At 45.5% G+C, this 54313-nt stretch carries 49 protein-coding genes, 1 tRNA gene and 2 pseudogenes; 40 read left to right on the top strand and 12 right to left on the bottom strand.

Annotated features, from left to right (window positions below):
* Positions 1–70: 70 nt before the first annotated feature.
* Positions 71–2707, bottom strand: coding sequence for a penicillin-binding protein 1A (locus tag MD535_RS20540; RefSeq protein WP_265676889.1), 2637 nt, complete (start codon positions 2705–2707; stop codon positions 71–73).
* 145 nt (positions 2708–2852) lie between these two features.
* Between MD535_RS20540 and pilM the strand changes: the two genes are divergently transcribed.
* The 18 genes and pseudogenes from pilM (at position 2853) to MD535_RS20450 (ending at position 23082) form a co-directional block, all read left to right on the top strand.
* A complete protein-coding gene (pilM, locus tag MD535_RS20535) occupies positions 2853–3833 on the top strand; it encodes a pilus assembly protein PilM (RefSeq protein WP_265676888.1) in 981 nt (326 codons plus the stop codon).
* Positions 3834–4433: a PilN domain-containing protein gene (locus tag MD535_RS20530; RefSeq protein ID WP_265676887.1), complete on the top strand. Its 600-nt coding sequence runs from the start codon at positions 3834–3836 to the stop codon at positions 4431–4433.
* Entirely contained in the window at positions 4430–5017 is a 588-nt protein-coding gene (locus MD535_RS20525) for a type IV pilus inner membrane component PilO (RefSeq protein ID WP_265676886.1), read from the top strand. Before MD535_RS20530 ends, MD535_RS20525 begins: the two co-directional genes overlap by 4 nt.
* Before the next feature lie 4 nt (positions 5018–5021).
* Positions 5022–5525, top strand: coding sequence for a pilus assembly protein PilP (locus MD535_RS20520; protein ID WP_265676885.1), 504 nt, complete (start codon positions 5022–5024; stop codon positions 5523–5525).
* Between the two features lie 25 nt (positions 5526–5550).
* Positions 5551–7242: pseudogene (locus tag MD535_RS20515) on the top strand (type IV pilus secretin PilQ).
* Positions 7243–7436: 194 nt separating this feature from the next.
* Entirely contained in the window at positions 7437–7955 is a 519-nt protein-coding gene (gene aroK / locus MD535_RS20510) for a shikimate kinase AroK (protein ID WP_265676884.1), read from the top strand.
* Between the two features lie 29 nt (positions 7956–7984).
* Positions 7985–9070, top strand: coding sequence for a 3-dehydroquinate synthase (gene aroB / locus MD535_RS20505; RefSeq protein WP_265676883.1), 1086 nt, complete (start codon positions 7985–7987; stop codon positions 9068–9070).
* 244 nt (positions 9071–9314) lie between these two features.
* Positions 9315–10766, top strand: coding sequence for an AAA family ATPase (locus tag MD535_RS20500; RefSeq protein ID WP_265676882.1), 1452 nt, complete (start codon positions 9315–9317; stop codon positions 10764–10766).
* 110 nt (positions 10767–10876) lie between these two features.
* Positions 10877–11773 (top strand): Dam family site-specific DNA-(adenine-N6)-methyltransferase, encoded by an 897-nt coding sequence (locus tag MD535_RS20495; protein WP_265676881.1) that lies wholly within the window; start codon positions 10877–10879, stop codon positions 11771–11773.
* A 70-nt stretch (positions 11774–11843) separates the two neighbouring features.
* Positions 11844–12518, top strand: a complete 675-nt coding sequence (gene rpe / locus MD535_RS20490; RefSeq protein ID WP_265676880.1) for a ribulose-phosphate 3-epimerase — start codon at positions 11844–11846, stop codon at positions 12516–12518.
* A gap of 12 nt (positions 12519–12530) precedes the next feature.
* Positions 12531–13226: a phosphoglycolate phosphatase gene (locus MD535_RS20485; RefSeq protein ID WP_265676879.1), complete on the top strand. Its 696-nt coding sequence runs from the start codon at positions 12531–12533 to the stop codon at positions 13224–13226.
* A gap of 165 nt (positions 13227–13391) precedes the next feature.
* Positions 13392–14408, top strand: coding sequence for a tryptophan--tRNA ligase (trpS, locus tag MD535_RS20480; RefSeq protein WP_265676878.1), 1017 nt, complete (start codon positions 13392–13394; stop codon positions 14406–14408).
* 263 nt (positions 14409–14671) lie between these two features.
* Positions 14672–17283: pseudogene (locus MD535_RS20475) on the top strand (ExeM/NucH family extracellular endonuclease).
* Positions 17284–17451: 168 nt separating this feature from the next.
* A complete protein-coding gene (locus tag MD535_RS20470) occupies positions 17452–18030 on the top strand; it encodes an aminodeoxychorismate/anthranilate synthase component II (RefSeq protein ID WP_265676877.1) in 579 nt (192 codons plus the stop codon).
* A 391-nt stretch (positions 18031–18421) separates the two neighbouring features.
* Complete coding sequence (locus MD535_RS20465) at positions 18422–19633, top strand: aspartate aminotransferase family protein (RefSeq protein ID WP_265676876.1); 1212 nt, start codon at positions 18422–18424, stop codon at positions 19631–19633.
* Between the two features lie 82 nt (positions 19634–19715).
* Positions 19716–20735: an arginine N-succinyltransferase gene (gene astA / locus MD535_RS20460; protein ID WP_265676892.1), complete on the top strand. Its 1020-nt coding sequence runs from the start codon at positions 19716–19718 to the stop codon at positions 20733–20735.
* 87 nt (positions 20736–20822) lie between these two features.
* Positions 20823–22280, top strand: coding sequence for a succinylglutamate-semialdehyde dehydrogenase (gene astD / locus MD535_RS20455; protein WP_265676875.1), 1458 nt, complete (start codon positions 20823–20825; stop codon positions 22278–22280).
* Positions 22281–22290: 10 nt separating this feature from the next.
* On the top strand, positions 22291–23082 hold the full coding sequence (locus tag MD535_RS20450) for a DUF1338 domain-containing protein (RefSeq protein ID WP_265676874.1): 792 nt from the start codon (positions 22291–22293) through the stop codon (positions 23080–23082).
* A gap of 96 nt (positions 23083–23178) precedes the next feature.
* On the opposite strand, the gene crp is transcribed toward MD535_RS20450, so the two are convergent.
* The 5 genes from crp to MD535_RS20425 all read right to left on the bottom strand — a co-directional run bounded on the left by crp (position 23179) and on the right by MD535_RS20425 (position 27811).
* Complete coding sequence (gene crp / locus MD535_RS20445; RefSeq protein ID WP_009602948.1) at positions 23179–23811, bottom strand: cAMP-activated global transcriptional regulator CRP; 633 nt, start codon at positions 23809–23811, stop codon at positions 23179–23181.
* Between the two features lie 244 nt (positions 23812–24055).
* Complete coding sequence (locus MD535_RS20440) at positions 24056–24925, bottom strand: phosphoribulokinase (protein ID WP_265676873.1); 870 nt, start codon at positions 24923–24925, stop codon at positions 24056–24058.
* 229 nt (positions 24926–25154) lie between these two features.
* Complete coding sequence (locus MD535_RS20435) at positions 25155–25367, bottom strand: YheU family protein (protein WP_250617910.1); 213 nt, start codon at positions 25365–25367, stop codon at positions 25155–25157.
* A 51-nt stretch (positions 25368–25418) separates the two neighbouring features.
* Positions 25419–26426, bottom strand: coding sequence for a hydrolase (locus MD535_RS20430; protein ID WP_265676872.1), 1008 nt, complete (start codon positions 26424–26426; stop codon positions 25419–25421).
* Positions 26423–27811: an aminotransferase-like domain-containing protein gene (locus tag MD535_RS20425; protein ID WP_265676871.1), complete on the bottom strand. Its 1389-nt coding sequence runs from the start codon at positions 27809–27811 to the stop codon at positions 26423–26425. Before MD535_RS20425 ends, MD535_RS20430 begins: the two co-directional genes overlap by 4 nt.
* A 130-nt stretch (positions 27812–27941) precedes the next feature.
* Here MD535_RS20425 and MD535_RS20420 point away from each other — a divergent pair, with 130 nt between their 5' ends.
* Positions 27942–28538, top strand: coding sequence for a LysE family translocator (locus MD535_RS20420; protein ID WP_265676870.1), 597 nt, complete (start codon positions 27942–27944; stop codon positions 28536–28538).
* 72 nt (positions 28539–28610) lie between these two features.
* Here MD535_RS20420 and MD535_RS20415 read toward each other — a convergent pair whose 3' ends face one another.
* Positions 28611–29090 carry a TIGR02444 family protein gene (locus tag MD535_RS20415; protein WP_265676869.1) on the bottom strand — a complete coding sequence of 160 codons (480 nt, stop codon included), beginning with the start codon at positions 29088–29090 and terminating at the stop codon, positions 28611–28613.
* Positions 29090–31009: an ABC transporter ATP-binding protein gene (locus MD535_RS20410; protein WP_265676868.1), complete on the bottom strand. Its 1920-nt coding sequence runs from the start codon at positions 31007–31009 to the stop codon at positions 29090–29092. The genes MD535_RS20415 and MD535_RS20410 overlap by 1 nt, the downstream gene beginning before the upstream one ends.
* A gap of 145 nt (positions 31010–31154) precedes the next feature.
* Between MD535_RS20410 and kefG the strand changes: the two genes are divergently transcribed.
* The 8 genes from kefG (at position 31155) to rplI (ending at position 36997) form a co-directional block, all read left to right on the top strand.
* Entirely contained in the window at positions 31155–31769 is a 615-nt protein-coding gene (gene kefG / locus MD535_RS20405) for a glutathione-regulated potassium-efflux system ancillary protein KefG (protein WP_265676867.1), read from the top strand.
* A complete protein-coding gene (gene kefB, locus MD535_RS20400) occupies positions 31753–33549 on the top strand; it encodes a glutathione-regulated potassium-efflux system protein KefB (RefSeq protein WP_265676866.1) in 1797 nt (598 codons plus the stop codon). Before kefG ends, kefB begins: the two co-directional genes overlap by 17 nt.
* A 40-nt stretch (positions 33550–33589) precedes the next feature.
* Entirely contained in the window at positions 33590–33793 is a 204-nt protein-coding gene (locus MD535_RS20395) for a YheV family putative zinc ribbon protein (protein ID WP_265676865.1), read from the top strand.
* 100 nt (positions 33794–33893) lie between these two features.
* On the top strand, positions 33894–34481 hold the full coding sequence (gene slyD, locus MD535_RS20390; RefSeq protein ID WP_250617919.1) for a peptidylprolyl isomerase: 588 nt from the start codon (positions 33894–33896) through the stop codon (positions 34479–34481).
* A gap of 104 nt (positions 34482–34585) precedes the next feature.
* Positions 34586–35527, top strand: a complete 942-nt coding sequence (locus MD535_RS20385; protein ID WP_265676864.1) for an isoaspartyl peptidase/L-asparaginase family protein — start codon at positions 34586–34588, stop codon at positions 35525–35527.
* 187 nt (positions 35528–35714) lie between these two features.
* Positions 35715–36104, top strand: a complete 390-nt coding sequence (gene rpsF, locus MD535_RS20380; protein ID WP_250617921.1) for a 30S ribosomal protein S6 — start codon at positions 35715–35717, stop codon at positions 36102–36104.
* 179 nt (positions 36105–36283) lie between these two features.
* The gene (gene rpsR / locus MD535_RS20375) at positions 36284–36511 is read left to right on the top strand and encodes a 30S ribosomal protein S18 (RefSeq protein WP_000090472.1); all 228 of its coding nucleotides are present in this window, start codon (positions 36284–36286) and stop codon (positions 36509–36511) included.
* A 33-nt stretch (positions 36512–36544) separates the two neighbouring features.
* Complete coding sequence (gene rplI, locus MD535_RS20370; protein WP_265676863.1) at positions 36545–36997, top strand: 50S ribosomal protein L9; 453 nt, start codon at positions 36545–36547, stop codon at positions 36995–36997.
* A gap of 141 nt (positions 36998–37138) precedes the next feature.
* Here the strand turns inward: rplI and MD535_RS20365 are convergent, their stop codons facing one another.
* Positions 37139–37906, bottom strand: a complete 768-nt coding sequence (locus MD535_RS20365) for a DUF481 domain-containing protein (RefSeq protein WP_265676862.1) — start codon at positions 37904–37906, stop codon at positions 37139–37141.
* Positions 37907–38080: 174 nt separating this feature from the next.
* Here MD535_RS20365 and MD535_RS20360 point away from each other — a divergent pair, with 174 nt between their 5' ends.
* Both MD535_RS20360 and alr read left to right on the top strand, forming a co-directional pair.
* Positions 38081–39475 (top strand): replicative DNA helicase, encoded by a 1395-nt coding sequence (locus MD535_RS20360; RefSeq protein ID WP_265676891.1) that lies wholly within the window; start codon positions 38081–38083, stop codon positions 39473–39475.
* 9 nt (positions 39476–39484) lie between these two features.
* A complete protein-coding gene (alr, locus tag MD535_RS20355; protein WP_265676861.1) occupies positions 39485–40585 on the top strand; it encodes an alanine racemase in 1101 nt (366 codons plus the stop codon).
* 91 nt (positions 40586–40676) lie between these two features.
* On the opposite strand, the gene MD535_RS20350 is transcribed toward alr, so the two are convergent.
* Positions 40677–41108 carry a secondary thiamine-phosphate synthase enzyme YjbQ gene (locus tag MD535_RS20350; RefSeq protein WP_265676860.1) on the bottom strand — a complete coding sequence of 144 codons (432 nt, stop codon included), beginning with the start codon at positions 41106–41108 and terminating at the stop codon, positions 40677–40679.
* Between the two features lie 306 nt (positions 41109–41414).
* Between MD535_RS20350 and pgi the strand changes: the two genes are divergently transcribed.
* Positions 41415–43067: a glucose-6-phosphate isomerase gene (gene pgi / locus MD535_RS20345; protein WP_265676859.1), complete on the top strand. Its 1653-nt coding sequence runs from the start codon at positions 41415–41417 to the stop codon at positions 43065–43067.
* A 70-nt stretch (positions 43068–43137) separates the two neighbouring features.
* Here the strand turns inward: pgi and MD535_RS20340 are convergent, their stop codons facing one another.
* Positions 43138–43611 carry an RDD family protein gene (locus tag MD535_RS20340; protein WP_265676858.1) on the bottom strand — a complete coding sequence of 158 codons (474 nt, stop codon included), beginning with the start codon at positions 43609–43611 and terminating at the stop codon, positions 43138–43140.
* Positions 43612–43804: 193 nt separating this feature from the next.
* Here MD535_RS20340 and MD535_RS20335 point away from each other — a divergent pair.
* From MD535_RS20335 to MD535_RS20320, 4 genes are all read left to right on the top strand, one after another.
* Positions 43805–43889: transfer RNA gene (locus tag MD535_RS20335), tRNA-Leu, on the top strand.
* Between the two features lie 263 nt (positions 43890–44152).
* Positions 44153–45112: a hypothetical protein gene (locus MD535_RS20330; RefSeq protein ID WP_265676857.1), complete on the top strand. Its 960-nt coding sequence runs from the start codon at positions 44153–44155 to the stop codon at positions 45110–45112.
* 41 nt (positions 45113–45153) lie between these two features.
* Positions 45154–45930 carry a hypothetical protein gene (locus tag MD535_RS20325; protein WP_265676856.1) on the top strand — a complete coding sequence of 259 codons (777 nt, stop codon included), beginning with the start codon at positions 45154–45156 and terminating at the stop codon, positions 45928–45930.
* Between the two features lie 126 nt (positions 45931–46056).
* Positions 46057–47316 carry an HD-GYP domain-containing protein gene (locus MD535_RS20320; RefSeq protein WP_265676855.1) on the top strand — a complete coding sequence of 420 codons (1260 nt, stop codon included), beginning with the start codon at positions 46057–46059 and terminating at the stop codon, positions 47314–47316.
* 11 nt (positions 47317–47327) lie between these two features.
* Here MD535_RS20320 and MD535_RS20315 read toward each other — a convergent pair whose 3' ends face one another.
* On the bottom strand, positions 47328–48614 hold the full coding sequence (locus tag MD535_RS20315) for a carbohydrate-binding protein (RefSeq protein ID WP_265676854.1): 1287 nt from the start codon (positions 48612–48614) through the stop codon (positions 47328–47330).
* Between the two features lie 192 nt (positions 48615–48806).
* Here MD535_RS20315 and MD535_RS20310 point away from each other — a divergent pair, with 192 nt between their 5' ends.
* The 6 genes from MD535_RS20310 to MD535_RS20285 all read left to right on the top strand — a co-directional run bounded on the left by MD535_RS20310 (position 48807) and on the right by MD535_RS20285 (position 54023).
* On the top strand, positions 48807–49112 hold the full coding sequence (locus tag MD535_RS20310; protein ID WP_265676853.1) for a PTS sugar transporter subunit IIB: 306 nt from the start codon (positions 48807–48809) through the stop codon (positions 49110–49112).
* A gap of 37 nt (positions 49113–49149) precedes the next feature.
* The gene (locus tag MD535_RS20305) at positions 49150–50475 is read left to right on the top strand and encodes a PTS sugar transporter subunit IIC (RefSeq protein ID WP_265676852.1); all 1326 of its coding nucleotides are present in this window, start codon (positions 49150–49152) and stop codon (positions 50473–50475) included.
* A gap of 22 nt (positions 50476–50497) precedes the next feature.
* Positions 50498–50809: a PTS lactose/cellobiose transporter subunit IIA gene (locus MD535_RS20300; RefSeq protein ID WP_265676851.1), complete on the top strand. Its 312-nt coding sequence runs from the start codon at positions 50498–50500 to the stop codon at positions 50807–50809.
* Positions 50810–50813: 4 nt separating this feature from the next.
* Positions 50814–52130 (top strand): 6-phospho-beta-glucosidase, encoded by a 1317-nt coding sequence (locus tag MD535_RS20295; RefSeq protein ID WP_265676890.1) that lies wholly within the window; start codon positions 50814–50816, stop codon positions 52128–52130.
* A gap of 22 nt (positions 52131–52152) precedes the next feature.
* A complete protein-coding gene (gene chbG / locus MD535_RS20290) occupies positions 52153–52872 on the top strand; it encodes a chitin disaccharide deacetylase (protein ID WP_265676850.1) in 720 nt (239 codons plus the stop codon).
* Between the two features lie 137 nt (positions 52873–53009).
* The gene (locus tag MD535_RS20285; protein WP_265676849.1) at positions 53010–54023 is read left to right on the top strand and encodes a LacI family DNA-binding transcriptional regulator; all 1014 of its coding nucleotides are present in this window, start codon (positions 53010–53012) and stop codon (positions 54021–54023) included.
* The last annotated feature ends 290 nt before the right edge of the window (positions 54024–54313 follow it).

Below are 54313 nucleotides of genomic sequence, written 5' to 3'. Positions count from 1 at the left end.
TCTGAAAGAGGGCTTTAATGATGACTTGCCAACGATTAGTTTTGGCGGTGTCTGATGAAATACATCATCGCTAAAACAGGCTTTCCCCTTCCGAGGTATCACTGGAGTACAAAGTATCCGTGAGACTTTCTTGAACGTATTCTTTTGGTTCAGTGCCAATCTCAAAGTACTCAAACATAGACGATGAATCGGTTTTGTTTGATAGTAATCCTGAGTCACGATCAATACGCACTCGAGATATCCCATTAGGGATAGCTTTGGAAGCTTGTGGTTTATCATCCAATGCAATGCGCATGAAATCGACCCATGCTGGTTGCGCCGTTTTCGCTCCTGCTTCCGCGCCCGTAATTTGCTCTTTGCCTAAGTTACTGTTGGTTGTGGTTCGGCCGAGCTTTCTTTGGTGATCATCAAAACCAACCCAAGCAGTCGCCACAATGCCTGGTCCATAACCGTTGTACCACGCATCTTTAGAATCGTTTGTGGTACCTGTTTTTCCGCCAATATCGCGGCGTTTTAACACTTGAGCTCGCCAACCGGTGCCGTTCCATCCCGTGCCATCACGCCAGTTTCCACCGCCCCAAATGTTGCTATACATCATTTCACGAGTGAGGAATGCCGTTTGCTCAGAGAGAACCTGTGGCGCGTAATTAGGCTCGTTTGTATCAACATCTTCCTCATTGAAGCTGGCCATGTCGATAGGCTCAAGCGCTGTTGCACTCGTCGCTTCTTCAATACTTGGAGCATTGTCATCGCTATTTGATGTGAATGTCTCGGGTGTAGGCACTTGTGCACAGCCAGTTTGGCAAATGATATTCGGATGCGCTTCATACTCAACCTTACCAAATGGGTCTTCTACTCGGCTGATGTAGTAAGGCTCAACATAGTATCCGCCATTAGCAAAGACCGAGAAGCCTTGCGCCATTTGAATCGGCGTTAAGCTTCCTGCACCCAGTGCGATAGTCTCTGAACGTGGCACCTTGGTTTTATCAAAACCGAAACGTGTTAAGTACTCACGGGTATCATCCAGCCCCACTTCACGCAAGACACGGACAGCCATAACGTTTTTAGACTGAGCTAGACCGATACGAAGTCGAGTAGGACCAGTATACGTCGGAGGTGAATTTTTTGGACGCCAAGCGGTGCCTGCACTCTTGTCCCATTTGTTAATTGGTGCATCATTCACCAAGCTTGCCAGTGTCATGCCTTTATCGAGCGCTGCAGCGTAGATAAAGGGTTTGATACTTGATCCGACTTGACGGACAGACTGTGTCGCACGGTTAAACTTGCTGTGAACAAAGTTGAAACCGCCTACCAGCGAAAGGACAGCGCCGTTTTCTGGATTGATCGCGACAAATGCAGTGTTGGCATTGGGTACTTGACTCAAACGCCATGTGATGGCTTTTTCTGGAGCCACTTCTGCGTTTTCTGTTGGTTCAACATCCGTGACGTCTTCAAGAGTATCAATGTGGCTTGCACGTACCCAAATTTGTTCGCCGACGGCGGTGACGTCACCTGCTGATTTCGGTGCGGCACCTTGGCGGTCATCGGTTCTGAACTTACGAGCCCATTTGATGTTATCCCAATCTATGGTTTGCTCTTGGTAACCCTTCACCCAAACCTTAATAGATTTGGCGTTAACTGCAGTGACAATGGCAGGACGCAGTTCACCATAAGTGGGTTGTTTGCGTAGGTACTTTGTTATGTCTTCCGTTGACATCGCTGGCTGGTTCGCTTTCCAAACCACTTTTTCCGCACCACGATAACCGTGTCGCTCATCGTAGGCCAAAAGGTTGTTGATGGCTGCCGTGTGCGCGGCTTTTTGCAATTTAGAATCTACCGTCATAGTGATGCGCATACCAGATTCATAGGCTTCCTCACCGTAACGATTGACCATCCATGCACGAGCGATTTCAGCGACGTATGGCGCTCTTAGTTCGATTTCAGCACCATGGTACTGCGAAATAATCGGCTCTTCTCGGGCTTCATCGAACTGTGCTTGAGTGATGTACTTTTCACTGAGCATTCGAGCGAGTACTACATTTCGACGATGAGTGGCGCGCTCGACTGAGTAGATTGGGTTCATGGTTGACGGCGCTTTTGGCAGTCCGGCGAGCACGGCAATTTCACTCAGCGTCAACTGATCAAGATCACGGCCAAAATAGGCTTGAGCAGCGGCGCCAAACCCGTAGGAGCGGTAGCCAAGAAATATCTTGTTAACGTACAGCTCCATGATCTCTTGCTTGCTGAGCAGTTGTTCAATATGCACGGCAATGAAGATTTCTTTCACTTTCCGCATAATTTTCTTCTCATTAGACAAGAAGAAGTTACGGGCTAGCTGCTGAGTAATGGTACTTGCGCCTTGTGACGCGCTGCCAGAAGCAATAACGGCCACTGCGGCTCGAGTGATACCAATAGGATCAAAGCCAAAGTGGTCGTAGTAACGACTGTCTTCTGTGGCGATTAACGCATGGATTAAATCCTGCGGGATTTCGTCATAGGAAAGCGGGATGCGTCGTTTTTCGCCAAATTGTGCGATCAACTTCCCGTCTTGGCTATATACCTGCATTGGGGTTTGGAGCTGAACGTCTTTCAGTGTCGCGACGTCAGGCAGTTCTGGTTTTACATAGTAGTAAAACCCAAAAATTGTACTCACTCCAAAGAGTATGCAAATAAATGCAAATACCAACAGTCTCTTTATGAACTTCACCGGAGATTCCCTGATTGATTAAGGTTATGGGTAGGCAGTTACTTGTACTCTAGTCCAAAAACTACCTATAGGGTTAATTAACGCTTATTTGGGCGTCAATCTCAACCTTTTCACATGGTTATTGTATTTGTTGAGGTTATTTCTTATGACTAAGAAATGGATTACGGGCATTGATATTGGACATTACAGCGCCAAAGCCGTTGTGCTGATGCTTGATGGTGTCACGCTGACCGTCATCAACCACCTCGAATTAACAGGCTCTGACGCTATTTTCTCCGATTCTCATACATTAAAGCATCAAGAAACTGTAAAGAATCTAAAAAAATTTAAGACACTGCCACCGATTTTTCGGAAAAAAGCGGCGATCGCCATTCCCGATAGCGCGGCAATCAGCAAAATCATCTCAGTTGAAAGGGGATTGGAGGGGCAAGAGCAAGAGTTTGCTGTGTTTCAAGCCATGAGCCACCAATCCCCTTATCCATTAGAAGAGTTGGCCCTCGATTTTTATAAAGCGTCGCCAATATCTGAAGGACAAACCGACGCCTATCGAGTGCACGTGGTGAAGCAGTCCATTGTTGATAATTGGAGTGGAACTATTAAGGCGCTGGGCTATCAGCCGCAGTATATGGATACCAATATCAACGCACTTCGTGGGCTGCAGAGCATGTTGAGCAACCATCAAGACGTATTTGATAATTGGGGAGTATTAGATTTAGGGTGCCAGCAAGCCGCACTATGTCCACCGAAAAATATGCCGCTGGATATGGCAAAACAATGGCTCTATGACACCACTCATCAACATGGTCTAGACGCGAGGGGAGTGAATCCAAAAAGCCAGGCAGAGCAGGCATTTGAGCAGATAGCCAGCAAAGTGATGTCACAAATTCAGCTGTATCGTTCTGTGCAGGGCGGTTTGATTCTGGAGGGGGTATTGGTGTGTGGTGGGCATGCGAATGCGCCTCAAATAATGGACTTCATTGCGCGTAAGTTGGGTATACCAGCTAGACCTTTAGCACTGCACAACGCTGTGGGGGTGAGCAGTAAGGAAGCCACATTATTAAGTGGTTCATTTGCAGTGGCATTAGGCGTGGCTTATAACGCCGCGCAATGGATGGAGGCGCATTAGATGGAGATGGTTAACCTGCTTCCTTGGCGTGAGAATAGGCGGCATCAACATCGCCGACGTTTTGTCGTTGCACTCATTGTTTCGGTGGTCATCGCTGCGGCGACGGTGCAAACGGCTATGTGGTACGTGTCGATGCAAATTGAGGAGCAGCAGGCGAGGCAGCGTTACCTTCAGCAAAAGGTGACGGAGTATCAAAAAGATATAGCATCATTGGTGAAAGTGACTCAATCCCACACTGCATTGGAGCAGCGGCTTGGTTACGTGGAAATGCTGCAGATACAGCGCAATAAAACCACATTAGTGATGAATGCGTTACCGACTTTAGTTCCCAATGGTGTTTATGTGGACAAAGTTCGTATGGAGGGGACGAATTTTAAGCTTAGCGGTATTAGTAGCAGTACCGCTAAGCTTGCTCAAATGCTGGATCGATTTGAGAGCTCTGGTTTACTGCAAAATGTCGACATGCATTCGATTGTCCATGGCAGTCAACGTTTTGGACAAAGCTACCAGTCTTTCAATATTTCTTTTCAATTCAACTCGAATTCATTAATGGATAGCACCTCAGCGGCCCCTAGGACGGGTGGGGACCGCCTAAAATGAGTTTTGCGGACCTAGAGCTTGATGACATGCCGGATTGGCCTTGGGCTCCCCAAGTGCTGGTCGCGTTGTTACTGTTAATATTGGTACTTGTTGCTGGAACGTTTTTTGTCGTAAAACCAGCGTTAGATGAGCTGGAACATTACAAGCAGCAAGAGCTGGAGCTGAAACAAACACTAAGTCGGGTGGCTAAAAAAGCCGCGTTACTGCCGCTGATGCAAGCGCAACTCAATGAGCTTAATAGTCACTATGATTTCTTACTGCAGCAACTGCCAGAGCAGAAAGAGTTAGCCAGCTTATTGGCCGCGATGAATGAAGAGGGGCTGAATAACGATTTAACCTTTACTCGAATTGATTGGGGAAAGCGCGTCTCTCAGGACTTTTTATTGAAACTGCCTCTCGATATCGAGTTGACGGGCAGCTACAACAATATTGGTGATTACGCACAGTCTATTGCTCAATTACCGCGAATTATCTTGCTTGAAAATGCCGAGTGGCAAAGGGTGAGTCAAGAGAGTAGTACGCTGCACTTTCGTGTTAGGGCTTACACCTATCAGTTTAAACAGGGCGAAAAAAAACAGGAGTAAGGGCATGGGGGCTAGCCGTTGGATGTTACTTTTTTTTGGTTTGGTGGGATGTCAGGCTAACGATGACTCTTTAACAGACTTTGTCGCAAAAACAGAGGCGGAAATTGTCATTGAAGTGGCGCAGCTTCAGCCTCGTTATTCATTTGATGCCGTGCCATTTACGTATTCTAAATACGGTACGCCTTTTGATTTACCTAAGATAGCCCAAGCGCAAAGACCGGCCAATAATCGAGCTTGTTGGCAACCCAAAGCGAGGGGTAAAGGGAACTTAGAGCAATATCGTTTGACGGAGCTGAAGCTCAAAGGGGTGATGAGTAAAGGGAAAGGGTTAACGGGTCTATTGCAATTGCCTAATCGCCAATTGGTTAAGGTGAGTGCAGGGCAATATATTGGCGAAAATAATGGCCAAATAAAACAAGTGACCCCAGATGGCCTTATTGTCAATGAAACCTTATCAGACGGTTTGGGCTGTTGGTTTCAAAGGCAAGTTAAGCTCGCGTTGAATTAATGGAGAAGTGGTAATGCCAAGGGCTGTGAGCAATGTATTCAAAGGGCTATTGATGATGGTGACCCTGTGGTGGGCGGGGGAAAATTTAGCCGCGGAACCCATGAACGCCATTAAAGGGGTTTCGTTTGAACTCAATGAGTTAAAGCAAGGGGTAGTGATTGTTAATTTAGCTGAAGTTGGCAGCGTGGTTGATGTGGAAACCATAACTAATGGGGTTAGCATTGTCTTGAAACAGACCAAGATACGCCCTGAGCAATTGTCTATTATCGATGTTAAAGATTTTGCTAGTGAAGTGAATCAGTTAGAACTGTTTGATGATACGCCGGATGTTAGGTTATTGGTGGAAACCAAAAATAATGTGGATTACTCATACGACATAACTAACAAGCAGTTAAGAGTGACGCTGCTGCCGTTGTCCAAAGAGAAAACCGATGAAAAAAAATGGCTGCTCGCACATCAGGGAAAATTAACGTCTATAAATTTTCAAGACATCCCAGTTAGAAACGTATTGCAGTTGCTCGCCGACTACAATGATTTCAACCTTGTGGTGTCAGACAGTGTCCAAGGCAACCTCACTCTTCGATTAGATGATGTGCCATGGACCTAGGTGTTAAACATTATTTTACGTGTGAAGGGGTTAGATAAGCGGGTAAGTGGCAATGTGGTGCTCATCGCGCCTAAGGCGGAGCTTGATCAGCAGGAAAAAATGGCATTGGAGAAAAGCCTACTCACGGAGCAGATTGGGCAACTTAGATCGGAAATTATTAAAATTAGCTACGCTAAGGCCTCAGATGTTGCAGCAATGCTGGGCGGTGAAGGGGAGGTGAGTATGTTATCGGAGCGTGGCTCAATTGCGATTGATGAACGAACCAATTCCTTGTTGATCCGTGAATTGCCAGACAATATCGCAGTGATTCGTGACATTATTGCTTCCTTAGATGTGCCGGTAAAACAGGTTCAAATTGAGGCTCGGATTGTCACCATTAATGAGGGCAATATGGATGAACTTGGCATTCGCTGGGGGGTCACCAAGGTGAGTGGCGATACCACGATTGGTGGTTCGATTGAAAATAATCTAGGTACCATAGGACTGTATGATCCAGAAGACGGCGATGCGTTTGTTAATGATTTCCTTAATGTCAATTTAGGCGCGACATCCGACAGTGCTGCGCGATTGGCGTTTCAAGTGGCAAGTCTAGGCTCTAACGTGTTGCTTGACCTTGAGTTATCTGCGCTACAACAAGAATCCAAAGCGGAAATTATTTCCAGCCCAAGGTTAATTACTACCAATAAAAAATCGGCTTACATTGAACAGGGAACAGAGATTCCTTATCTAAAAGCTGCGTCAAGTGGGGCTACGTCGGTGGAGTTTAAGAAAGCGGTATTATCACTCACCGTGACGCCACAAATTACCCCAGATAATCGTTTAGTGTTGGACCTTAATGTGACTCAAGATAGACCCAGCCAGGTGGTAAAAACAGAGGAAGGGGAGGCCGTTGCCATTGATACGCAACGAATAGGAACACAAGTTCTGGTGAACAATGGAGAAACCGTCGTACTAGGGGGGATTTTTCAACATAGTATTACCAATAGTGTGGATAAAGTTCCTTTGTTAGGGGATATTCCCGGTTTAGGCGCATTATTTAGGCGAACCTACGAAAAAGTAGGGAAAAGTGAATTACTAATCTTTGTGACGCCAGAAATAATAGTTAACTAAGTTATTGTAAAGGTAGAACTTATTGAAAATAGTGAAAATTAAAGTTGCATTCAGGTCACCTAACCTTGATAATTTCGGGTCTTATCACGTCTTGTCTGTGAGGAATCGGTGTCACAAGCCCTTTTCCCGATGCTTTTATTCGGTATTTTCTTGTGGCGATGTCATTGAATTAACGTTGTAAATTACTGCTAAACATGGCTGAAAAACGTAATATTTTTCTTGTTGGCCCTATGGGCGCCGGCAAAAGCACTATCGGTAGACACCTAGCTCAACAACTTCATATGGAGTTTGTTGATTCTGATACCGTTATTGAAGAACGCACTGGTGCAGACATCTCTTGGGTGTTTGACGTTGAGGGCGAAGAAGGCTTCCGCATTCGCGAAGAGTCGGTCATTAATGATCTGACAGAGGAGCAGGGCATTGTCCTTGCGACTGGTGGTGGTTCGGTTAAGAGTAAAGAAAACCGTAACCGTCTCTCTGCGCGCGGAATCGTTGTATATTTAGAAACCACAATTGAGAAACAGCTTGCTCGCACAAACCGCGACAAAAAGCGCCCATTACTGCAAACGGATGATCCGCGTGAAGTATTGGAATCGCTTGCGGATGAACGCAACAATTTGTATAAAGAAGTAGCTGATTACACAGTTCGCACTGATGATCAAAGTGCAAAAGTGGTCGCTAACCAAATCGTAAAAATGCTAGAAGAAGGTTAATACAACCTTCTTTGAAAGGAGAGCAAACCATGGAACGGATTACGGTTAATCTTGGTGAGCGTAGCTACCCTATTTCAATTGGTGCCGGGTTATTTAATGACTCGGCGCAATTTTCTCAAATTCCAGATGGAAAATCGGTGGTACTGATTACCAATACCACGGTTTCCCCTCTTTATAGTCAATCTATTCTTGCTCAACTGGATAACAAAGGTTGTCAAACCTCTTTGTTAGAGCTTCCAGATGGTGAGCAGTACAAAACCCTCGATACCTTTAATACCATCATGACGCATCTACTGTCTGGCAACTATGGCCGAGACGTTGTGGTTGTCGCGTTAGGCGGTGGCGTTATTGGTGATCTAGTTGGGTTTTCTGCAGCGTGCTATCAGCGCGGTGTGGATTTCATTCAAATTCCTACCACATTGCTTTCTCAAGTGGACTCATCTGTGGGTGGGAAAACGGCGGTTAATCATAGTTTAGGTAAAAATATGATTGGGGCTTTTTATCAGCCTCAGTCGGTGATTATTGATATTGATTGCTTAAAAACGTTACCCGAGAGAGAGTTTGCTGCGGGAATGGCGGAAGTAATTAAGTATGGAATCATCTATGATGCCGAGTTCTTTGATTGGTTGGAAGCAAACTTAGACAGCTTATATCAACTGGATCAAACGGCGTTGACGTACGCGATTGCACGTTGTTGTGCCATTAAGGCGGAAGTCGTGGCACAAGATGAGAAAGAGTCGGGTATTCGAGCATTATTGAACCTAGGTCATACATTTGGTCATGCCATTGAAACGGAACTAGGGTATGGTAAATGGCTACACGGAGAGGCGGTGTCATCGGGAACGGTTATGGCTGCTCATACGGCTCATTTGCTCGGCGATATTTCAGCGCAGCAAGTGGCGCGTATCATTGCCATACTTGAGCGAGCTAAATTGCCAGTTCATACACCAGAGTCAATGACATTTGATGACTTTATGAGTCATATGATGCGAGATAAAAAAGTCTTGTCTGGTCAATTACGTTTGGTATTACCAACGACGATAGGCGATGCACAAGTTGTCTCTGATGTGCCCAATGAGTTGATTGAAAAAGCGATTGATCTCTGTCGCCTCTAATCTTTTATTAGATTAGCGCACGGTATCCATCGACAAAAGGCTCCTATTTGGGGGCCTTTTTTAGATCTTGAGCTCATTAAGTTGTCGCCTCTGTGAGAGGTGAGTCACCTTGGTGAAGAGACACATGAATTTTTAAACTAACGGCTTTTTATTAAAATTGTTAAAGCTACCTATTTTTAAGCTACTTGTTTTAAAGGTTGCGGTATTTACTGCTACTTGCTTTGTAGGCTAAGAGTGATCGCCAATGAGTTTGTCTTATGAAATGCGAGTGATGGAGTTGGACTCGCAAACCCATTTACTGGAAAGGCTGCAGTTGTTAACTCAGTTTTCGTCCAATTTTGTCTCGATTATTGGTGAAGTGGGTATCGGAAAAACCTGGCTGGCTCATCGTTACTTGGAGTCATGGGCGCACGGTAAGAATCAGTCATTGGTGACGTGCTTTCCTCATCAAGATGAGCAGGTGATCCGCGGTAATATTTTGCGTCAGCTCTTTCCTCATGCGTTGTACAGTGAAACAGATACGCTGCAAGACAGTATTGAGCGTATTTTAGACGGCGAGGCGTGCGACATTGTTATCGTTGTCGATGAAGCGCAGCATTTATCTCAAGCTTTACTGGCAGAGCTTTGGTTACTGGTGCTCGCGACGCACAGTGTTGGGCAGCAAAGTGTGAGTGTCGTGGTTTTTAGCGCGAGCCATGCCACGCACAGTCGCGTGTCCCGTCTTAGCCATGGTTTGGATATTAAACCTATTGAACTCGAAGTTGATGAACTTTCTCATTCGGAAGCAACACAGTTTTTTGAGACATTAGTACTGCGCTACCTTGATGAAAGTGTTGAAAAAAGAATCAAAACTGCGTTTACTAAGACGAAGCCCATTCCAGGGAATATATTGGCGCTCGGGGAGCAAACAATGGAAAAGAAAGTGATAATTCGTTCGCTGGTTGGCTCGCCGACTAAGATTGCCGCGTTGGTTGTGGTATTACTGATTATAATTTTTATGGGCTATCGTAGCTTATTAACATCGCCAGATACGGCGGATGATGCACAATCGCTTGTCGTTGTGGAAGAGACAGAAAATCCAGCGACTGAAGCCAAACTAGACGCGTCATCCGCAGAGCAAATTGCTAATGCCAACCAAGATATGCCAGAGGTAGCAGCGACAACGGATGATTCTATGGCGCTACCTCCACAAGTGACTTCCGAGACTGCCAGTGTTGGGGTGTCTGAAACGGGAGAGCGAGTGGTGATTACCTCTGACGTCGTTGATGCTTTGTTGGAGGATAACACGGCGGTAGCCGTGGCAAATGCCGCAGAAATTCAAGCCGTGGTGTTACCAAAAAATACCGTGGTTGATGTTGAGAGTTCTCCAGTGTTGCAGACACCCATAACGTTTTCGTTTGCCCGCGACGAGCTCAAGGCGATGGCCGCTAATACCTATACGCTACAGATCTCAGCGATGACGCAGCTGGATGATGTGCAACAGTTCCTGAACAAGCATACTTTTGATAAACCAGTACGTGTTTACCCGACCATTCGTAATGATGAAAAATGGTATATCGTGACGTACGATCAATACGTCAGTATTCAGGCGGCTCGTGATGCGGCTGAAGCATTGCCTAAAGAGCTACGCTCATTAGGCGCGTGGGCCAAATCGCTAAGCCAAGTTCATCGTGAAATTGATCGCTGGCAAGAGTAGAACCGCAGTGAATCAAAGCTGGTGTTGATGCGAGAAAGGTCAACATAACAGATTGAATTATGATATATTCCCCTCCCTTAAATTTTGGGTGGCAGTAAATAGAGCAAGCAATGAAAAAGCAACGCGCCTTTCTAAAGTGGGCTGGTGGAAAATATGGCTTAGTCGAAGATATCCAAAAGCATTTGCCAGACGCAAGAAAGTTGGTGGAGCCTTTTGTTGGCGCCGGTTCGGTATTTTTGAATACGGACTATGACCAGTATCTGCTTGCCGATATTAATCCAGATTTAATTAATCTCTATAACCTGCTCAAAACTGAGCCGGAAAAGTACATTGAAGAGGCAAAACGCTTCTTCACGCCTGAGTATAACCAAAAAGAGGTGTATCTTGGGGTTCGCGCTGATTTCAATCAAAGTGATGACGTACTCTTTCGTTCGGTTGCCTTTTTGTATATGAACCGCTTCGGTTTTAACGGCTTATGTCGTTACAACAAAAAGGGCGGATTCAACGTCCCGTTTGGTTCTTATAAAAAGCCCTATTTTCCTGAAAAAGAACTCATTTTCTTTGCGGAAAAAGCCAAGAAAGCCACATTTGTTTGTGAAGGTTATCCTGAAACCTTTCGCCGTGCTCGAAAAGGCAGCGTGGTGTATTGCGATCCACCTTATGCACCGTTGTCGAATACCGCTAATTTTACCTCGTATGCGGGTAATGGTTTTTCATTAGATGACCAAGCGGCGCTCGCGGATATAGCAGAACATACGGCATTTGATCGTCACATCCCGGTACTGATTTCGAATCACGATACTACGCTCACGCGTCGCCTTTATCACGGTGCACAGTTGAATGTGGTGAAAGTGAAACGCACCATCAGCCGTAACGGCTCTGGACGCAACAAAGTGGACGAACTGCTGGCATTATTTGAAGCCAAAGCTGAGCCTGAAGCGAAAATCCAACTTGAATCTAAAGCCGACATTGCAGCAAAAGTGATATCGGATTTGGATAAGCGCTAGGATTTAGCCACTGGCTTCGGTAGAATTGCGCGCAATTATTGCTCGCTAATCCATTCTATTGAGGTCAGGTATGACAGATTTTCTAATTGCGCCATCCATTTTATCCGCTGATTTTGCTCGTCTTGGTGAAGACGTCGAGAAAGTCCTTGCCGCTGGCGCTGATGTTGTCCACTTTGATGTGATGGATAACCACTACGTGCCTAACCTCAGTTTTGGTGCACCTATCTGTAAAGCGCTGCGCGATTACGGTATTACCGCACCTATCGATGTGCATTTGATGGTGAAACCTGTTGATAGCCTAGTGCCAGAGTTCGCTAAAGCGGGTGCATCGATGATTACGTTCCACGTTGAAGCAACAGAGCACGTTGATCGTACATTACAGCTAATCAAAGAACATGGCTGTAAAGCAGGCGTGGTACTTAACCCTGCCACACCATTAACGTGTCTTGATTACATCCTTGATAAAGTCGACATGATTTTGTTGATGTCAGTGAACCCGGGTTTCGGTGGTCAATCTTTTATTCCTTCAACACTTGATAAACTGCGTGCGGTTCGTCGCCTCATTGATGCGTCTGGTCGTGATATTCGTCTTGAAATTGATGGCGGTGTTAAAGTGGATAACATTCGTGAAATCGCCGAAGCGGGCGCGGATATGTTTGTGGCAGGCTCTGCGATTTTCAATCGCCCTGATTACAAAGAGGTCATTGATGAGATGCGCGCAGAGCTTGCGAAAGTACAGAAGTAAGAGAATTAATGAATGCAGTCTATCAAATTAGTCGTTTTTGATCTCGATGGTACGCTACTCGATAGTGTGCCTGATCTTGCCCTTGCCGCTGATCAAGCGGTGCAGGCGTTGGGCTATCCAAGTGTCACCGAAGAGCAAGTCCGTGATTATGTTGGTAATGGCGCGGATGTGCTTATTGCTCGCTCATTGAGTCAGAGTGTGAACGTTAACCCAGAATTATCGGCTGAGTTGTGTGAGAAAGCGCGCACATTGTTTGATGATTTCTATCAAGCAAGTGGTCATAAGCTGAGTCATTTGTATGCCAATGTTCATCGTACATTGGATACTCTGGTCGCAGGTGGGTACACCGTGGCTTTGCTGACCAACAAGCCGTCTAAATTTGTCCCTGAATTGCTAGAGCAGCATCAGCTTGAAAAGTATTTTAAGCATGTATTGGGTGGCGATGCGTTCCCCAATAAAAAACCGGATCCCGTGGCACTGAATTGGTTGATGGATCAAGAGCAAGTGTCGCCAAGTGAAGTGCTGATGGTTGGCGATTCACAAAATGACATTCTGGCTGCGCGCAATGCAGGTTGTTTGGCATTTGGCCTGACGTATGGCTATAACCACGGTGAGCCGATTGCCAATGCGAAACCAGACTTTGTTGCCGATGATGTCTTAGATGTCCTAAATGCGGTCAAAAATGGCGGGCCAACTGCCGTAAATTAGCGGCGAAGGCGGTGCTCGGGGCTAATTCGCTTCCTGAGCAATAAAAAAGTCTTCATGGCTATAGCAAAAAATTGGCTAATGGGTACACTGCTAAAACCGCGTAAGAAATTGCGCGGTTTTTCATTATCCTAATTATCTCATTAAGAAGTCGAAGGAATCATAGTTATGAGCAAGCCCATCGTATTGAGTGGTGTTCAACCATCTGGTGAACTAAGTATCGGTAACTACTTGGGTGCTCTACGTCAATGGCAACAGATGCAAGACGATTATGATTGTCAGTACTGCGTGGTAGACCTTCATGCGATTACGGTTCGTCAGGACCCTAAAGCGCTGCATGAAGCGACGTTAGATGCATTGGCAATTTGTCTCGCGGTTGGTGTTGATCCTAAGAAGAGCACGCTATTTGTCCAGTCTCATGTACCGGAACATGCTCAGCTTGGTTGGCTTCTTAATTGTTACACCCAAATGGGTGAACTGAATCGAATGACTCAGTTTAAAGATAAGTCACAGCGCTATGCCAATGATGTTAACGTTGGTCTTTATGATTATCCTGTATTGATGGCGGCTGATATCCTGCTTTACGGTGCGCACCAAGTGCCAGTAGGAAGTGACCAAAAGCAACACCTCGAGTTAGCAAGAGATATCGCAACGCGCTTCAACAATATTTACACGCCAGAAGCGCCACTGTTTACGGTTCCAGAACCGTACATCCCAACGGTGAATGCACGTGTGATGAGCTTGCAAGATGCAACGAAGAAAATGTCTAAGTCGGATGATAACCGTAAAAACGTGATTACCTTGCTCGAAGAGCCTAAGTCGATTTTGAAGAAAATCAACAAGGCACAAACCGATGCAGAAACGCCACCTCGCATTGCTCATGACTGGGAAAGTAAAGCCGGTATCTCTAACCTGATGGGTTTGTATTCAGCCGCGACGGGTAAGTCTTTTGCTGACATTGAAGCGCAATATGCTGGCGTGGAAATGTATGGTCCATTTAAGAAAGATGTAGGTGAAGCTTTGGTAGCGATGCTAGAGCCAATCCAGAGCGAATATAAGCGTGTTCGTGCGGATCGCGCTTATATGGATGACGTAATGCGTCAAGGTGCGGAGAAAGCGTCCGAGCGCGCGGCGGTGACGCTGGCGAAAGCTTACAAAGCGGTGGGTTTCGTGACTCGTCCATAGCGGCAACAGCAACCTCTTTAAAGCCTAAAAACGTCAGTGCCTTGCGCACTGGCGTTTTTTTATTTCTTGGTAACCATTTCTGTTTATAGTTTGGCACACCCTCAATACTTTCGATTTCAAATGAGAGCATCCTCTCATTTATCTGTGCATTAATTACCCATTTGCAATAAAAATGACAACACTCGTCTCGAAAATACACATTCTCATATTCAACAATGTGCAAAAAGGCAAGGACAGCATTGCCAGTTAATTCGAGGTGAATAATGACAAGCACAAATAAAAAGCAGTGGTTAGCGTTAGTGATTTCTTCCATTTTGAGTGGAGGCGCGAGCGCGGAAATCTTTCTTTCGCAATATGTGGAAGGAAGCGGGTATAACAAAGCAATCGAAATAGCTAATAGCAGTGACCAAGAGGTGTCACTTTCTGGGTATCAGCTCGCCAAATCTCCCAATGGTAACGGGACGTGGAATACGTTGGATTTGTCGGGTTATACGATTCCCGCTCAATCGGTACTGGTGTTTGCTAATGCCAAGGCTAGCGCGGCTGTAACGGATATCGCTACCGTGACAACGGCGAACCAAGTGTTAAACTTCAACGGTGATGATCCTATTGCACTGCTCGATAATCAAGAGCAAGTAGTCGATATGATTGGCGTGATGGGAGAGCTGTTTGGTCAAAATAAAACCTTGGTTCGTTATCAGCCTTATCAGCAACCTTCAGTATCTTATCAACCTAAGCAATGGGCAACGCTTGCCAGTGATGATTTTAGTGGCTTGGGACAGTTGGATACATTATTACCACCGCAAGCATTTCAATGTCTCGACAATGGAATAGAACCGACTTTTACCTCAATACAAAGCATTCAAGGAGAAGGCAGTCATTCGCCTTACATTAGCGGTTACCCGTACATAACGACTGAGCAATATTTTGTACAAGGTGTGGTGTCTGCCGTGACTACTGGTGTGAACCAGGGCTTCTATCTACAAGCACTTGAGGATGACCACAACCCTTTGACTTCCAATGGTCTATTTATCTATACCCAAGCGAATCCGGAGCTATCTGCAGGCGATGTGGTATGCGTAAGAGGCAATATTCAAGAATACTATAGCCAAACCCAGTTGAAATTAAATGAGCGAGATTGGCATAAGTTGGGGCAACAAGCGGCACCAGCGGCAACGGCCGTTGAAGTGATAGATTCCGACGAAAGTTTTGAACAAACGCTTGAGCGCTATGAAGGGATGTTGGTGAGTTTACCTCAAGCATTGGATATGCGCGTAAGCCGCACGTTTGGTTATGATTATTCCGCACGTCGCAATAATATGGTGTTGGCTCATGAGCGAGTGAACCTGCATCCTAATCAGCAATATGCGGCAGGCTCAAGTGAGGCAAAGGCACAAAGTGAAGATAATGCCCAGCGCCGTCTTTATGTTGAGTCGGTGAGTCCAGCGGCGAATGGTGAAATCCCTTACTACCCAGAATTTGGTCGCAGTGATATTGATCAAGATGGCAGTACAGAAGACTACGTGCGTATTAATCCTTGTTTGGCATAGAAGGTGTGGTTGGTTACAGCTATGGTGATTATCGCCTCTTTGTGACCAATACCCTCTCCAGTGATAATTTTGTGCGCAATACCCCAAGAACGATGACACCAGAACTGCATGAATCGCCATGGAATAAAGCCGATTTACGCGTGGCAACCTTTAATGTCCTTAACTATTTTTCCTCTCCTTTTGGTGGCGATGAAAACCGATTTGGCGGCAATCGTGGTGCGAACACGGTTGAAGAGTTTACTGCGCAGCAGCAAAAGATCATTAACGCGTTAATTCAACTTGATGCTGACGTGATTGGTTTGATGGAAATCGAAAATAATGGCTTTGGCGACAACGGCGCTATCGCGCAATTAGTGAAGGTGTTAAACGCGCAGCTTGAGCATAAAAAGCAGCACTATGCTTATGTGTCGGTGGACAGTAATCAAGATGGCCAGATTGATGCCCTTGATGCAGTCGGGACGGATGCAATTACCACCGGGGTGATTTATCGTCCGAAGGCGGTGAAGCTTAAGCAGGTCAATGTGTTTGAAATGCCTCGTCAGGTTGCACCTGAAGTGATTGATGACAACGGTAACGTCATTGAAGACGGCAAGAACTATCAACGCGACACATTGGCCCCGACGTTTAAAGTTAAAGGTAGCAAGGAAACGCTGACGGTCGCAGTCAATCACTTTAAATCGAAAGGGTCAAAATGTTGGGAAGATGCAGCGCCTGAATCTGCTGGCGGTCAAGGGGGGCAGGACTTGGATCAGCAAGGCGCTTGTGAGCAATTTAGAGTGGCAGCCTCTGTGGCGCTCGGTGAGGCGTTGACGTCCATTGAAGGACATAAAATTGTGTTAGGGGACTTCAATGCTTACGGCAAAGAAGACCCAATGCTAATTTTGACCGATTATAGCCAAGAGAAGTACGGCAAATCGATTCGTGCGGCGCGCAATACCTTTATTGGTGAAAAGCAGCAGTTTGGCGATGAAGGGGCGGTGATCACTCACAACTATGGTTACATTAATGTCCTTTCAGAGATGCACCCTCAAGGCTGGAGCTATTCATACAATGACGAAGTCGGTGCGCTGGATCATATCTTAATTAGCCCAAGTCTTAGCAAGCGCGTGGTTGATGCGACGGAATGGCACATCAATGCAGCGGAATCGACGCTGTTTGACTACAACGATGAGCGTAAAGGGGATTTACCTAAGTATCTCGATCATTATCGTTCATCTGATCATGATCCAGCGGTGATTGACTTGAATATGAATGGCGGCTCCATCGGCTTGATAGGGCTTTCTATCATGGGTGTGATGGGATGGCGCCGACGTAAGCAGTATTAATATCGATGTAAATATATCAACACCAACGTAAATAACATCAACACAGACCAGCAGTAAAGTCGTTATCGGCTTTGCTGCTGCCTTTCTTCCTCTTTTTACTTGCCTTTCTGCCATCTTGTTGCAAAATACCGCCTTATTTTGGGCAAATTCAATTTTACAGCGAGCGCTATGCTACTCATCATTGATAACTACGACTCCTTTACCTACAACCTATTTCAGTATTTTTGTGAATTGGGTGTAGACGTTAAAGTCGTGCGCAATGACGACATTGATATTGCTGGTATTGAAGCACTTAACCCCTCTCACCTTGTCATTTCTCCGGGTCCTTGTACGCCTAATGAAGCTGGGATCTCACTGGATGCTATCCGATACTTTGCCGGAAAGCTGCCACTTCTTGGAGTCTGCTTGGGTCACCAAGCGATTGCTCAAGTCTTTGGCGGCGACGTTGTCCGTGCTCGCCAGGTGATGCACGGTAAAACCTCACCAATTAAGCATAACAACCGCAGTGTCTTTGCCGGACTCAATAATCCGCTGACTGTCACTCGCTACCATTCACTGATCGTGAAGCGAGAGACGCTCCCAGACTGTTTTGATATCACGGCGTGGACCGTGCTGCCAAATGGTGAGTTTGATGAAATTATGGGTTATCAGCACCGAACGCTGAACATTCATGCCGTACAATTTCACCCTGAATCCATCAAAACGGAACAAGGTCATGAGCTATTGAGTAATTTCTTACACGCTTAGTTTCTGATCAAGATCACCCTTTCATCTTTTCTTATCCTTCATCAGTTTTACTTATGAAGATGCAAAACTATTCGCTAATTCTGATGCGGATAGCTGACAGAGCCCTGCCTGTTCATTTATTTGATAAATCATGAAAAAACACTTCATTTAAATTCAAAAATAACGCATAAATACTCATTGTGTTGTGCCTTGATTGAGTTGATTGATGGTGGAAAAGCATTTTCTGCTATTGTGTTAGTTAAATAATTGTAAATACAATGCTGCATCTATGATGAGTGGTGAGAAGTTTCTTCTTTGCTAGAAAGCGTGAAGGTTTGCTCTATATTTGTATTAGAGCCCACGTGAATAAGAAGCCCCCTTTCTCATGCGCAGTAATTAAAAGGAACGTGTTATGACAATGGAAAAAACAGTATCCCGTGAATGGTTTGATGAGGTAATGGTACCTTGTTATAACCCAATGGAAATGATTCCGGTTAAGGGTGAGGGTGCACGCGTATGGGATCAGCAAGGTAATGAGTATATTGATTTTGCTGGTGGTATCGCGGTGAGTTGTTTGGGGCATTGTCACCCAGCGATGGTCAATGCCGTGACTGAGCAGGCGAATAAAATTTGGCATTTAAGTAATGTGATGACGAATGAACCTGCACTGCGCTTAGCAAAAAAATTAACCGAAGTCAGTTTTGCTGAACGCGTGTTTTTCGCTAACTCTGGCGCGGAAGCCAATGAAGCCGCATTAAAACTGGCTCGTCGCTGGGCGGTGGATGTACACGGTCCGGAAAAATCAGAGATTATTGCGTTTAATCAAGGGTTTCACGGCCGTACTTTCTTCACCGTTACTGTAGGTGGGCAAGCGGCGTATTCCGATGGGTTTGGACCTAAACCCGGTGATGTGAAGCATGTACCTTACAATGATATTGCCGCGCTAGAAGCGCAAATGTCGGACAAGACTTGTGCCATTATGATGGAGCCACTGCAAGGGGAGGGGGGAATTATTTCGCCAGAACCGGAGTTTGTACAAGCGGTTCGAGAGCTCTGTGATAAATACAACGCACTGCTGATTTTCGATGAAGTACAAACGGGCAACGGTCGTACTGGACAATTTTACGCGTATCAAGGCCTTGGTATCACGCCAGATATTCTTAGCACGGCGAAGTCACTAGGGGGCGGGTTCCCTATTGGTGCGATGCTCACAACGAAAGCATTAGCGGCTCATATGAAAGTGGGTACGCACGGTTCAACCTATGGCGGTAACCCATTAGCGTGTGCCGTTGCTGAAGCGGTAGTGGATGTGGTGTCTTCCCCTGACGTTCTAGCGGGTGTTGCTGAGCGTGAAGCCTGGTTCCGTGAGGGACTAGAAGCTATTAATGCGAAATACGATATCTTTAGCGAAATTCGTGGCAAGGGGCTATTGCTCGGCGCAGCACTGAATGAACAGTGGCAAGGGCGCGCTCGTGATGTATTAGTTGCGGCTGGTGCACAAGGCTTGATGGTACTCGTGGCGGGTATGAACGTGGTGCGTTTTACCCCATCACTTGTCATCACCAAGCAAGAAGTTGAAGCAGGTTTAGCGAAGTTAGATAAGGCGATCAGTACTCTCGTTTAACGGGTACTCTAGTTTAACTCGTATTTGAATGGCTCTCTTGGGTGTGGATGTACCAAGAGAGTTTGCGTCGGAGGGATTATTGATGCTTGTTGTTCGTCCTATTACGATGTCGGATTATGATGCCCTGCACACTTGTGCAGTTGAGTCTGGTCACGGCTTTACCTCTCTTCCCGTTAATGAAGAGCTTCTTACCAATCGCATTACTCACTCAGAATACAGCTTTAGTAAGCCGGACGTCTTAGGGCCGACGGACGAAGGCTACCTGATGGTGGGCTATGACCGTGACACTGGCGAGGTGGCTGGTACTACGGGTATCGAAGGGGCGATAGGTTGGGATGTGCCGTTTTACTCCTATCATATCAGCACAGTGGTGCACTCTTCTCCTAAGCTAGGTGTGAATAATGTGGTGAAATTGCTGACGTTTGGCAATAACTACACCGGTTGTAGTGAGATCTGCACTTTATTTTTACGACCTGATTATCGCGCGGGGCTTAACGGCCGCTTGATGTCGAAATCTCGTTTTTTAATGATGGCTGAACACCCGCATCGTTTCTCCAAAACCATTTTTGCCGAGATGCGTGGCGTGTCTGATGCCGAAGGTAACTCGCCATTTTGGCAATGGCTACAAGAGCACTTTTTCTCCATTGATTTTACCATGGCAGATTATTTAACGGGGATCGGTAAGAAAGGCTTCATCGCGGATTTAATGCCGAAGTTACCGATTTACGTCAACCTGTTAAGCAAAGAGGCGCAAGCGGTGATTGGTCAAGTGCATGACAATACCAGACCCGCTTTAAAGTTATTGGAAAGAGAAGGTTTTACGTGCCGTAACTATGTCGATATTTTTGACGCAGGTCCGACGGTGGAGTGTGACTTACAGAACATTCAGGCGATTCGTAACTCATTCCGTGCCAAGGTCACTATTGCCGAGCATGCCAGTTCGCAAGATTACCTTATTGCCAATACGTCATTTGAACACTTTAGAGCGACGGCGGCAAAAGCGGCCTATGATGCTGAAAGTCAGCATGTATTGCTAGCACCTGATGTCGCTGACGCCTTGAACCTTTCTGAAGGCGATATGGTTCGTATGTTGGCGCAATAACGCGGGTTGCTGCATCTTTGTCGTACTTATCACGACACAATATGAAGATGCAGACTCTTCACTATTTACTAGGTTAAGGAACTTTTGATGACGCAATGGATCGCAGGACAATGGATCGCAGGAATGGGTGAGCAATTTCACTCGCTGTCGCCGTACAACAACGAGGTGATTTGGCAGGGACAATCGGCTACGCCAGTGCAGGTTGAATCTGCGGTCTCTTCGGCTAGACAAGCTTTTGTCAGTTGGAAAAAACGCTCGTTTGAAGAGCGTGAAGCGGTGGTGCTTGCGTTTGCGGAAAAACTCAAGGCTCGTAGTGAAGATATTGCAGTTGCGATAGCCAAGGAGACGGGTAAACCATTGTGGGAAACCCGAACGGAAGCCGGCGCAATGGCAGGTAAAATCGCCATATCAATCCGAGCGTATCATGACAGAACAGGCCGTTCTCAGCGAGAGGCTGCGGGTAATCAAATTGTACTGCGCCATCGTCCTTTAGGAGTAATGGCGGTCTTTGGCCCCTATAACTTTCCAGGGCATTTGCCTAACGGACATATTGTTCCGGCGTTATTGGCTGGCAATACCGTGGTGTTTAAGCCTTCAGAACAAACGCCATTAGTAGGTGAGCTTGCTATGCAACTTTGGCAAGAGGCTGGGTTGCCAGATGGCGTGATTAACCTTGTGCAAGGCGGTAAAGAAACCGGCATTGCTCTGGCTGACGCTAAAGGCATTGATGGGGTGTTGTTTACTGGTAGCGCGAATACTGGGCACGTATTACATCGTCAATTTGCCGGTCAGCCTGATAAAATGTTGGCGTTGGAAATGGGTGGCAACAACCCGTTGGTCGTGAGTGATGCCTATGGTGATCTTGATGCGACGGTCTACACGATTATCCAATCTGCCTACATCAGTGCCGGACAGCGTTGTACCTGCGCTCGTCGCTTGTATGTGCCGTTTGGTGATAAAGGTGACCAGCTTGTTGACGCATTAGTGGCCGCGATAACCAAGATTCGGATTGATGAACCATTCGCCACGCCTGCGCCTTTCATGGGGCCGCAGATTTCCATGCAGGCTGCTCAGCACATTATTCAGGCACAAGCGACATTGCAATCGCTAGGTGGCAAGAGTTTAGTGGAATCGAAACAATTACAGGCCGCGTTTGTGACGCCTGGTTTGATCGATGCTACGGCAATAAAGGCGCTACCGGATGAAGAATACTTCGGTCCATTACTGCAGCTTGTGCGTTACGAAACGCTACAACAAGCCGTTGATCTTGCTAATGACACTCGATTTGGTTTATCGGCGGGCCTGATTTCAACCAATGATGATGAGTGGCTGTATTTTGTTGACCATATTCGTGCAGGTATTGTGAATCGCAACCGTCAGCTAACGGGCGCAAGTGGTGATGCACCATTTGGTGGTCCGGGTGCGTCGGGGAACTTGCGACCAAGCGCCTATTATGCGGCGGATTATTGCGCATACCCTATGGCGTCGATGGAAGGGGAGCACACTGTGCTACCTGCGACATTAAGCCCAGGTCTCGATCTTTAAGGAGCGAAAGATGACGGCAGAACAATTATTTGCGCAGTTGTGGCAAGATTACACTCAGCGATTATGCCCTTCAGCGGCAAAAGTGCAGGCGTTGTTAAAAGAAGGGGAGGCACTGATTAATGATCATATCGCGTTACGCACCTTCAATCTCTCGCCTGTGGGTATTGAAACATTAGTAAAGCCATTTCTTAAGCTTGGTTATCAACAAGCGGGTGAGTATGACTTTGAAGCGAAAAAGCTGTCTGCGATTCATCTACAACACAGTGACGAGTCGTTGCCGAAAGTCTTTATTAGTGAGCTTCGTGTTGAACAGTGCTCAGCAGTGCTGCAAGCTATCGTAGCGAAGCTAGTAAGCCAAGTGGACAGTTCGCAATTAGTGGTTGGTGATTTCTTGTTTGGCGGCCGTATGTGGACGTTAAGCTCAGAAGACTACCAAACATTAGCCAAAGAGAGTGAGTATGCGGCATGGCTTGCGGCACATGGCTATGGCGCTAACCATTTTACCGTTAGTGTTAACCAACTTAATCGTTTTGTAGAGGTGACGGAGGTGAATGATTACCTACGTACAGAAAGCTTCAACATTAACGAGTCGGGTGGTGAGGTGAAAGGGTCTCCGGAGGTTTTACTCGAACAGTCTTCGACGATGGCTGATAAGGTACCGGTGATGTTTAGTGATGGCGAGCAGAGTATTCCTGGCGGCTTCTATGAATTTGCCAAGCGCTATCAAATGGCAGATGGAAATTACTATCAAGGGTTTGTTGCGGCGTCAGCCGACAAAATTTTTGAGAGTACCCATCAATAAGTTTGAATTTTTACTTTAACTAGCGCGACTTGTTGGAATTAACCACCAATAAAAAAGCCACCTTGCGGTGGCTTTTTGAGTGTCTAAAGGCGTCGATTAACGAGTGCCGTAGACCACAATAGTCTTACCGTGAGCAGAAATAAGGTTCTGCTCTTCCAGCATCTTAAGAATACGTCCTACTGTCTCACGAGAACAACCAACGATTTGGCCGATTTCTTGACGAGTAATCTTGATTTGCATGCCGTCAGGGTGAGTCATTGCATCAGGTTGTTTCGCTAGGTTAAGTAGCGTCTGAGCAATACGACCCGTTACGTCAAGGAACGCAAGGTCACCCACTTTCTGGCTTGTCACTTGTAGGCGACTTGCCATCTGAGAAGATAAGCGCATGAGAATATCTGGGTTAACTTGGATAAGTTGACGGAATTTCTTAAATGAAATTTCAGCCACTTCACAAGGTGATTTAGCTCGCACCCAAGCTGTACGTTCTTGGTCTTCTTCAAATAGGCCTAGTTCACCGATGAAGTCACCTTGGTTAAGGTAAGACAAGATCATCTCTTTGCCTTCTTCATCTTTAATAAGCACTGCTACTGAACCTTTTACGATGTAGTAAAGGGTTTCAGCCTTCTCGCCCGCATGGATCAGCGTGCTCTTTGAAGGGTACTTGTGAATATGACAATGTGAAAGGAACCACTCTAGCGTTGGGTCGGTTTGAGGTTTACCTAGAACCATATTTCTTACTTCCTCTGCAGGGTATGCTTGCTGCTTTCCATATATTATAGCAAGTCCATTGTGTTAGGACTTACTAGCATAAAAGCACTTTGAAGATGGCGCAAGCGATCTTCTGTTTCAAAGAAATAGTATCCTTTTTTGCGCGGACTTTCTTGATTTTAATCGTGTCATCAGACCATTTTTCTATACAAAACTGTGCACATGATCACGGTATAAAAAATCATCTAAGTTTAGGCGCAAAAAATTAACCTATTTTCCCTGTTTCTATTAGCTGCTGTAGTATAGGTCGGACGATTAATTCCATCGCGAAGCTCATTTTTCCGCCGGGCACAACGATGGTGTTATGACGTGACATAAACGACCCATCTATCATGGCAAGCAGGTAAGGATAGTCGACATTTTTAATCCCTCGTAAGCGAATGACCACAAAACTTTCATCAAGGCTTGGGATTCCCTTGGCATTGAGAGGGTTTGAGGTGTCGACAGTCGGAACGCGCTGAAAGTTAATATGAGTACGCGAAAACTGCGGGGTAATGTAGCTTAGGTAGTCATCCATTGAACGTACGATGGAGTCGGTTACCGCTTCACGAGAGTGGCCTCTGTCACGCGTATCACGAACGAATTTTTGAATCCACTCAAGGTTGACGATTGGCACCATGCCAATCAGCAAATCCACATGCTGAGCCGCGTTGATTGCTCCATCAACCACGCCACCATGTAGCCCTTCATAGAATAAAACGTCTGAATTTTCTGGTAGGTCTTGCCACGGCGTAAATGTGCCCGGCATTTGGTTATAAGGAACGGCTTCATCAAATGTATGTAGGTAACGTCTAAATTGCCCCACACCGTTTTGTCCGTAGTTTTTAAAGAAGGTTTCGAGTGCAGGAAAGTCATTCGCTTGGGGGCCAAAATAACTGATGTGCTTTCCTTGTTCTTTCGCTTTTCGGATCTCTACGTCCATTTCTGGACGCGTAAAGCGGTGGAAGCTATCACCTTCAATGAAAGCAGGCTTGATGCTCATCATATTGAACATCTTGCGGAACGCTTCTGACGTTGTTGTGGTACCGGCTCCTGAGGAGCCGGTCACCGCGATAATCGGGTGTTTGGCTGACATAACACTTCCTGTGTAATTTTCTAGTTATTGTCTCTTCCTGTGTGTGGGAGAGAGTTATCGTGAAACTGATGCCGAGTCTTAAAGCTTAAATCTTTAAATCTTAGAGCTTAAACCATGGCGCCGCGATGTTAGCGCCAATGGGCATCGCTATCGTCGATGTGGCATTTTCTAATAATGAGAGGCTTACTATAGCACTTCATTACGCGACGCGTGTTCAAAGGCGAGACATTTACAGCGAGTGACGCAATTTGATGTCGACCGTTTCATGCAGTTCAGAGAAAACAATGACGGCTTCGCCTGACTCGAGCTGGCCTCTGACGTGCGCTAATTTGTCGGCGAGACTGAATTCGCTTTCACCGTAATCCGTTCCTTCACGCAACACAAACTCTTGGATTAAGTTATCCAGTGTTTCAGGTGCGATTTGTTGCCATGGAATGATCATAAATACCTCTCTCTTTCATGATGGCGTGAGTATACCAGAGTTAGCGAGTTCTTAAGTTAAATCACGGCTCGGTGTGACTTGTAGGTGGTGATAGTACTTAGGTAGCACCTCCTCAAGCCAAAAGGTAGGCTTTAACCAACTGCCAGACAAAAAGCCAACATGACCGCCTCGTTCGAGTAAGTGATAGCTGAGGTGTGTGGGCAGTTCATAGCGAGGAATGACGTCATCGTTCATGAAAGGGTCGTCTTTGGCATGGATGAATTGAGTCGGAATCACGATGTCGCTCAACCGAGGCAATGCTGAGCATTGTTGGTAGTAATCGTCGGCGTTTTTAAACCCATGCAGTGGGGCGGTGATTAAATTATCGAACTCATAAAGCTTCGTCATGCCCCGGACGTGCTCAGCGGTGAGATCAAGAGCCTCGCTCAAAAGGTGTATTTTTTTTAACGCGTTCTTCTTTAATGAGGACACGAGATACTTACGGTAAACCTTTGAAAACCCTTGTTCGATACGTTTAGAGCAGGCCGCAAGGTCAAGGGGAGCAGAGACGATGGTCGCACTGGTCAGTTTGGTGTCATGCTTATAATAGGCAAGATAATTACTCAGCATATTGCCGCCAAGCGAAATGCCTACGGCAACCTTATTGGCATTTGGGTAACGATGTTCTAAAAGCTCAATGAAGTGTCGAGCATCGCCAATTTCGCCAGAATGATACGCGCGAGCCAGTCGGTTTGGTGTTGGACCACAGCCGCGAAAGTGCATCATGACTGCTAGCCAACCCTGACTGGCAAACGCGTGCATTAAGCCATTCGCGTAAGGGCTATCAAAGCTGCCTTCTAAGCCATGAAACAGGATGAAAATAGGTTTATTTTTGGCGCTTTCATGGTGTGGTTCTTCACTCCAAGCTAACTCGACAAAGTCACCATCTGGCGTATCGAGCGTCTCCCAGACAGGGGTGAATAGTGTACCTCGACGAATGAAGCGCGGAATTAAGGTCTGAATATGAGCGTTGCCAAGCCCTTTGGCGGCGATAAACGGCAGTAATTTTGGTGTGTTCATAGCGTAAATTCACTGATTGGATTAGATAATAATAGTGTCTTAAGTTTTTCTACGCCGACGTTAAGCTGTTCGATCGTTTGTGGTGAGCTTAACGAAAGGCGAATGGCGGGTGCCACTGTACCGCCCGGTGGCGCGAATAATTCCCCTGATTTTACAATCACGCCTGATTCTGCCGCTTTTTGTACAAACTCACTCAGTCGCCACTGTTCAGGTAGCGTCAGCCAAACGTGAAAGCCGCCTTGTTCGTAGCGAAGGTTAAATGCGCCAAGCACTTGGGTTGTCGCGGCCATTCGTTGGCGCATTTCGTTACGAATCATGACAATGTTGCGCTCTGCATCCCCGGATATCAACATTTCGCATGTCAAAGCAATCAGCAAAGGGCTGATCATCCAACTGTGGTTTTGCAAGGTGACGACCAATGGTGGGTAAAGTTTTTCTGGGGCGCAAAGGTAACCAACGCGAAGACCTGGTGCCAAACATTTTGAGAACGCACCAATATAAATGACATGGTCGGGTGCCAAGTTCACCAGAGGTTCTGGCGCAGAATCTAGCAATAATCCATTGATGTCATCTTCAATAATATAAACGTTATGCGCTTGGCAAATGGTGACGATAGCCTGTCGTCTCTGCGGTGACATAATGGCTGTCGTCGGATTTTGTAATGTCGGTGTTAGATAGAGAAAACGCGGTGAGTAGCGATTGCAGCATACTTCTAATGATTCGGGAGTGATTCCCTCATCATCCATCTCCACGCCCTTGAGTGTCAGTTGATTCTGCCGAGCAAGGCTGATCACACCGGGGTAGGTGTATTGTTCGACCAGCACGGTATCGCCGGGGCGTGTAAAGGTGTCTAGCACCATTTGGATGGCGTGTTGGGCACCAGAGCTAAACAGCAGCCTATTAACATCTAAGTGGACGCCTTTTTCTTTGAGCCACTGGCTTACGATGGTGCGATGGCTATCAAACCCAGCTGGTGGTTGATAGAGCATGAGTTGATTCAGGTGCTGGGGGGATTGACTAATACGCTGCATGGCCTGTTTCAACATATCACTGCGATCGAGGCGCGGGGGAATGTTGTAACTAAAGTTACACTCGCTCGCGTCGTCGGCGATCTCTTCAAACAACCAAGTTGGTTTGTTGTTATCCGTGACATAGGTACCCGCCCCGACTCTTGCTTCGACTAAACCTCGGCGTTCGACTTCCGCGTAGGCTCGGGTGATGGTGCCCACAGTAACGGATAGCTTGTCGGCTAACCAACGATGAGTAGGGAGCTTTTCATTGCTTTCAAGGCGGCCACTTTCAATCTTTTCACTGATTTGATCGGCGATCTGTTTATAGATCGGCACAGGATCTTGCTTGAGTACGGTAATATTTTCGATTGTCATGGTGACAATAAACCTTTTGCGTCGAGTTTAATCCATTGTTATGGTTATTTTGTCGGCTATTTTACATTTTATCAACACTTATTTGTAAGATTGTATCGGTACAATTTAATTTTGGATTAAGGAGAGTGTGATGGAGTGGTCATTTATTGTTTCTGTTGCTTTATTTGCAGCAGTCATGACAGGAACTCCGGGGCCAAACAACGTGATGTTGACCGCTTCTGGGGCGAATTTTGGTTATGTAAAAACCCTGCCGCATTGCTTGGGGATTGGCCTAGGACTCATTAGCTTGATATTACTCAATGGTGCGGGGCTAGGGGTGGTATTTACGAATTATCCGGTGGTCCAAACCTTATTGAAGTGGTTAGGGAGTGGCTACTTATTGTATTTGGCGTGGCGGATTTTATCGGCGGGGATCAATAAAACCGGTCAAGATGATCAAGCGAAACCGATGACGTGTCTTGAAGCTGTGCTGTTTCAATACTTAAACCCCAAAGCGTGGTTAATGTCGGTCACAGCGGTGAGTTCATTTTCATTATCGGGCGAGCACTATTGGTTTTCATTGCTGGCTATTTCAGTGATTTTTTTATTGATTCAACTTCAGACGTCATCGGTGTGGATTGGGTTTGGCACTGTGATTCGCCGCTGGTTGTCGACACCAATCGCGTGGAAGCGTTTTAACTCGAGTATGGCCATGCTGACGGCATCATGTGTGCTTTTTATTTGGTAAGACGTTTATTTGGTAAGAACGCGATTCGTTACGAGAACATACGCGCTAACAAAGCTCGTCGGGTTGGTAAGATTATTTGCGAGAAAAGTACACTGAGCACGGCGTCGAAAATATGGGGCTGAGATGCTCAGCACCGAGTTGTTGGCAATATTTACTGACTAAGGGTTGCTGTTGATTGGTGGTGAGGGTAAGTGAATTGACGCAATCGACAAGATCGGATTGCTGCTGTTTCTCTACGCTCAATTCAAAGGCGAGTGCTTCGCGATAGAGATTGTCACTAACATTGTTTTTAAGCTGTCGACGCAGTCGGCGGAAATGATGAAGAAGCTGTTCGGTGCGACCCAAACAGCTTTGAATGAGGTGCCAATCTTCGGCAGCAAAGTGGCGCTGTTGTTCATCAAGCCATTTGAGCATCAACAGTAGGTTCACGTTGCCATGGTAGTGATTTTGGATAGTCAGACACGCCTCTTTTATCTCTCTCACACCATAGTATTGCAGACTAAACTGCCATAAGTGTTCGAGAGATAGATGTTCGAGGTGTGCTTTATCCATTATCCACAGAACTCCTGTTCCATTGCTTCTAGTTCTTCTTGAAGCCCCATCCACTCCATTTCAACCTCTTCAAGTTCAGATTTACTTGTGGATTGTTGTGCGAGTACTTTAGTCAGTTTAGCTTTGTTTTCGGCATCATACAGTGATGATTCGGATAATTGCGTTTCCGCCTCACTTAGCAGCGCGCTCAGTTGGTCCATTTTCTTTTCAAGCTTTTCAAGCTGTTTACGAACCGGCGCGGTTTGTTTACGAAACTCGGCCTCTTTGCGTTTTTGCTCTTTTTTTGATGCTGCGCTGTGTACGGAGGTTTTGTTTGGCTCGTTGTCTTGGGTTTCTTTGCGCTCAAGCTTTTGTTGCTCGGTTAGCCATTTATAGTAGTCCGTTAAGTCGCCATTGAATGGTGCAACTTGGCGATCATGGACTAAATAAAGATCATCGGTGGTTGCACGTAATAAATAGCGGTCGTGACTGACAATAACCATTGCCCCTTCAAAGGTTTGTAGTGCAAACGTCAAGGCTTGACGCATGTCTAAATCCAAGTGGTTGGTTGGTTCATCAAGCAGCAATAAATTCGGTTTTTGCCAGACAACTAAGGCTAACACTAAGCGCGCTTTTTCTCCGCCAGAGAATGGCGCCACTTTATCGAGCGCTTTTTCACCTTGGAAGCCAAAGCTGCCTAGATAGTCGCGAAGCTGTTGCTCGGTTTGGTTGGGCGCAATTTGCATCATATGCTGCAACGGCGTTTCTTCTGGATGAAGGGTTTCAAGCTGATGTTGGGCGAAGTAGCCAATTTTTACGCCTTGAGAGTAAGTAAAATCACCGCCTTTCGCGGCGAGCTCTCCAGATAGCAGCTTGATCAGGGTGGACTTACCGGCGCCATTGCGACCAAGTAAGCCAATACGGCTACCCGGTACTAAATTAAGTCTAATCTTTTCCAAAATGAGGTTGTTGTCATAGCCTGCTGAGACGTCGTCCATCATCATAATAGGATTAGGTAGTGCGGCTGGCTCTCTAAATTCAAAGCTAAATGGGTTATCTAGCTGAGCAGGTAAGACTTTTTCCATACGCTCAAGCGCTTTAATACGGCTCTGTGCCTGACGAGCTTTAGAGGCTTTATAGCGGAAGCGATCGATGTAGCTTTGCATGTGCGACATCTGCTTTTTCTGCTTTTCAAACATCGCTTGTTGCAAGATGAGCTTTTGCGCCCGTTGCTCTTCAAATGAAGAGTAGTTGCCAGTGTATTCATTCAGTGCTTGATTTTCGACATGAATAATTCGGCTGACGATCGGATCAAGAAAGTCGCGATCGTGCGAGATCAGGATCAAGGTGCCCGGATAGTTTTGCAGCCAGCGCTCTAGCCACATGACGGCATCGAGATCCAAGTGGTTGGTGGGCTCATCAAGTAGCAATAGATCTGAGCGGCATAGTAGCGCTTGTGCCAGGTTAAGACGCATGCGCCAACCACCGGAAAACTGCGTCAGATTCCAGCTCATTTGCTCTTGGGTAAAGCCTAAGCCGTCCAGCAACTCTGCCGCTCGGGCGCGAATGCTGTAACCACCAATGACTTCAATTTTTCCGTGTAATTCAGCGACAAGGTTACCGTTGTCGGCTTGCTCGGCTTTTAGCAGATCTTGTTCTAATCCGCGGAACTCTCTATCGCCATCAATCACATATTCAATTGCGCTACGGTCTAGGGCAGGTGTTTCTTGTGCGACCCAAGCCAATTCCCAATGGGAAGGCTGATGAAACGTGCCCGCATCAATAGACAATTCATCTTTTAGTAATGCAAATAGAGTAGATTTGCCACAGCCATTTTTCCCAACGAGACCGACTTTGTCTCCTGGATGAATGGTGGCAGAGGCTTGATCGAGGAGAGGCTTTCCACCTCGAAGCAATTGAATGTCGGAAAAGGTGATCATAAGGCTATAACTAACGGTGAGTTTGAACTTTGGAATACTAGGGGCAAAGTGGATAAATGTCGATCATTATCCGTTTTGCGTTATGATGGATCAAACTTATAACAATTATCTTACTGCTAGGTAGTACAAGGAACGAATTCACGGAATGACGTCTTCACAAATAAGCTCAGTTCCCTCTCCGAAAGTTCTGGTCATTTATGCCCACCCAGAGCCGCAAAATTCGATTGCCAATCAAGTCATGCTTAACAAAATCCAATCGCTTGATAATGTGACGCTGCGTGATCTCTATGCGCTTTATCCTGATTTTTTTATTGATGTGAATGTCGAACATCAGCTGTTGCTTGAGCACGATGTCATTGTCTTCCAGCATCCTCTTTATATGTATTCATGCCCCTCATTACTCAAAGAGTGGATAGATCGTGTCTTGGGTAAAGGCTTTGCGTTTGGCGATGAGTGTGCGTTAGAAGGTAAATATTGGCGCAGTGTGATCACTGCAGGAGGCAAGGAAGAGGCTTTCAGTCAAACGGGGTATAACAAGTACCCTCTTGAGCAAATTTTGCAACCTTTTGAGTTATCGGCGGCGCTTTGCAAAATGCACTGGGTAGAGCCTTTGGTGTTGTATTGGTCGCGGCGAGTCGATGATATCGAGCGCTATCAGCATGCCGATCAGTATCGACAGTGGCTGACGAACCCTTTGGGCAATGCGCATATTCTTCCTAGCTATTTATTACCGGAGGACAAAGATGGCAGCGACGAGTGATCTTTTGCAAAACAGTGTCATCTTTTTATCGGCAGCGGTAGTAGCAGTGCCCATTGCCCAGCGGTTTGGCTTGGGTTCAGTTCTAGGGTACTTGTTGGCTGGAGTAGCCATTGGTCCTTGGGGGCTTGGTCTTATTAGTGATGTTAGCGAGATCTTGCACTTTGCTGAATTTGGCGTAGTACTGCTGCTTTTTCTGATTGGTTTGGAGCTCAACCCCAAAAAACTCTGGCAAATGCGAGTACCCATATTGGGTTTAGGTGGGGCGCAAGTGCTGCTGACGACGTTGGTGTTATCCGCTATTGCTTCTCTGTTTGGACTAAGTTGGCAAACCAGTTTAGTGATTGGTATGGGATTAGCGCTGTCATCGACGGCGATTGCTCTCAAGGTGATTGAAGAGCAAGGGCTAGCGGGTGGCGAAACCGGACAATCTGGCTTTGCGGTGTTGCTATTTCAAGATATCGCAGTGATTCCGATGCTGGCGTTATTACCCTTGTTGGCCGGTAACACATCGGGCAACTGGGCGGACATTGCGTGGATGTTGGCTGGTGTGATTGGCTTGCTGGTGGCGGGACACTTTTTAATTCGCCCTTTATTTCGCTATGTCGTGATGAGCGGTGTACGAGAGTTGTTTACGGTCGCAGCGTTACTACTGGTTGTTGGCATTGCCGTATTTATGCAAAAGCTGGGGTTGTCGATGGCGTTGGGTACGTTTTTAGCCGGCGTTTTATTGGCAGAAAGCGAATATCGCCATGAGTTAGAAATTGCTATTGAGCCATTTAAAGGTTTGTTACTAGGTTTGTTCTTCATTGCCGTGGGGATGGCGGTTAACCTTGGACTGTTGGTTTCAGAGCCGTTTAAGGTCTTGTTAGCCGTGACTGCGCTGGTGGTGATTAAAGGCTTGCTGCTGTATGTCTTAGCGCGTTTGTTTGGCACTCGCCCTAAAGCGCGCAGTAAGATGGCGGCGATTTTGAGCCAAGGCGGGGAGTTTGCTTTTGTTATTTTCACTGCGGCAAGTTCTCAAGGTCTATTGTCGAGAGAAGAGTCTGCGTTTCTTTTGGTCGTGGTGAGTTTATCCATGGTTACAACGCCACTGTTATTGATGGCACAGAAAAAGTGGTTTGAGAAATCGTTAAATAATACCGAAGAAGCGTCTATTGAAAGTGATGTCCATGATAGACAGCCTCGCGTCATCATTGCTGGCTTTGGGCGTTTTGGGCAGATTATTGGCCGATTGATGTACGCCAACAAAATCAAAATTACGGTTTTGGAAAGTGACGCTAGCCAGATTCATTTGTTACGTAAGTTTGGCTACAAAGTGTTTTATGGTGATGCGACACAACTTGATTTACTGCGAGCGGCAGGTGCGAGCAGTGCTGAGGCTATTATTATCTGTACCGATTCTCCTGAGGAGATTATGGAGGTGGTCGATATTTGTCATGCCCATTTCCCTAAACTCAAGGTACTAGCGCGGGCACGCAGTCGTGTTGAGGCGTATCAATTAATGAACCATGGCGTCACTAATTACTCGAGGGAAACCTTTTTAGGTGCCCTTGATTTAGGTCGACAAACACTCATTGAGTTAGGGTTTCACCCTTATGAGGCTAAGCGCGCAGAAGCACACTTTAGAAAGTTGGACAATGCGATGCTTAAAGAGCTTCTGCCACTGCATAGTGAAGATACGCAGCTGGCTCAGCGCTCTAAAGAAGCTCGTAAAGAGTTAGAAGAGATTTTTGGTAGAGAAATGGAAAATGATCGCCAATCGAGAAGTTTTTGGGATTAGCCCCAGACTTTTGGTATTAGCGCTACAGTTAGGAAGCAAAATGAAGCAGATTAAAAAAAGATTTATCGCAGGAGCGAATTGCCCAAAGTGTAGCACTCAAGACAGTTTACGCTGGTGGATTGAAAATAATGTTGAATGGGTAGAGTGTGTTGAGTGCGAATTTCTAGAGCAGCGCACACCACAATCGGTCGAAAAAAGTGAGCGTGGTGAAGAAGCATTAATTGGCATTTTTAAGCCTGAGTGATTGAGTTTCTCAATTTCATCCCCATAATGTGCACATAAGCCGCACAAGCGGTGATTATTTTGTGAGGCATAGCCTCAAGTGCCAATCCTTTGGAGTTCACATGAAAATTGCTAAGAACGTAGTCGTGAGTGTCGCGTACCAAGTAAAAACTGAAGACGGTGTTGTTGTTGATCAATCAACAGTTGAAGCGCCTCTTGATTACCTTCACGGTCACAATAACCTTATCGTAGGTTTGGAAAAAGAGCTAGAAGGCAAGGAAGTCGGTAGCAAGTTTACTTCTGTTGTTGCTGCTGAAGAAGCATACGGTGAGTACAATGATGCGCTAGTACAACGCGTTCCTGCAGACGTATTCCAAGGCGTTGACGTAATTGAAGTAGGCATGCGCTTCCTAGCGGATACAGATCAAGGTCCTATCCCTGTAGAAATCACGGAAGTTGACGGCGACGAAGTTGTGGTTGATGGCAACCATATGCTAGCGGGTCAAACGCTAACTTTTGATGTGGAAGTGGTTGCACTACGTGAAGCGACAGAAGAAGAAGCGGCGCACGGTCACATTCACCAAGAAGGTGGCTGTGGACACGATCATGACCACGATCATGAAGGCGGTTGCTGTGGTGGTGACGATCACGGTGAGAAAGCTGAGAAGAAAGATGGCTGCTGCGGTGGCGGTGGCTGCGGTTCTCACTAATAGCAAGAGCTGTTATTGATAACATGATTTCAAAGGCCTCCTTTATGGGAGGTCTTTGTGTTTTTATCGTTTTATTTAGCGGATAGCTGATAAGGGACGACAGGATGACAAAGCCTTTTTCTATTGCGATTCATGGTGGTGCGGGCACGATTCTTAAAGAACAGATGTCTGCGAAACTTAAACGAGAAATTATTGAAGTATTGTCAGCATCCGTTAAAGCGGGTGAACGAGTTCTATCTTCTGGTGGGGATGCGATTGATGCCGTGGTGGAAGCGGTAAAAGTGATGGAGGACTCACCTCATTTTAATGCAGGGAAAGGCTCGGTACTGACTCATAATGAAATGGTTGAGATGGACGCTTCTGTCATGCATGGTGCGGAAATGGATGCGGGTGCCGTCGCAGGTGTTCGTCATATTCGAAACCCTATTGAGCTAGCTCGCGATGTCATGCGCGATAGTGACCATGTATTACTTATCGGTGAAGGCGCTGAAAAGTTTGCGTTTGAGCATCAGCATCCTTATACCGAGCAAGATTATTTTTTTACTGAGCGTCGCTATGAACAATTGCTTTCCATGAAAGAAAAAGGTTTGTTTGCGCTGTCTGAGTCGAAGTATCCAGATGACAAAAAATACGGCACAGTAGGGGCGGTGGCGCTTGATAGCCATGGTAACCTTGCTGCGGCGACCAGTACTGGTGGGGTCACGAATAAGAAATATGGCCGTGTTGGGGATACTGCGATTATTGGTGCGGGTACGTTTGCTGAAAACAATAACGTAGCAGTATCGACGACGGGAATGGGCGAATACTTTATTCGTAAGACGGTAGCCGGTGATGTCGCCGCGCGTATGCGGTATTTAAACGAAGATGTCCATACTGCCTGTGAAGTGATCATTCAAGGCGAACTCAAGGCGATGGGCGGAGAGGGTGGCTTAATTGCGATGGATGCACAGGGCGATATTCATTTTGCGATGAACAGTTCTGGTATGTATAGAGCGTCCATTGATACCAGTGGTGAGCTAACAGTGAAAATCTATGCTGATGAATAAAAAGAATTTTTAGGTCTAGCTTTTCGGACTGAGTCGGCGTTGCTATTAAGCATCAAAATTACTTGCTTATTTTCCGTTCTTTCTATAACATTCGCGGTCCTTAATTCTCGGTCTTATTTATTCGTTCCTTGCTTCCTCTGGACGACCGAGCCACTCGTGGAAGCTAATAATCCGTAAGGAGCAACCTATGCGTCATTACGAAATCGTATTCATGGTGCACCCTGATCAAAGCGAGCAAGTTGCTGGCATGATCGAGCGTTACACTGGTTCTATCACTGAAGCTGGCGGTACTGTACACCGTCTAGAAGACTGGGGTCGTCGTCAACTGGCTTACCCAATCAACAAGCTTCACAAGGCGCATTACGTTCTTATGAACGTTGAAGCACCTCAAGAAACTATTGATGAACTAGAAACTGCTTTCCGTTTCAACGATGCAGTTCTACGTAACATGGTTATGCGTACTAAAGCGGCTATCACTGAGCCTTCTATCATGCTTAAGCAGAAAGAAGAACGTGCAGAGCGTGCTCCTCGTCGTGAAGAGCGCAGCGAAGCTAAGCCAGAAGCAGCTGCTGAGTAATTCTTTGCTTGACCATTGTCTCTGCCTTTAAGGTTTGGATAGGTCATCAAGAACACTCAACATTTGGTACAAGGTAGTGACATAGCAATGATAAGAACATGTTCTTATCACCATCTGAAAAGCTGGATCGTTATGTAACTTACCGACAACAGACTTAATTTAAGATCAGGAGATAGCCCATGGCTCGTTTCTTCCGTCGTCGTAAATTCTGCCGTTTCACTGCAGAAGGCGTACAAGAGATTGACTACAAAGACGTAGCAACTCTTAAAAACTACATCACTGAAGCTGGTAAAATCGTACCTAGCCGTATCACTGGTACAAGTGCTAAATATCAGCGTCAACTAGCTCGCGCTATCAAGCGTTCACGCTACCTAGCTCTACTGCCGTACACTGATAAGCATCAGTAATCGGCACCGTTTATTTAGATAGAGGATTAAACAATGCAAGTTATTCTACTTGATAAAATCGGTAACCTAGGTGGTCTTGGCGATACAGTTAACGTTAAATCTGGTTACGCTCGTAACTTCCTTATCCCACAAGGTAAGGCTGTAATGGCAACTAAGAACAACGTTGAGATGTTTGAAGCTCGTCGTGCTGAACTAGAAGCTAAAGTTGCTGAGCAACTAACTGCTGCTGAAGCTCGTGCTGAAAAAGTTAACGCTCTTGAAGCAGTTGTTATCGCTTCTAAAGCTGGTGACGAAGGCAAACTATTCGGTTCTATCGGTACTCGTGACATCGCTGATGCAATTACTGCAGCTGGCGTTGAAGTGGCTAAAAGCGAAGTTCGTCTTCCTGAAGGCGCTCTACGTAACACTGGTGAATTCGAAATTAGCGTTCAACTTCACTCAGAAGTTTTCGCTACAGTAACACTACAAGTTGTTGCTGCTGAGTAATCTCAGTTAAGACACCGATAAAAACACCAGCCTCGGCTGGTGTTTTTTTATGTCTGAAATAAATGAAGGCAGTGACAAAGGTTGGAGTTAGAGGTTAAGCGACGACTAAAAGTTAAGAAAATGCCAGAAGCCGAGATAACACTAGAAATTAAATAGTAAATTTACGGTAAAGATAGAGTCTCTTTTGCTTAAATCACCAGGCACTTGGTCATGATATTTGCTGCTATATGCCACTTTAAGCGCAATGGTCTCAGTGATATCGTTGGTGACGTTTAACTCCGTATCAAAACGGGTATTACTTTTACCCGCAATCACCGTGAGCTTACTGCCTATTGTTAGGTTAGTTAACGGCTTCCAGAGAACATTAACGTTGCCTCGAATGATCGCTTCGCGCACCACGTTGGGAAAGACAATGTCTTTATCGCCAATCTCGTCAATGTTAGGTTCTTGGTAACGAAAACCCGGACCGATTTCCGTCTCCAATAGTAGCGTTTCGGTGTTCGTGATCTGATAACCCAAACCACCAGAAACGGTGTGGTCTTCATAATAGGAGCTATAAAGAGACGTGAAGCCGTTATAGTTTCCGTATAAATAGGTTCGTTGGCTTAACTTATAGTCCGATTGCAGCATGTAGTTCTGCTGATTTTTGTCTTCTACATCGTCTTTATACAACTGATAGTACTTCCACTCCCCACTAGTACGGTGGCGACCTTCGGTATATTCTGCCGCGACTCGAGCGTTCAAAGAGCGTGAGTCGGTATTACCTGTGTGCGCTTGAAAGCCAAACTCTACTTCGGACTTTAATGGTGACGGTGGTGTGTCTTCGCTATCGCTCGATGGCAAAAATTCTTCAGCAAAGGCTACTGGCGATGCGAGTAAGACCAAGCTAAATAGCAAATTCTTTGACACTGAAACCTCACGACGATGAAAAGGGCTAGGATTATAATTGTCGTATATTCGGTCATCGTCAACGACAGGTCAATTGTTGATTGACGAATCTCTCTGTTCATAGCACTTTCTTTGCTTTAGCCATCTTTCATTTCGCGTATAATGAAGGGTCTTAGTGTGTTATCGAGTAAAGTCATGGCGGATATCCGAAATCAGAATGGTAAAGATGCTCAGGTGGAAGCAATTAAGCTCCCTCCTCATTCATTGGAAGCAGAGCAGTCAGTGCTGGGTGGTTTGTTATTAGATAATGAACGCTGGGACACGGTCGCTGAGCGCGTGGTGACTAAGGATTTCTATAGCCGTCCTCATCGGCTGATTTTTGACGGTATCAGAACCCTTTTAGAAGAGAGCCAACCCCTAGACTTGATTACGCTGTCTGAGTTTTTAGAGCTGCGTGAACAACTTGAAGATGTGGGTGGTTTTGCTTATTTAGCCGATTTAGCTAAAAACACACCAAGTGCGGCTAACATCAATGCCTATGCCGATATTGTGGCAGAGCGCGCTTTAGTACGTAATTTAATTGGCGTGGCGAATGAGATTGCGGATGCGGGCTACGATCCGCAAGGGCGTAGCTCGGAAGATTTGCTCGATCTTGCTGAGAGCAAGGTCTTTGCGATAGCAGAAGATCGCACCAACGAGAATGAAGGCCCGCAAAACGTCGACAACATTCTCGAAAAAACACTCGAACGTATCGAAATACTGTACAAAACGCCGCAAGATGGTGTGACAGGTGTAAATACCGGTTATGACGATCTCAATAAGAAAACGGCTGGCCTACAGGGGTCGGATCTCATTATTGTTGCTGCGCGTCCATCGATGGGTAAAACAACCTTTGCGATGAACTTATGCGAAAATGCGGCGATGTCTCAAGAAAAGCCAGTGCTTATTTTCTCTCTAGAGATGCCTGCAGAACAAATTATGATGCGTATGCTTGCGTCATTGTCTCGTGTTGATCAAACCAAAATCCGTACCGGACAGCTAGACGATGAAGACTGGGCAAAAATTTCCACCTCCATGGGCATGCTCATGGAAAAGAAAAACATGTTTATTGATGACAGCTCAGGTTTGACACCAACCGAAGTACGATCGCGAGCGAGGCGTATTGCGCGCGAAAACGGTGGGTTAAGTCTTATCATGATCGATTACCTGCAATTAATGCGAGTCCCTTCGCTGTCGGATAACCGTACACTCGAAATTGCGGAGATTTCTCGCTCCCTGAAGGCGTTAGCCAAAGAGCTCAATGTGCCTGTTGTTGCGCTTTCTCAGCTGAACCGTTCCTTGGAGCAGCGTGCGGATAAGCGCCCTGTAAACTCGGATTTGCGTGAATCGGGTTCGATAGAGCAAGATGCGGACTTGATCATGTTTATCTATCGAGATGAAGTGTATCACCCTGATAGTGCACTAAAAGGAATTGCTGAAATCATCTTAGGTAAGCAGCGTAACGGTCCTATCGGTTCCATTCGACTCACGTTCCAAGGGCAGTATTCGCGGTTTGATAACTACGCAGGCCCTGCGTTTGATGAAGAGTAGGGTTGAACGATGAGTTATATGAAAGCGGCGACGGCGCATATTGATTTATCCGCACTGGCACACAATCTGAATTGCATTAAACAGCAAGCGCCTAACAGTAAAGTAATGGCTGTAGTTAAAGCTAATGGCTATGGACATGGTCTGAAACATATTGCGAAGCACGCTAAAGGTGCCGATGCTTTTGGTGTTGCGCGCATTGAAGAGGCGCTACAATTGCGTGCCAGCGGTGTGGTTAAACCTATCTTGTTATTAGAGGGTTTTTACTCACCTAGTGATTTGCCAGTTCTCGTCACCAATAATATCCAAACCGTTGTGCACTGTATTGAGCAATTGGAAGCGTTGGAGCAAACGGAATTAGAAACTCCTGTTATGGTGTGGCTGAAAGTTGATAGCGGTATGCATCGACTTGGCGTGCGTGAAGAGCAGTACCTGGAATTTGTTGAACGTCTGCACGCTTGCAGTAATGTTGCCAAACCACTGCGTTATATGAGTCACTTTGGTTGTGCTGATGAGCTGGATAAAACGGTGACAACGGAGCAGATCAACACGTTTTTGTCTTTGACGGAAGGGTGTAATGGTGAGCGTTCCTTGGCGGCTTCGGCGGGTTTGCTTGCGTGGCCAACAAGTCAACTTGATTGGGTTAGACCAGGTATCATTATGTATGGCGTCTCGCCGTTCGGTGAGCGAACCGCTGAAGATATGGGTTTTAAGCCCGTCATGACGTTAAAGTCACACCTTATTGCGGTACGTGAAGTGAAGCAAGGGGAGAGCGTAGGTTATGGCGCAAACTGGACCAGTGAACGAGACACCAAAGTGGGTGTGATCGCGATTGGTTATGGCGATGGTTACCCTCGTATGGCGCCAAATGGCACTCCTGTATTAGTGAATGGCCGCAAGGTGCCAATTGCTGGACGTGTCTCTATGGATATGTTGACGGTAGATTTGGGGCCAGAAGCATCTGATTGTGTTGGTGATGAAGCAATATTATGGGGTGACGCATTACCATCCGAGGAGGTAGCGGAGCATATTGGCACGATAGCGTATGAGTTGGTGACCAAGCTAACGTCTCGAGTTGAGATGAGTTACTCCTCCGATAAATCGCACCTTTAATCGACGTCCCTCACCAACGCTAGGTGAGGGAGCATCATTTTTTGGGTATTAGCCTTATCGGTCACCCATATTCTCCCCAGTTGTAGACATATCATTCTAAGTACGTTTGCCCTTGTAACGTGGCAATAATACGTCGTTCACCACCATGATCCCTGTGCTCCCCTAGGTAAATACCCTGCCATGTTCCTAGAGCTAAATAACCCTGACTGATAGGGAGCGAAATACTGGCTCCAAGCAGTGCACTTTTTATATGCGCAGGCATATCATCACTCCCTTCATAAGTGTGCTCGTAGTAAGGGGCGTCTTCCGGCACATAGCGATTGAAGTGGCGTTCCATGTCTTTTCTTACGGTGGGGTCGGCATTTTCATTTAAGCTTAAACTTGCCGAGGTATGCTGGATGAATAGATGTAGTAAACCTACAGAGTAGCCTTGAAGTTGGGGTAGCTGTTGTTTAATTTCATCAGTAATGAGGTGGAAGCCTCGAGGTTTTGCTCGGATAAGTAGGCTCTGCTGTTGCCACATAGACTGTCCTGTGTATTATTGAGGATTGATAGGTCGAGTGCATAAAATGTATTGCTTATATTGTGAACCGTTACGTGACTTAACTCAAGGAGCGTGCTGACGCTCTGGTTCATAATACGACCTGAAAGTTTATTACTAAATTTAAGCCATCGATTTGTAAATGGCAGAGAAATTTTGCTGTGAGTCGCGTGACGTTTACGCGCCCCAGCTATATTTAGATTTACACGTTTTATTTTCGCTAACCGGGGGTTCCTTTTCCTTGGGGGGATAGGGAACAAAAACCGACAAAAAATTGGGATAGAGACCATGTTGAAAAACATTAATCCAACGCAAACTGACGCTTGGAAAGCACTGACAGCACACTTTGAATCTGCGCAAGATATGGATATGGCAGCGTTATTTGCTCAAGATGCAGAACGCTTCAATACATTCTCTACAAGCTTTGGCTCAGACATTCTTGTTGATTACTCTAAGAACCTTATCAACGAAGAGACCATGAAGCACCTGTTTGCTCTCGCTAACGATACTGAGCTAAAAGCGGCAATCAGTGCGATGTTCTCTGGTGAGGCTATCAACCAGACGGAGGAGCGTTCGGTACTTCACGTCGCGCTACGTAACCGTAGCAACTCACCAATTATGGTGAATGGCGAAGACGTCATGCCTGCAGTGAATGCTGTGCTAGAAAAAATGAAAGGCTTCTCTGAGCGCATTATCTCAGGTGATTGGAAAGGCTATACCGGCAAAGCGATCACAGACGTGGTGAATATTGGTATTGGTGGTTCAGATTTAGGTCCGTACATGGTGACAGAAGCGCTGTCTCCTTACACTAACCACCTCAACATGCATTTTGTTTCTAACGTCGACGGTACACACATCGCCGAAACATTGAAGAAAGTCGATCCTGAAACCACGCTTTTCTTGGTTGCATCAAAAACATTCACTACTCAAGAAACCATGACGAATGCACATTCTGCACGTGATTGGTTCTTGGCAACTGCAGCAGATGAAGCGCACGTCGCGAAGCATTTCGCGGCACTGTCTACCAACGCAAAATCAGTTTCTGAGTTTGGTATCGATACCGACAACATGTTTGAATTTTGGGATTGGGTTGGTGGTCGTTATTCACTATGGTCGGCAATCGGTCTATCTATCATCCTAGCGGTTGGTTATGACAACTTTGTTGAGCTTCTTGCTGGTGCTCATGAGATGGATAATCATTTTGCTAACACTGAACTAGAAAATAATATTCCAGTTGTACTTGCTCTGATCGGAATTTGGTACAACAACTTTCATGGTGCTGAATCAGAAGCGATCCTACCGTACGATCAATATATGCACCGTTTTGCTGCTTACTTCCAGCAAGGCAACATGGAATCAAATGGTAAGTTTACTGACCGCAATGGTGATGCTGTCGATTACCAAACGGGTCCAATCATCTGGGGCGAGCCTGGTACCAATGGTCAGCACGCATTTTACCAGTTGATCCACCAAGGCACGAAGCTTATTCCTTGTGACTTCATTGCACCTGCGAACACTCACAATAAAGTTAGCGATCATCATCAGAAGCTGATGTCTAACTTCTTCGCTCAGACGGAAGCATTGGCATTTGGTAAGTCTAAAGAAACCGTGGAAGCTGAGTTCATCGCAGCAGGTAAAACAGCGGAAGAAGTGAAAGATTTAGTTCCATTCAAAGTGTTTGAAGGCAACCGCCCAACGAACTCAATCTTAGTGAAGCAAATCACACCTCGCACGCTAGGTAACCTAATCGCGATGTATGAGCACAAAATTTTCACACAAGGTGTCATTTGGAACATTTTCAGTTTTGATCAGTGGGGCGTGGAACTGGGTAAGCAACTGGCTAACCAAATCCTTCCTGAGCTAGCTGATGATAATAATGTGGATTCACACGACAGCTCGACAAATGGCTTAATCAACGCATTTAAGGCGTTTAAAGCTTAGTGATTACGAGGCATTAGATCGAAAAAGGTGCCATATCGGCACCTTTTTTATTGTTACGTTTCATTCAAATTTATTGCGCTTTAGGCAATACGACAACTTGTGTTTTTGCCCATATATCTTGAAACCCGCGCTTTTTAGTATCGATAGGAACGGCGAGGTTAGCGAGTCCAAACGCCGAAGTGGCAAGGCGGATTAATGCTTGAGTGACGGTAATGCGCCCACCTTGTAAATTTTGAACTTGCAGTTTCCACGCACGCATTCCTAATGTTTGTCCTGCTTTCGTCCAGAAATAAACAAAGAAATAGACCCAAACAATCGCAAGATACGCTGTGTAAATAGGGCTCCAAATGGGGTGACGACTGAGTAAATCGCTTGCATCGGTATAAGAGCCATAAGAGAGCAGCCCAGCTGCGACCAGAGCCTCAAGAATAGCGACCACGAGACCGCCCGCCATCATCACTAACGCTAAGACGACTAAGCTATCGTAAAACAAGGCACCAAGTCTGCGAAAAAGGCCTGCTGGAGGCAAAGGTTGTGTTTTCATTTCATCTACTTTTAAAATGTATAATCTGACCACAGAATAGCGATTCTAAAGGGCTTGTGAAACCCTCGACTGTGGAAATACATCACGTTGTGACCAAAAAAACAGCAAACAAATGAATAAACAGTGTTTTGTTCTTGCACGTCATCCAAGCTTACGTATAATGCCAAACATCAAAGGGCAATAGCCTAAAGATGCCGGTGTGGTGAAATTGGTATACACGACGGATTCAAAATCCGTTGCCTTCGGGCGTGGCGGTTCAAGTCCGCCCACCGGTACCATATTTAAACAAAAAAGCCTCGACGAAAGTCGAGGCTTTTTTGTATCTTCTCAAAAGCTTATCTGTATTATTATACGTCACTGTCGACAACGATGGCGTCCACCAGAGAGTTGGTATTCCTCCTTAGCGACTGCTGAAAATCTCTTACTTTCAATAAACGGTTTAACGGATGTTAGTGGCCTAAAACTGACGGAGAGGTTCTGGCTGTACTCGTCTTTCAAGGCGAAAGGCGCTAAAATCAAAGTACTAGATAGGAGAGTGATTGTGAGCGCGAAGTTTACCCATATTGCATGGCAACAAACGAATGTGGAAGCGAGTGAAAAACTTGTATTGCTGAAGCTAGCGGATCTCGCTGGTCACGATGGGAGTGTGTCAATTGCTCTTGCCGATATCGCAACTGAATGTTTATTGGGTGAGTTTAGGTTGGCTGATTTGTTTACATCGTTGGTCAACAAAGGTGTCATGACTAAGTCTCATGTGGAAACGAGAGGCAGAAAGCAAATACATCATCTTAAACTGCTTGCGCCAGAGGGAGAGTCTGTCTCGATTCCTGTGGTGTCGATGCCCGTTGAGCAAGCTAGTGCTCCGATTAAGGTCAGTGCCCAGAATGAATCCAGCGCCCCTGGTTGGTCACACCAGCAACTTAACCTATATAAAGTACCAGCAAATCGTCGAGATGACGTTTGGCAAAGCTTTATGCAAGAAAGCAATCCATCGCCTACGATGAATATTAACCGACTCGCGGGCCAGTTAGATAATTGGCTTGAATATGCGAAGCAGTCTGGAAATCTTCGTTCAATTGTCGGCGTGCCTGCGAAACAACAATCGACAAACACATTTCCTTCCGCATCGACAAGGCGTAAACAAGGTCAAGTACAGGGTGAAAGCCAGCAGTACATTTCAACTCATGAACTGAATGAATTTGTGGTTCCTGAGTGGGCTCAGCAGCCACTGGCATTTTCTCGCTTAGAAATCGATCCGAATCTCTTTTGGGAGAAATTTGTGGTGTACTATAAAGCTCGAGCGAATGAGTATACCTCAGTTACGCAGATGCTGAATAAGCTGCGTCTGTGGATTGTAAATGAGAAACAGGCTGAAGATCGCCGAAAACAGGCTGAAGAAAGAAGACGTCAATCGTATCAAAGCAATAAGTCAGTTGATGTTAGTCCTTCTGAGGAATTTAGAGAATTTTTGAGAGGGCAGGGCAAGAAGCCAGACTTTTAGAATGATGGTTGCTTCCTTTTTCTATAACGTAGGTGCTTAATATGGGTAACGGTAATAAACCAAAAAATGTGGACTTTGGCTCTATGGAGAAAAAACTCCGTGAGATGGGCGTGAGTGGCAGTTTAGAGCATCTTAAGGCTTCAGGAGCGAAGGCAACAACACCTGTTGCTCCTAAGTCCCCTTCATCTGCTCCGTCTAAGCCCGTGGTTTCTCAACAAAGAAGCAGTGTGCCAAAATCTTTAGTCGATGAAACGCAGCATGAAAGAATACCAAGTGATTGGTGTAACTATATTTTTGGTACTCTACTTAGCATCTATGAGTCGACGTGGCTGAAATCTTATGGTCGTCGGCCAACAGGTCGATTTTTAGATTTTGCGGATAGCGTGACTGAAGCCGAATTGATGCGAATCATGCAACATTGTCGGGAACGGCTTCAGGCCGGAGAGAAATGGCCACCTATTATGGGCGAATTGACGTTACTCAAAAGTCAGTTAACCGAATCAGAGCTTATGGAAGCGATGAATCGAGTGGTAGCGAAGACGCCGCAAAATCAACTCGAAACATGGATCATTCAGAATAAGGGATACGAACTGAGACGGGTTCCCCAATCCATGATCATTCGACGCTTTAAAGAGTTTTATCGTGAAGCAATGAGCCTTCAAGAAAAAGGCAAGCTAGTGACAGAAGTACCGAAGGGCATTGCGCAACACTCTGTGAAGAATCTCATTGATATTAAGCGGGAAGAATTTGAGCAGTCACATGGCAAGAGTCTCGATCCTAGAATAGCCGCACTATTAAAAAGTAAACCAGTAGAATAAGTGCTATTAATGAGTCTAGTTTGACGAAATGCACATAATCCGTTGTGTTTTTTAACTTATAGATGAAGATTGACGAGGAGTTCATTAGACTCCTCGCGTGTTTTACTCATTGTTGCATGTGACTTTGTGGCTAGTATAAAAATGTCGGTGAGCCGACTTCAACCAGGCTTACATATTAGGCTCCCCGTAAGGTGGAGTGACCATCCTTTCCTCTTCAATACCTTCAAAATAAAATCAGACGAGCAAGTACGAGTTATCAAGCAACTCGGAATCAAGTATGTGTATGTTACGCCTGAGTTGAGTGACACAATACCGCTTCCTGCAGAAGAGTCGATAAGTGAACCTTCACATCTATCAACGAATGAGGCATCTGATGAAGCGGAAAAGTTGTGGGCGGAAAAGCAAGAGCGAATCGAAACGTTAAGTAAATATCGCCGCAGGGTTTCTCAGTGTGAGAAGGAATTTGATAGATCGCTTGCGCGTATTCGCAGTATTATGGCGAAGTTACGCAGCCGTCCTGAGCTAGCGATTCAAGAATCAGAGTCACTGGTAGAAGATATTGTCGATTCTCTGTTGTCGGAAGATGAAGTTACGCTGCATTTGATGGGCAGTAAAAGTGAATTCGAAGATCTCTACTTTCACTGTCTCAATGTATCCGTGCTTTCGATGATGATAGCCAAAGCGAAAGGATTTAGTGGAGAGAAAATTAAAGATGTCGGTATGGGGGCACTTTTTCACGATATCGGCAAAGTGAAAATCCCATCGGTTATCTTACGAAAAACAACCCCGCTTTCTGAGCCCGAGTATAATTACCTGAAACTGCATACTAAGTATGGTGCCGACATTGCAAGAGCAATAGGTACACTACCTGATGATGTCATTACGGTTATTGAGCAGCATCATGAATTACTTGACGGCTCTGGTTACCCGCTAGGGTTGAAGGGGGACGAGATTGATTCAGTCACTCAAATTATTTCAGTGGCTAATGCTTTTGATGGTTTGTGTCATCATCAGAACCCGAGCGAGAAAAAAATACCGTATTCCGCGCTTTCCTATCTCTATAAGCATAGTAAACATCTTTACAACGCTGAGAACCTGAATATGCTAATCAAGTATATGGGGGTTTATCCGCCGGGCACGATCGTTAAGCTTTCGAATGATATGGTTGGCTTAGTTATCTCTATCAATAGCGGTAGTTTGTTGTGCCCAAATGTCTTGCTGTACGACCCTAGCGTCCCCAAGCTACAAGCACCTATCATTACGTTAGCACCAAAAGAACTCACCATTGAATCAGTGATTCATCCAGAGAAATTACCAGAAGAGATCCGAGAGTATCTGAATCCTCGAGCTCGAATCTCTTATTATTTTGAGGGTAATGCTACTTAATTAACGACAAATTATTGAGTAGCTGTTAGTAAAAATAAAGATGGTTCTGAATTTGGGGTCCAACTTGCTTGTGATACGTGAGCGGTAATGACAGTGTATTGCAAGCCGTTATATACCACAGAGTCCCCTTGTTCGTAGTTAACGTTTAATTTCCAGTTTGTTGCAGGATCGGCGTTATACCATAGTGTTGATTGTAAGGACGGTGCCCAATCGCTTTGAGAGTAATGAGCCTTTTGTGCAATGTAAATGGTACCTTCGTGGTTCACATGTTCTCCCACAGAGTACTGCACTTCTGGTTTCCAGCTAGGAATATAGTTATCTAAAGTATCGAACACATACCCAGCCTTTAGCGCAAGCTCTAAGAATTTATCCAGTTTTGGGATATTTTGGGTTTCGCCCATGCCTCTGTGCCCATCTTCAAATAGGAACTCATGGGTGAGGACAATGACCTTGTCTTTATGGAGTGGAGTGTCACATGGAAAATTCTGTGATTTGGAATTAACAGGCTCAATAGTGACAGGTGCACATGTATTGATAGAGGCCTCGACATACTCAAGAAATGGTTCCGGCTCCGTTAAGCTGTTAGCGGGCATTTCGATCCCCCAGTTTTCAGGTGCCCAATCTAGATCCCAGCCGAATAGCTGATAACTGTCATTGGTCAACATATCGGATAGTGTCATAGCATTGCTTGAGCTATTTGATGGATTGTCAGGGTCGCAAACATAGTTAGGATCCCAAGGTAAATAGTCATCTGAAGTTGCACAGAGCCCATCAGCTTTAAAACTTTTTGCTACTCGCCAGCCATTGGTATACGGCAAACGAGCGTACTGATCGGCGACATAATTGTCATAGCTGCTGATGTTAGTTACATGCTGCTCAAGTTTAGCCAGATTTAACGGGAAAAAGGTGTAATCATAGGCGGGATCACGATAAGAGTTAACGTTGTGCATACCTGTCGCATTACATGCCGCAGCGGTATTCTCACCGTGCGCACCGTCGCAGTTGTGTACCATATGATCATAGCTATGGTTTGCCACCATATGGCCGGTATTGAGTGCAAGCATCAGAGCCTCTAGTGCTCGGTCTTCATTTTCATCCCCGATACCATCAAGGTGCCACGCATTGAAGAAAAACGATCCTTTTACATTGTGCTTATTGAGTGTTTCGATCACTTTAATTGATGCATTTATGGGGCCATCGTCAAAGGTGAGGTAGATAGTGGCTTTAGGATCTTGCGCTATAGCATTGAATGATAGAGGGATAAGTAAGCTACCGATTAAACTAGAGACCTTTCTCATAAATAGTCCTTATTTTATTGATTAATAATAACGAAATGGAAAAAGCTGATATTTAATCTAATGAAATAGTTATAGTAATAAATCAGGTGTTTTTATTTTTGCGATCCACTTCAATCAAAAGCGCAACCGGTTGCGCTTTAATGTTAAAGTTGTTTTTGTTAGGGTGGTTATATCACTGTGAATGGAGGTTATATGAAGAGAATACTACTTTGCTGCAGCGCTGGAATGTCGACCAGTATGTTGGTGAAAAAGATGCAAGTGGCAGCGAAAGAGCGAGGTGTTGAATGTGAGATTCAAGCAAAGTCTGTGTCGGAGTTTGATGAAGATATTGCTCACTACGATGTATGTCTACTCGGCCCTCAGGTAAGGTTTCAACTTGATGAGTTACGAAAGGTAGCGACTGAACATGGTAAAAACATCGAGGCAATTTCACCACAAAATTATGGAATGATGAAGGGAGAAGAGGTTCTTGAACAAGCGCTCGCTCTCATTGATTAATTGATTATTAGTTTAACGTGAAATAAAGGAATATATTATGAAGCTTTATGATGCGATTATTAATATCGTAGAAAAGCATATTGCCCCCCTTGCGACTAAAGTGGGTAATCAGCCCCACGTTAGAGCGATGAGGGATGGTTTTATTGTTGCAATGCCATTTATTATTGTGGGTAGTTTTATTCTCGTTTTTGCTTTTCCTCCTTTTACTGAGGAGACCACTAATTCTTTTGGTCGAGCATGGCTCGATCTAGCGACGACTCATTTTGATACCATTATGATGCCATTTAGTATGTCGATGGGGATCATGACGATATTCGTGTCTCTTGGTGTTGCCTATAGTTTGGCGAGGTCCTATAAAATGGATGGCATAACGAGTGCGACCTTGTCATTGATGTGTTTTCTTTTAGTGGCTTCTCCGGCAAAAGATGGTGGACTCCCTACTGCTCACATGGGGGGCACAGGGATCTTTACCGCTGTTATTTGTGCCTTCTTTGCGGTCGAGTTGTATCGCTTTATGAAAAAGCACAACATCACGATTAGAATGCCAGAGCAGGTGCCACCCGCGATTGCTCGCTCGTTTGAAGTCTTATTGCCTGTCCTCGCCGTTTTTTTGATTCTCTATCCACTCAGCCTTTTTGTTCAGACTCAATATGACATGCTCATCCCTGATGCTGTGATGGCGATGTTTAAGCCTCTTGTGAGTGCTTCAAACACACTGCCTGCGATTATTGGTGCTCTGTTAGTGTGTCAGCTTCTTTGGTTTGCCGGCATTCACGGTGCTGCGATTGTTGTTGGTCTACTATCGCCAATTTTCTTAACCAATATTAGCGCTAATATTGATGCGTTTGTTGCGGGTGAGCCAGTTCAAAATATCTTTACTCAACCATTCTGGGACTTCTATATCTTTATTGGTGGTTCTGGTGCGACGTTCGCGTTGGTTATTTTGATGATGTTTAGTCGTTCTGCGCACCTTAAAAGCTTAGGTCGTATGAGTGCCGTCCCTGGCTTATTCCAAATAAATGAGCCGGTCATTTTTGGTAGCCCGGTCGTGCTGAATCCAATTTTGTTTATCCCATTTGTTTTCGCGCCAGTGATTAATGCCACCATTGCTTATTTTGCTGTACACGCAGGCTTAGTAGGTATGGGGGTCGCGACGACACCATGGACAGCACCCGCCATTATTGGAGCATCTTGGGGGTCTGGTTGGACGTTGTCACCCGTATTACTAGTGGCAATCCTGATGGTCATCGATCTATTTATCTATCTTCCATTCTTCAAGATGTTCGAGAAACAACTGCTAGAGCAAGAGCAGCCTCAAGATGAAAGTAAGGTAGTCACTGCAGATAAACCTGCAACAGCATAAAGATAAGGACGAGGAGATTATTATGGATCAAGAATTGGTTGTTATGGAGATTATCTGTAATGCAGGTGAAGCAAGAAGCCTTTGTTTTGAAGCGTTAAGATCAGCTAGGAATCTGGACCTAGCCTCTGCAGAGGGCTCACTAGAAAAAGCAAAAGAGTGCTTGAACAAAGCTCATTTAATTCAAACACAGTTGATTGAATTAGATCAAGGCGAAGGGAAAATCCCAATGACCTTAGTGATGGTTCACGCTCAAGATCATCTTATGACGACCATTCTTGCTCATGAGTTAGCGACGGAAATCATTGAATTACGAAAGGGCTTACCACAGGGGTAATATGATGACGTCAGGTTCATTGAAAATTGCAGTGATCGGTGGTGGTAGTAGTTATACCCCCGAACTAATAGAAGGGGTTTTATTACGTCTTGATCGCTTACCGGTAACCGAGATTTGCTTAACGGATATTAAAGCGGGTGAGGAAAAGCTGTCTATTATTACAGCTTTGACCCAGCGTATGGTATCAAAGGCGAAGGCGGACATTGTTGTAACTCAAACATTGGATCGAAGAAAAGCGATTCAAGGTGCGGATTTTGTTATGACTCAGTTTCGAGTTGGTGGCTTGGCTGCAAGGCAAAAAGATGAAGCTATACCACTTCGTTACGATAGGGTCGGGCAAGAAACTACGGGCGCTGGTGGATTTGCCAAGGCGTTAAGAACTATACCTGTCATTCTTGATATCTGCAGAGATATTGAAGAGCTCGCTCCAAATGCATGGATGCTTAATTTTACAAATCCTGCAGGCCTTGTGACAGAAGCGATTCAAAAGCATAGCCAAGTTAAAACCATAGGGCTGTGTAATGTACCCGTTTCCATGCAGATGATGGCGGCGGATATGTTAGATTGCCAACCTAGTCGGTTGAAAATGAAGTTCGCAGGATTGAATCATTTAGTATGGGTGACGAGTGCCTATTTAGATGGTGAGGATGTTACCCAGACCCTACTTAAAAAAGTGGGAGATGGCGTTAACTTCTCAATGAAAAATGTGTTTGAGGAGCCTTGGGACCCCAACTTTTTGGATGCTTTAGGAGTCATCCCCTGTCCTTATCATCGTTATTATTATCAAACGGACGCAATGCTTGCTGAAGAGCAAGAATCTTATCGAAATCAAGGCAGTAGAGCGACCCAAGTTATGGAGACGGAAGCGGCGTTGTTTCGGTTATATCAACAAGACTCGTTAGATAGTAAACCAAAAGAACTCGAAGAGCGTGGTGGAGCATATTACTCAGATGCTTCACTCGATTTGGTAGATTCTATTTACAATAATCGTAATGCGTTACATGTGGTAAATGTGAAGAACGGTGGTGTCATTGCAAGTTTACCGAATGATGCTGTAATTGAATGCTCTGCGGTCGTAGGAAGCGAGGGAGCAACCCCGCTTGCCACAGACCCTTTACCACACTATGTCGACAGTCTCATTGCACGAGTAAAAAGTTATGAGATGCTGACTGTGGATGCAGCTGTTTCTGGCAACAAAGAGACGGCGTTATTAGCGTTGGCAACTCACCCACTGGTAAATGATATTCAAGTAGCCAAATCTTTACTTGCAGATATCTTAGTGGAAAATGATAACGACCTGCCGCAATTTAGTGCACGCTAGTTCCAACGTAAGGAGGATATAGGTGAAGTTAATTTTCAATGCAGATGACTATGGATTATGCCGAAAGGTCAATGAAGGAATTATTGATAGTCACCTTAATGGTGTTGTGTCGTCAACTACGATGATGGTAGCGATGCCCGGAGAAAGTGATGCGTTGCTGAGATTAAAGCAAGCACCTGAACTGAGCGTCGGTATTCATCTGAGGTTAACAGCTGGTTCGCCTATGTCTTCGAATTACCCACTAGTCAATGAAAACGGACTCTTTTTAAGTTATCAGCAATTGATGGTAACAATAACGCCTGAACATAAAGCGGATATATACAAAGAGTTGCGACGTCAGATTGAGCACTTTTTGAATTATGACATTCAGCTTAGCCATATAGACAGTCATCACCACGTCCATTTACATCCTGTTGTACATGAGGTTGTCAAAAAATTGAGTGAAGAGTTCGGTGTTCCCTATCGTGCTCAGCCTGAATTGAAGCAGTATTTATTTACTGACGGTTTTTACGATGTCACGGCGACACTTGATTGGTTGATTCCGAATTTACGAAAGTGGGCACTATCGCATTCTGTTGTGGAAGTCATGTGCCATCCGGGTATCGCTGACAAAGAATTGGTTTCGATGAGCTCTTATAGCACCTGCCGAGAGCATGAATTGGAGGTTTTAAAATCGGCAGAGTTACGCTCTTTGCTTACTAGCAATGCGATAACGCTGTCTAACTATAGTGCTGTTGTTTGATCGACACGGTTGTCGATAACCGTGAGTACGTTCCCTAGCATTCACCTTGTACTCATGGTTACCTCTTTTTGTTACCCAATGAATTAACGTACTATTGGGCCTGCCACTTAGTTATCAATCACAAGGAAATAATGTCAATGGCAAGTATTAAGGAAGTTGCTGCATTGGCGGGGGTCAATCGCTCAACCGTCTCTCGAATCATCAATGGTGAGGGAAGTTTTCGTGCTGACACCAAACGTCGTGTTGAGGAAGCGATGGCTGAGCTGGATTATAGACCGAGTGCCATTGCTCGCTCTCTAGCGAAATCAAACTCAAACATGATTGGGTTAATGGTTACCTACTATACTGGTGGTTTCTTTGGTCAGATGATGAATCAAGTGCAGTTAGAACTTGATGAGCAACAAAAGTTTTTAATTACAGCGCAAGGACACCACAGCGCTGAAGGAGAAAAGAAAGCCATCGATAAGTTTCGTGATTTACGTTGCGATGGTTTTATTTTGCATAGTCGTAATCTCAGCGATGAAGAATTGATTAACTTGTCTAAGACGACATCATCATTTGTTCTTTTAGATAGGTATATCGCTGGTATTAAAGAACGCTGCGTGACATTTGATCATCAAGCAGCATCTGCGTTAGCAACGAGCTATCTAATAGATAGAGGTCACCGTCATATCGTATGTGTAACAGGGCCGTGCGATAGGGACAGCACGAAAGTTCGCTTAGCGGGTTTTATTCAAGCTATGTCTGAGTATCAGCTCGTGGCGTGTCAAAGTCATATCATTGAAGGCGACTATGAGTTGGATAGTGGCTATGATGCAATGGCGGCCATAATGGCACTACCGAAAAAGCCGAGTGCAATATTTTCCACAGGTGAAGAGATGACCCGTGGAATAATGAAGTATTGCTATCAACATGGTATACAATGTCCGGAAGACATATCTATTATCAGTTATGACAGCGTTGATAGCTGTCGGGGATTGTATCCTCAAGTAACGACAATTGAGTTTCCTATCAGCCGTATGGCACATGAAGCCGTTTTACTGTTAACTGAACAGCTTGCTTCTAATGTGTCTCACAGCAAGAGGTCTTCTATTGAGCCATGTATTAAAGAGGGTCAGAGTGTGAAAGAAATAGGTGTTTTGAACAGTTAATCTGCGATTTTGGCTGGTTTTGTTTGATATTCAATCAAAAGTGCTTATTTTTGATTTTTATGGTGAAAAACACTTGCCAATGTGACTTCTATCTCTATAATGCGTCCTCACTGACACGGCAGAGCCCATAAGGGTTCAAGGCAATGTTCAGCAAGGCTTCTAGCCAAAAGAGAGTTCGAGATTTGTTTTTGAAATAAGTAAAAAATAAATCAATAAAGTGTTTGACACGAAAGAATATCTCGCTAGAATAGCCGCCTCTTCAAATGGAAAGCCAAGCGCTGACCAAGTGA

Source organism: Vibrio qingdaonensis (assembly GCF_026191675.1).
GTDB lineage: Bacteria > Pseudomonadota > Gammaproteobacteria > Enterobacterales > Vibrionaceae > Vibrio > Vibrio qingdaonensis.
The sequence above is the reverse complement of the archived record's forward strand: the minus strand, read 5'-3'. Positions and strand labels throughout refer to the sequence as shown.

Excerpts from the sequence above, each read along its gene's own strand:
- pilM (WP_265676888.1), top strand. The coding sequence starts at position 2,853 with ATGACTAAGAAATGGATTACGGGCATTGATATTGGACATTACAGCGCC.
- MD535_RS20530 (WP_265676887.1), top strand. The coding sequence starts at position 3,834 with ATGGAGATGGTTAACCTGCTTCCTTGGCGTGAGAATAGGCGGCATCAA.
- MD535_RS20525 (WP_265676886.1), top strand. The coding sequence starts at position 4,430 with ATGAGTTTTGCGGACCTAGAGCTTGATGACATGCCGGATTGGCCTTGG.
- MD535_RS20520 (WP_265676885.1), top strand. The coding sequence starts at position 5,022 with ATGGGGGCTAGCCGTTGGATGTTACTTTTTTTTGGTTTGGTGGGATGT.
- aroK (WP_265676884.1), top strand. The coding sequence starts at position 7,437 with ATGGCTGAAAAACGTAATATTTTTCTTGTTGGCCCTATGGGCGCCGGC.
- aroB (WP_265676883.1), top strand. The coding sequence starts at position 7,985 with ATGGAACGGATTACGGTTAATCTTGGTGAGCGTAGCTACCCTATTTCA.
- MD535_RS20500 (WP_265676882.1), top strand. The coding sequence starts at position 9,315 with ATGAGTTTGTCTTATGAAATGCGAGTGATGGAGTTGGACTCGCAAACC.
- MD535_RS20495 (WP_265676881.1), top strand. The coding sequence starts at position 10,877 with ATGAAAAAGCAACGCGCCTTTCTAAAGTGGGCTGGTGGAAAATATGGC.
- rpe (WP_265676880.1), top strand. The coding sequence starts at position 11,844 with ATGACAGATTTTCTAATTGCGCCATCCATTTTATCCGCTGATTTTGCT.
- MD535_RS20485 (WP_265676879.1), top strand. The coding sequence starts at position 12,531 with ATGCAGTCTATCAAATTAGTCGTTTTTGATCTCGATGGTACGCTACTC.
- trpS (WP_265676878.1), top strand. The coding sequence starts at position 13,392 with ATGAGCAAGCCCATCGTATTGAGTGGTGTTCAACCATCTGGTGAACTA.
- MD535_RS20470 (WP_265676877.1), top strand. The coding sequence starts at position 17,452 with ATGCTACTCATCATTGATAACTACGACTCCTTTACCTACAACCTATTT.
- MD535_RS20465 (WP_265676876.1), top strand. The coding sequence starts at position 18,422 with ATGACAATGGAAAAAACAGTATCCCGTGAATGGTTTGATGAGGTAATG.
- astA (WP_265676892.1), top strand. The coding sequence starts at position 19,716 with ATGCTTGTTGTTCGTCCTATTACGATGTCGGATTATGATGCCCTGCAC.
- astD (WP_265676875.1), top strand. The coding sequence starts at position 20,823 with ATGACGCAATGGATCGCAGGACAATGGATCGCAGGAATGGGTGAGCAA.
- MD535_RS20450 (WP_265676874.1), top strand. The coding sequence starts at position 22,291 with ATGACGGCAGAACAATTATTTGCGCAGTTGTGGCAAGATTACACTCAG.
- crp (WP_009602948.1), bottom strand. The coding sequence starts at position 23,811 with ATGGTTCTAGGTAAACCTCAAACCGACCCAACGCTAGAGTGGTTCCTT.
- MD535_RS20440 (WP_265676873.1), bottom strand. The coding sequence starts at position 24,925 with ATGTCAGCCAAACACCCGATTATCGCGGTGACCGGCTCCTCAGGAGCC.
- MD535_RS20435 (WP_250617910.1), bottom strand. The coding sequence starts at position 25,367 with ATGATCATTCCATGGCAACAAATCGCACCTGAAACACTGGATAACTTA.
- MD535_RS20430 (WP_265676872.1), bottom strand. The coding sequence starts at position 26,426 with ATGAACACACCAAAATTACTGCCGTTTATCGCCGCCAAAGGGCTTGGC.
- MD535_RS20425 (WP_265676871.1), bottom strand. The coding sequence starts at position 27,811 with ATGACAATCGAAAATATTACCGTACTCAAGCAAGATCCTGTGCCGATC.
- MD535_RS20420 (WP_265676870.1), top strand. The coding sequence starts at position 27,942 with ATGGAGTGGTCATTTATTGTTTCTGTTGCTTTATTTGCAGCAGTCATG.
- MD535_RS20415 (WP_265676869.1), bottom strand. The coding sequence starts at position 29,090 with ATGGATAAAGCACACCTCGAACATCTATCTCTCGAACACTTATGGCAG.
- MD535_RS20410 (WP_265676868.1), bottom strand. The coding sequence starts at position 31,009 with ATGATCACCTTTTCCGACATTCAATTGCTTCGAGGTGGAAAGCCTCTC.
- kefG (WP_265676867.1), top strand. The coding sequence starts at position 31,155 with ATGACGTCTTCACAAATAAGCTCAGTTCCCTCTCCGAAAGTTCTGGTC.
- kefB (WP_265676866.1), top strand. The coding sequence starts at position 31,753 with ATGGCAGCGACGAGTGATCTTTTGCAAAACAGTGTCATCTTTTTATCG.
- MD535_RS20395 (WP_265676865.1), top strand. The coding sequence starts at position 33,590 with ATGAAGCAGATTAAAAAAAGATTTATCGCAGGAGCGAATTGCCCAAAG.
- slyD (WP_250617919.1), top strand. The coding sequence starts at position 33,894 with ATGAAAATTGCTAAGAACGTAGTCGTGAGTGTCGCGTACCAAGTAAAA.
- MD535_RS20385 (WP_265676864.1), top strand. The coding sequence starts at position 34,586 with ATGACAAAGCCTTTTTCTATTGCGATTCATGGTGGTGCGGGCACGATT.
- rpsF (WP_250617921.1), top strand. The coding sequence starts at position 35,715 with ATGCGTCATTACGAAATCGTATTCATGGTGCACCCTGATCAAAGCGAG.
- rpsR (WP_000090472.1), top strand. The coding sequence starts at position 36,284 with ATGGCTCGTTTCTTCCGTCGTCGTAAATTCTGCCGTTTCACTGCAGAA.
- rplI (WP_265676863.1), top strand. The coding sequence starts at position 36,545 with ATGCAAGTTATTCTACTTGATAAAATCGGTAACCTAGGTGGTCTTGGC.
- MD535_RS20360 (WP_265676891.1), top strand. The coding sequence starts at position 38,081 with ATGGCGGATATCCGAAATCAGAATGGTAAAGATGCTCAGGTGGAAGCA.
- alr (WP_265676861.1), top strand. The coding sequence starts at position 39,485 with ATGAGTTATATGAAAGCGGCGACGGCGCATATTGATTTATCCGCACTG.
- MD535_RS20350 (WP_265676860.1), bottom strand. The coding sequence starts at position 41,108 with ATGTGGCAACAGCAGAGCCTACTTATCCGAGCAAAACCTCGAGGCTTC.
- pgi (WP_265676859.1), top strand. The coding sequence starts at position 41,415 with ATGTTGAAAAACATTAATCCAACGCAAACTGACGCTTGGAAAGCACTG.
- MD535_RS20340 (WP_265676858.1), bottom strand. The coding sequence starts at position 43,611 with ATGAAAACACAACCTTTGCCTCCAGCAGGCCTTTTTCGCAGACTTGGT.
- MD535_RS20325 (WP_265676856.1), top strand. The coding sequence starts at position 45,154 with ATGGGTAACGGTAATAAACCAAAAAATGTGGACTTTGGCTCTATGGAG.
- MD535_RS20315 (WP_265676854.1), bottom strand. The coding sequence starts at position 48,614 with ATGAGAAAGGTCTCTAGTTTAATCGGTAGCTTACTTATCCCTCTATCA.
- MD535_RS20310 (WP_265676853.1), top strand. The coding sequence starts at position 48,807 with ATGAAGAGAATACTACTTTGCTGCAGCGCTGGAATGTCGACCAGTATG.
- MD535_RS20305 (WP_265676852.1), top strand. The coding sequence starts at position 49,150 with ATGAAGCTTTATGATGCGATTATTAATATCGTAGAAAAGCATATTGCC.
- MD535_RS20300 (WP_265676851.1), top strand. The coding sequence starts at position 50,498 with ATGGATCAAGAATTGGTTGTTATGGAGATTATCTGTAATGCAGGTGAA.
- MD535_RS20295 (WP_265676890.1), top strand. The coding sequence starts at position 50,814 with ATGACGTCAGGTTCATTGAAAATTGCAGTGATCGGTGGTGGTAGTAGT.
- MD535_RS20285 (WP_265676849.1), top strand. The coding sequence starts at position 53,010 with ATGGCAAGTATTAAGGAAGTTGCTGCATTGGCGGGGGTCAATCGCTCA.